This is a genomic window from Haemophilus parainfluenzae, from assembly GCF_014931415.1.
GTDB classification, from domain to species: domain Bacteria; phylum Pseudomonadota; class Gammaproteobacteria; order Enterobacterales; family Pasteurellaceae; genus Haemophilus_D; species Haemophilus_D parainfluenzae_AF.
In genome coordinates, this window is record NZ_CP063121.1 from 1844730 (window position 1) to 1902400 (window position 57671).

Consider the following 57671-nt stretch of genomic DNA (forward strand, 5'->3'; position numbering starts at 1 on the left):
TGTGCTCACTACCTGTCAGTTAAAATGGGCTGATATCGTTCAAATCATCACGAGTGAACGAGTGATCTCATCCTTAACACTATCCTTTGAAATGGCGGCAATCGCGACGTTAATTAATATCGTTTTTGGCTTTTTATTGGCATGGGTTTTAGTGCGTTATGACTTTCCTGGTAAGAATCTCGTCAATGCGTTAGTGGATTTACCTTTTGCTTTACCCACTGCCGTTGCAGGTATCGCACTTGCCTCGCTTTATGCGCCGACTGGAGTGATTGGGCAATGGCTAAGCCATTTAGGGATTCAACTCGCTTATACTCCAAGTGGTATTGCGATTGCGTTGATTTTTGTCAGCTTGCCTTTTACCGTTCGAGCGATTCAACCCGTATTAGCAAATCTCGATCCTAGCTATGAAGAAGCAGCCCAAATTTTAGGTGCATCCAGATTAACAACATTGCGAAAAGTCATTATCCCAGCTGTATTGCCTGCATTAATAGGCGGTGCAGGTATGGGATTTGCGCGATCGCTTGGTGAATATGGCTCAGTCATTTTTATTGCGGGTAATGTGCCACTCGTCTCAGAAATTGCACCATTGATTATTATGTCAAAACTTGATTTATATGATGTGCAAGGCGCATCTGTGGTTGCATTATTAATGCTTGCCATTTCATTTCTGTTGATTTTATTCATTAACTTAGCGCAATGGTCTGTTGCCAAACGCATTAGTCCAATTCGATAAGAGGTATTTATGAAAACCCAATCGTGGCAAAAATGGATCTTAATTCTGACCGCACTCAGTTTTTTTACGATCATCTTATTGCTCCCATTATTTACCGTATTCTATTCAGCCCTTGAACAAGGAATTGGTCTATTTTTTGCTGCATTAAAAGAACCGGAAGCCTTAGCGGCTATTTGGCTTACGATCAAAGTCTCTTTAATTGTATTACCTATTAACATTTTTATCGGTGTGGTTATGGCTTGGGCTATTGCTTATTTTGACTTTAAGGGGAAAAGCTTATTAACCGCACTACTCGACCTCCCCTTTTCCATTTCACCAGTGGTTGTAGGATTAATGTTCTTACTGCTGTTTGGGTTAGATGGACTTTGGGGCGCATGGCTTGCTGAACACCATATTCGTTTTATGTTTGCTACGCCAAGCATTGTTATCGTGACTTTATTCGTCACCTTTCCACTTATTGCAAAATCATTAATTCCAACCATGTCAGCACAAGGCACAAGTGAGGAACAAGCTGCGTTAATCTTAGGTGCATCCACTTGGCAACTTTTCTGGCACGTAACACTACCAAAAATAAAATGGGCATTAATTTATGGGGTGATTTTAAGTAACGCTCGTGCAATGGGTGAATTCGGTGCCGTAAGTGTTGTATCTGGGCATATTCGCGGTTTGACTAATACCATTCCGCTTTATGTAGAAATTAGTTACAACGAATATCAATTTGTTGCCGCATTTGCTTGCGCCAGTTTATTAGCATTAATCGCAGTGGGAACACTGGGATTGCAAAACGTAGTGAGATATGTGGAAAAGAAAAAAATCCAAGAATAACAACAGGAACACAATACATGACAATCAAAATCCAGCAACTAAACAAACACTTTGGACAGTTTCATGCGTTGAAAGATATCAATCTAAGCTTTCCGGAAAATCAGCTAACCGCCTTGCTTGGACCTAGTGGTTGTGGAAAAACAACGCTATTAAGGATCATTGCCGGATTAGAATTTGCTGATAATGGACACATTTGGTTTGGTGAAAAAGAGGTGACTCAACTTTCAGCTGCTGAACGCGGTGTCGGCTTTGTGTTTCAGCATTATGCACTATTTCAAAATATGACCGTCTTTGACAATGTCGCTTTTGGCTTAACGGTGAAACCTCGTAGAGAACGTCCCTCTGCAGAAGAAATTCGCGAAAAAGTCACCGCACTTTTAAAGCTAGTAAAACTTGAATGGCTAGCCGATCGCTACCCTAATCAACTTTCAGGTGGTCAAAAACAACGGATAGCCTTGGCTCGCTCCCTTGCGGTTCAACCGAAAGTCTTACTACTTGATGAACCCTTTGGTGCACTGGATGCCCAAGTTCGTAAAGAATTGCGTCGTTGGCTACGGGAATTGCAACATGAACTCAATGTGACCAGCATTTTCGTTACCCATGATCAAGATGAAGCATTAGATATGTCTGATCGTATTGTGGTGATGAATAAAGGTCAAGTGGAGCAAATTGATGAGCCCAGCCAAATCTATCATGCACCACAAACCCCTTTCGTCACGCAATTTGTGGGGGATGTTAATGTGTTCCACGGACACATTGATCAAGGCAATTTAGTCATTGGTGAATTTGCTCATAATTTACAAACACATAGCAATGCGACTCATGCAGTCAATAACCAATCTGCAACGGCTTATATTCGCCCTTACGAACTGACGCTTTCACGCGAATCTCATAATGCCTTAGCGAGTGGTACGATTCGTCATATTAATGCTATTGGTTTTATCGTGAGAATTGAAGTAGAAAGTTCGCAAACTGAACAACCTATTGAAGTCATTCTTACCAAAGAAAATTATCTCAATGCGCAATATAAAATAGGTGATCAAGTTTATCTCGTGCCGGATAAATTAAATCTATTTCAAGAAATGAATATTTAGAAAAGTAAAAGTGCGGTCAAAATCGACCGCACTTTTTATATTTAAAGGAGAAAATTATTTTTTACCTAATTGCGGTAAAACGGAATCTTTACCCGCAGTTAATAAACCTACTTGAGAGTAGATACTTAATTTTCCGCGTGTATCTGCTACGTCTAAGTTACGCATAGTTAATTGACCAATACGATCGATTGGATCAAATGGTGCATTTTCCACTTTTTCCATACTTAAACGTTCTGCCGCATAAGTTAAGTTTGGTGATTCAGTATTTAAGATGGAATAGTCATTACCACGACGAAGTTCTAATGTCACTTCCCCTGTAATCGCACGAGCAACCCAACGTTGTGCAGTTTCACGTAACATCAATGCTTGTGGATCAAACCAACGACCTTGGTATAACAAACGGCCTAAACGTAAACCATTGATACGATATTGTTCAATAGTATCTTCATTGTGAATACCGGTGACTAAACGCTCATAAGCAATGTGGAATAATGCCATTCCCGGTGCTTCATAAATACCACGTGATTTTGCTTCAATAATACGGTTTTCAATTTGGTCTGACATACCTAAACCGTGACGACCACCAATACGATTTGCTTCTAAGAAAAGATCCACCACGTTATCAAATGTTTTACCGTTTAATGCAACCGGCACACCTTCTTCAAAGCGAACAGTCACCACTTCTGGTTTCACTTGAACATTTTCATCCCAAAATGCCACACCCATAATTGGCTTTACAATTTTAATACCAGTGCTTAATTTTTCTAAATCTTTCGCTTCGTGTGTCGCACCTAACATATTAGAGTCAGTTGAATACGCTTTTTCTACTGACATTTTGTAGTCAAAACCATTTGCGATTAAGAATTGTGACATTTCAAAGCGACCGCCCAACTCATCGATGAATTGTTGATCTAACCATGGTTTGTAAATTTTTAAATTTGGGTTGGTTAATAAGCCATAACGATAAAAACGCTCAATATCGTTACCTTTGAAAGTTGAACCATCACCCCAGATATTCACATCATCTTCTTTCATGGCTGCAACAAGCATCGTACCTGTTACCGCACGGCCAAGTGGTGTGGTATTGAAATAGGTTGCTCCACCAGTAGAAATATGGAATGCACCACATTGAATAGCCGCAATCCCTTCATGGGCTAACTGCGCACGACAATCCACTAAACGCGCATTTTCCGCACCATATTCCATTGCTTTTTTGGGAATTGCATTGTAATCATCTTCATCTGGTTGACCTAAGTTTGCTGTATAAGCATAAGGTACTGCACCTTTTTGACGCATCCAAAGTAATGCCGCACTGGTATCTAGCCCGCCTGAAAAAGCAATACCAACTTTTTGACCTTTAGGTAAATGTTGCAGAATCGTATTTGACATATTTTATTTCCTTCATTGTGGTTATGGTGAGTGAGTCTTTAAAAAGTGCGGTCAAAAATCACTGCGCTTTTCTAACATATCATCGGGATTTGGATAACGATAAGCGAAGCCTAAATCTCGACAAATTTTATCTGCCATAATGATTCGTTTCGGATCCGAATCACTACATTCAAATTGTGGTATGGATAAATCATAAAATACCGCTGCTTTTGTGTAATATTCTGCTCGAGTAGGATGAATTGGCGCGCAAAGATGGTAAGTTCGCAATCCATTTGGATTCATGAGTAAGGCCGTAATAGCTTGAATGCAATCCTCTAGATGCACCAAATTAACAGGTGAATAGCCCTGTTTTAAATTGCATTTTCCTGCTAAGAATTTAACAGGATGGCGTTGTTTACCAATTAATCCTGCTAGTCGAAGAATATCGCAATGCAATATTCCTGATTGGAACAAGCACTGTTCTGCTTGTATCAGTGTTTTGCCCATTTCTGTTTCAGCTGAAAGTTGAGAACTTTCATCAAATTGCCCCGAAATATTAGGAAAAACAGAAGTTGAACTGGTAAAAACCAAATGCTGTACACCTTGTTTCTTGGCTTGATTAGTTAAAAAAGCAAGATATTCACAATACTGTTGAGAAGAAAAACTGCTAGGTGGTAGGGTGATAATGAGAGCATCTACATTAAAAAGAGGGCGAATATGGTCTGGTAAACGTTTCATTTCGTCAGAAAGCGAAAAAGGATAAGTTTCAATACCTAGCTGATGCAATTTCTGAGCATCATCAGGGGATTGTTTTGAGCCTTTTACACACCAACCAAGCTCTTTTAAGTGCAGCGCCAGCGGTAAGCCTAACCAACCTAAACCAACTATCGCAACAGATTTCATACTCTTTTATTCACAATATTTTATCCATAAAAATCCCTGCTATTCTAAAGCATAGCAGGGAGTTTGTTAATGTTATTTTGTTAATAAATCCAAAGCCTCTTGATATTTAGCCACTGTTTTTTCAATCACTTCTTTTGGTACTTTCGGTGCTGGTGGTTGTTTATTCCAACCACTTTGTTCTAACCAATCTCGTACAAATTGCTTATCAAATGATGGCGGATTTGTGCCTTCTTTATAAGTATCAACTGACCAAAAACGGCTAGAATCCGGTGTTAATACCTCATCCATTAAAGTGAGCGTGCCATTTTCATCTAAACCAAATTCAAATTTGGTATCACAAATAATAATACCTTTAGTCAGCGCATATTTTGCTGCCTCAGTATAAAGCGCAATCGCTTTTTCTCTCACTTGTGCCGCTAACTCTGCGCCAATTGCTTTTTCACATTCTTCATAGCTGATATTGATATCGTGATTACCCAATTCTTCTTTACTTGATGGCGTAAAAATCGGTTCAGGTAATTTACTTGCCTCAACTAATCCTTCCGGTAATTTCAAACCACAAATGGTCCCTGTTTGCTTATAATCTTTTAGCCCGCTACCTGTTAAATAACCACGCACGATAGACTCAATTTTAATTGGATTCAAACGTTTGCAAACCACTGCGCGATCTTTTACTAAATCAGCTTCCTCTTTTGGTAACACATCATAAACTGAATCACCAGTAAAATGATTCGGCATAATATGGGCTAACTTATTGAACCAGAAATTGGAAATTTGAGTCAGGATTTCACCTTTACGTGGGATAGGATCATCTAAAATCACATCAAATGCGGACAAACGGTCACTGGCTACCATTAGCATTCGTTTATCATCGATCTCATAAAGATCACGCACTTTTCCCGAATAGATTTTTTTTAGACTAAGTTGTGTCATTGCTTGCACCTTTAATTATAAGAATAAAAAATCGGTGGATATTGTACCGCACTTTTAGCGCAAACGTTTGCTTTTTTTTGTAAAAATAAAAGCGAATAAAAAAAACAGGCTATAAAGCCTGTTTTTTGTATATCACTTGTCGTCTTATCGCCAAATTGCCCCTTTGGTTTTGGCTCCTCGAGTATTGATATTTGTTTTAATTGCACCTTTTAAATTGGCACCAGTAAGATCTGCACCTGCTAAGTTCGAATTGGTCAAATTAGCGCCTTTTAAGTTAGCTTTATGAAAGTTAGCCCCACTTAAATTTGTATTTGTGAAATCAGCCCCTTGTAAATTTGCATTGCTGAAGTTTGCATTAGCAAGATCTGAATTGGTAAATGATTGCCCTGCTAAATCTTGACCTGAGAAATCTTGTCCACCTAAAGCGGCATTAACTTTATCTGAAGATGAACTGCCACTAGAGATATATGTGGTTTCACCATTGTGAGTAATAACGGTGCCATTTACGACCGCACTTTTTTTGCCCGAGATAGTTTGTACTGATTCGCCACCATCTGTCGCACTATTAACAATTCTACCATTTACTGTAACAGATTGATTATTATCAGTTTGCGCATAGCTTGATAATGCTGCAAAACCCAATAATGTGATAGCTAATTTTGAATAAACGTGTTTCATGTTTACCTTCCTTCATATTTACTTTAAATAAATTAACGACTTGGTTCCAAAGTTAATAACCCTTCTAATGGATCATCTTCCTGCAAAGTTGTTATAGCTTTGGTGGCTTTTTCTGTATCAAAGCCAGCAATATTATTTTCAGTTTTAACTGTATGTGTATAATGTGCATCCTGTTGAACTACGACAGGGCTTGGAAGCATATTTGACATTCGTTGCATCCACATACTATTAATATTGCCGCCCGTTGTTCTTCTTGATAACAAGATCGGCAATACTTTTTGTGCTTCACTACTGCCCTGCTCTGCAGCTAATTGATATAACCGAATTGCTTCGCCAAAATTCACTGCTACTCCCACACCTTTATGGAAGCGAACCGCCAAGTCGTAGCTCGCTCCAGCATCTCCAGCTTGAGAGCGTTCTCTTAATTCCCCAATCACACCCGTATTTGCTGGTGAAGAAACAGTCTTAGGCACTGTTTGAATAGCTGGCTCAGATTGACGATTTGAGATAACGCGCTGATTTTGTCTTGCAGCAGAGCTTCCTAAACTAATCGCTTTTTCATTCCAGCGCTGTGCTAATGCATAATTCCCTTTTTGAAAATGGAAGTTAGCCAAGGCATTAGCTGCGACATAATCTCCCATCACCGCAGCATCATTAACTAATCGTTCAGCCTTTGCATTAAATTGGCTTAAACCTTTTTGGTATTTTTCTAATAGACCTTGCAAATATATTGCTCGGGCATATTTTAGCGAAGCAACTTGCGCTAAATATTGATTAGCTCTTGCAAAATCTCTCGGTAAATTACCACTAAATAGCAAATAGGCATTCGCCATTAACGCCTTTGGATTATTTTGCAAGACAAAATGTTCGAATTCATCATAAGCGTTTTGATAATCCTTATTACGGTAACTTTCATAAGCAAATGCCAGAGAAAATCCCGTATTTTGCTCTTGCTGAACTGCTGGACTCTTCGGCTCAATCGGTTTATTAATGACAATTTGAGCGTAAGAAACCGGAATCCCTGCCAGTAAGGCATAAACAAATAATTTAGATGTTGAATATTTTTTTGACATATCGACCTCCAGGATTATTTGTTTACTTCACTTGATAACTAACTGTTTTGATACCTTTTAAATCATCGCCAAAGATTGCTTTTAATTGCTCAGATAAGGCATTCATATCCTTTACTTTAAGCGGATTAAATGCATCACCAAAGTTAGTTTGAAGCTTATCGGCCACACTATAATATGAGGCCATACACATCACACTTTCTTTACCTTTTTCATTTAAACTTAAAGTAAATGCATCAGAACCCGGAATTTTTAGCGAATTATTCTTAGAAGTTATACTCTCTCCTTGAACAGGATTTGGATAAACCTGAGTAATACTTTTCGATGCATCTTGGTAGAAACACGCTAAATAAGTTGAATCTCTATCTACATTAACATCTAACTCTAATGTATCACCACGACGATATGATGATTTATTTAAATTAATCCCAACATTAATTGGTGCATCTTTATCAGAATTTAGTACTGGATATCCACCACGAGGCTGCTCTTCTTTATCATCTGATGGTTCTAATCCTACTTTTTTAAAGTTACCGTTTGCATCTGTTTTTACATAATTTTTCATTAAGCGTTCATAACTTTCGAAATTAATAAAACCAGAAGGGGTTGCTTTATTATCTTTTTGGAATGCAGATAGTGCCTCACGGAATTCTTTTGAACTCTTACCATCTACTTTACCACTGTAATAGCCTAAGTTTTTCAAGCCGGTTTGGAAGAATTTCACTTTACTACTATCTCCCATTCCACCATACCAATCGAGCAATTCACGTTGGAATTCAGGATGAGCTTGGTCAAGTGATAAACATTGCCAGTAAGGAACTTTAGTTAACTTACCTACTAACTCTATCGTACCTAAATCAACAAGAGTTCGCATTGAACCACCTAATCCTTGAGAAAGAGCTCGCTCTAAAGAAAACTGAACACCAGTTTTCTTAATTTTAGCGCCTGCATCTAACCCTAGACCTTTACCTGCGGCCACAATTTCATTAGATGAATCAATACCTGGATAAAGCGTACGGGTTAAGAAATCCCCCATATGCAACTCTAAACCCAATGCGGTTGTCATCAAATCACCTGAAATACCAACTTCACCATCTTCTGCATAAGAAAGTCCTAAGTTATTAGACTTACGTAATACATTTTGATCCACATAAGATACTGCCCCAGAAATATAAAGTTGAGGTGCCGGAATTTGCATACTTCCCGTTGGTAATAAAAGATTTGTTAACGTCTGAACGGTATCTTGTTTTAAAGGATCGATTTCAAAATCAGCGACTTTAAATGCCCCACTGGTTTTCGACATTTGTGACAATGCTGTCATGATCATTTCACTTGCTGCCACACCAGCTTTCGTTGATGGATCTTTAATTGTTTTCACGGCAATAACTGTTTCACTCACATTACTTTGACGTAATAAATCGTCCATACAGTTTAAACTATCACTAAAACTTGATATTGATCTAACTGGTTCTACTGCAGGGAGGTTATGAGTCGTTGTTGAGCCAATATATGGTCTATCTTCTTTTAGATTTGTAGCAGATAAAGAACACCCAACTAGATTAGAAATCAAAACATAAGAAATAAGAGTTCTAGAAAATTTCATAAGATACCTTAAGTTATTATTAATTATTTACAGACATTAATTACATCGCCTTTAACAACGACAACATTATTATTCTTATTTTTAGGACCATATCGACCAGAACTAGCGCCTTTTTGAGCAGCAACATTTCCAATATTTGTAGAACAATTTTTAGAACGTCCTCCAAAAGCGCTGCCACCTGAAGTATTACTATACTGAGAAACACTATCCTCAGCCTCATTTTCCATCTCTATACCCATGCCTATTCTTGACCATTTTTGAGCCTGAACTTCATGTACTTTCGCTTTATCTAACGGGCCTAAACCTTTTCTTGGTACGAGTTCACCATTTCCAGCAAAAGCATTAAGAGATAAAAAACATGAAGCCCCAAATAGCATCAACATATTAAAAACTTTCATGACTTGTCCCCAACAGAATTTTAAAATATATAAAAAATTGGTTATTGGATAACCAATAACCAATTTATTTATGACTATTCGCTGCTATTAGAACTTAAGTTTTGTACAGCTTTACTACCACCAACAGCAGTGTTCGCTACTGCACCTTGGATATTGGTAGTTTGTACGTTGTTACCACCGATAGTTACTTTACCGTGGTTAGATGAAATGTTTTGGATTGCTTTACTACCGCCAACTGCTGTATTAGCTACTGCACCTTGAATATTAGTGGTTTGTACGTTGTTACCACCAATTTTAACTGCAGCATTAGTTGATAAAGCTAAACTTGTTGCAAAGATTGCTGCTGCACTAATTTTAACTAAGTTTTTCATTGTTTTTCCTCTTTAAAAGAAATTGAGCATTACTATGCTTATTAAAATTAATGATTATTTAATATAATCATGAATTCTGCGCTAAAAATGACTAATCTTTAACAACAGAACCGATATTCACTTCAGATTTACCACCTGAAGAAGAATTTACAATTGAACCAACACTAACTGATTGATTGTGGCTTCCACCATCATTTACTGATGATCCAATATTAATGCTGGCTTTACCGCTACCAGATGCCTTATTTACTAAGGAGCCATTCACAACAACACTTTGGGTATTATTGCCAACGCTTTTACCTACAGCGGAACCAACATTAATCATTGCTTTACCACTGCCAGAAGAAGAGTTATCTACCGATCCACTAACAGTTACATTTTGTGTGCTTCCATAAACGAATGTTGATGATGAGCAAATACCAAATGCAATAAGCAATAATCGTTTAAAACAAAAAGTTTGTTTTTTCATTTTTACCTCAAGATTCCTCATGAGAAAATATTATTCAATCAATGATTGAAAACTGAAATCGGTATATTCCAGCCGAAATTAATCTATCACGGCAAAATCAGCTCAGATCATCGGACCAGTTATTTTTGAACTATAATTAATAACACTTGTCATGAATTTTTAACTAAAAGTAAAAAATCTATTTTTTTATTTAAATAAAACATTTAGTTAAATGACATACTCACAAATAGGCATACTTAATATTTAATAATTACCCATATAGTTTAAAAGGTTTTATAAATTAATTTAAACATTAAGGATAGAATTAAACAATCATAATGTTTATAACATAACCAACGCAAACGCTTGCAAAGGTTAAAAAATAATCAATTTTAGTTGCTATTTTTAAACTAACTCATGACAGAATCGCTATTTTCCTAATTTAATTTGAGCTCAATCTGAAAATCAGCGACAATACAGCATTATTTAAAACAGAAGAAACAAGACAATGAGTTATCCATTAGAAGAAGTTAATAAACGTCGCACATTTGCAATTATTTCCCACCCTGATGCGGGTAAAACCACCATCACCGAAAAAGTATTGTTATACGGCAATGCCATTCAAAAAGCAGGCTCAGTAAAAGGTAAAGGCTCTGCACAGCATGCAAAATCTGACTGGATGGAAATGGAAAAACAACGTGGTATTTCCATTACCACTTCCGTGATGCAATTCCCTTACAATGAATGCTTAGTGAATTTATTAGATACGCCGGGGCATGAGGATTTCTCGGAAGATACCTACCGCACTTTAACGGCCGTGGATAGCTGCTTGATGGTTATCGACTCGGCAAAAGGGGTTGAAGAACGAACCATTAAATTAATGGAAGTGACCCGTTTACGCGATACGCCAATTATCACTTTCATGAATAAACTTGACCGTGATATTCGCGATCCAATGGAATTATTAGATGAAGTGGAAAGTGTATTAAAAATCCATTGTGCACCGATTACTTGGCCGATTGGCTGCGGCAAATTGTTTAAAGGGGTTTATCATTTATATAAAGATGAAATCTATCTTTACCAAAGTGGGCAAGGCTCTACAATCCAAGAAGTACGCATTGTGAAAGGCTTAAATAACCCAGAATTAGACGCTGCCGTAGGCGATGACTTAGCCCAACAATTGCGTGATGAATTAGAATTAGTAAAAGGTGCAAGTAACGAATTTGATTTGGATTTATTCCTAAGTGGTGAATTAACGCCAGTCTTTTTCGGTACTGCATTAGGTAACTTCGGTGTTGATCATTTCTTAGATGGTTTAACTGAATGGGCACCTGCTCCACAAGCTCGTCAAGCTGATACCCGTAAAGTCTCAGCAGAAGAAGAAAAATTCACTGGTTTCGTATTTAAAATCCAAGCCAATATGGATCCAAAACACCGCGACCGCGTGGCTTTCCTACGCGTAGTTTCTGGTAAATACGAAAAAGGGATGAAACTTAAGCACGTGCGTATTGGTAAAGATGTAGTTATTTCTGACGCGCTCACCTTTATGGCGGGGGACCGTACCCATGCCGATGAGGCTTATGCTGGTGATATTATCGGTCTGCACAATCACGGCACAATTCAGATTGGTGATACATTCACACAAGGTGAAGAGCTTAAATTTACCGGTATTCCAAACTTTGCGCCTGAATTATTCCGTCGTATTCGTTTGAAAGATCCTCTTAAACAAAAACAATTGTTAAAAGGCTTAGTACAACTTTCTGAAGAAGGTGCTGTGCAGGTATTCCGCCCATTAAGCAATAATGATTTGATTGTTGGAGCGGTCGGTGTGTTACAGTTTGACGTGGTTGTTTCTCGTTTGAAATCAGAATATAACGTTGAAGCCATTTATGAAACTGTTAACGTCGCAACGGCTCGTTGGGTGGAATGTGCAGATAACAAAAAATTTGAAGAGTTCAAACGTAAGAATGAGCAAAACCTGGCATTAGATGGTGGGGATAATCTCACTTATATCGCACCTACCATGGTAAATCTAAATCTTGCACAAGAACGTTATCCTGATGTGACCTTCTTTAAAACAAGGGAACATTAGTTGTAATATAAAGTGCGGTCAGAATTTATAGTGAATTTTTACCGCACTTTTTTATAGATAAATAAAAAATGAAATACTAAGGTGCGGTTAAATTTAATCGCATTTTTTATATAAAAGAAAGAGAGAAAATAAGATGGCTGGGGTACTAGGATTCGAACCTAGGGATGCCGAGATCAAAACCCGGTGCCTTACCGCTTGGCGATACCCCAACTGAAATTCTTTGATTGGAAATAAAGAAGATTTTATTTAGATAGTATGGCTGGGGTACTAGGATTCGAACCTAGGGATGCCGAGATCAAAACCCGGTGCCTTACCGCTTGGCGATACCCCAACTACTATTTGACTGCAAGCTGATAAATGGTGCGGGACGAGGGACTTGAACCCACACACCTCTCGGCGCCAGAACCTAAATCTGGTGCGTCTACCAATTTCGCCAGTCCCGCAAATTTGGTGGCTACAGCGAGATTCGAACTTGCGACCCCAACATTATGAGTGTTGTGCTCTAACCAACTGAGCTATGTAGCCATCATTTGCTTTACCTTATCGGCTTTGCGGGGCGTATTATCCTGATTTGACCTATTCTCGTCAATCATTTTTTTGCAAAAAACGGATTTTTTGATTTAGTTGATTATAAATAAAACGCTTTTGCTATTTTTTGTTCACATCAAGAACGGAGATCATTCCAACAAAACGCTTCCAATGCAAGGTGTTAAATTGCCCTGGAATATACCAATTAGATATTGTTCCATCAAGATATAAGGCATCATGACAACCTATTTTCAGCAAACCTTGGCTCAATGTATAAAGATTAGGCTCACCTTTTATCGTCATCAAGAACAGTAATTCGTTCTGCTTCGTCAAACACACTGCATTACGCTTATGATAGCTTTCTAGGCTTGCTCTAAATTGCGGATTTATTTTGCCATGAATAATCAACATTGGGCCTGATTGCAACGCAAAATCCGGCTTGAGTTTGCTTTTCTGATAAGCGGATGTGGTTAAAATGTAGGGCTTATTTTTTGCAATGGCAAACACACCATTGGGTTGTACATGAAAGTTACCTTTGCCTGATTTTGTATTTAACGCATTGAGCTCTTTTCCATGCTCAATCCATAATCCCGCTGGCGTGTTATTCATGCTATAAATGCCTGCATTCATGATCATTTTCACGTTATAGCTAGGCTCTAAGGCATTTTTGAGACGCGTTAAACTTTGATAATCTTTACCTTCGGCATCTTTCCAATGTAGCTGTACTTCTTCGGGCTTTGCTTGAAAAATTCCGTAAGTAATATTGCCATCATCAAAAGTTCGGTATTCCGCTAGGGCTGGCACACTCATCAGTAAGGATGCGCTACTGAAAAGTGCGGTCAAAAATTTAATCGTTTTTTTCATTTAAAGGATGGGTTAAATGCAACGCATTTGAAAAGGCATGCAACCCTTCTGCATTACCCGATCTCATCATGGATTGCATAGTTTGGGTTGGTGCATGAATGAGTTTATTTGTTAATTTATAACTTAATTCTTGCAGAATTTTTTCAGCATTCTCACCTTGTTGAATTTGGTGTAACGCTTTTTCGAGTAATTCTTGGCGAGTATTCTCTGCCTCATCACGGTAATGACGGATCAAATTGGAGAATTGTTGAACTTTCAACCACTCAAAGAAGGCATTACATTCTTGCGTGATGATATCTTGTGCTTGCTCTGATGCTTGCTCACGTTGAGAAAGATTGCGTTGGATAATATCTTGCAAATCATCCACGGTGTAATGATACACACTTTCTAATTCAGAGACATTTTCATCAATATCACGAGGCACGGCGATATCAACCATTAAAGTCGGTCTAAATTGACGTGCTTTCTCCGCAATTTCAGCCATCACTTTAGTGATTAAAATAGTCGGACTGCCTGTAGAGCTGATGACAATATCGGCTTGATTTAGCGGTGTTTGCAATTCATCAAGCGAATACACATCAATCGGTGTATTAGACGCTAATTTTTCCACCAACTGCTCAGCGCGAGATAAAGTGCGGTTAGCAATCATCAATTTTTTTACACCATGGCGTAATAAATGACGGCTTACCAATTCAATGGTTTCTCCTGCCCCAACAAGCAAAATTTGTAATTCACGTAAAGATTCAAAAATCTGACGTGCCAAGCTACAAGCCGCGTAAGCCACCGATACAGCACTTTCACCAATATTGGTTTCAGTACGCACTCGTTTTGCCGTGGCAAAGGTTTTTTGGAATAAGCGAGAAAGCGTGCTTGAAAGCGGAATATTAGCCGATTGATAATAATCTTCACTGATTTGGAAAGCTTGTTTCACCTGTCCTAAAATTTGCGGCTCACCCAAAATTAATGAATCCAAACCACAGGCCACGCGCATTAAATGATTTGCAGCTTGTTGATTTTGATGTGTGTAAATACTTTTATTTAATTCATCGACAGAAAGCTGATGAATATTAGCAAACCAATTTATACAGTTCGTTTGCCATTGCTTACACTCTTGGGGTGAAATTTGACGATGGTGAAGATAAATCTCTGTACGGTTACAGGTAGAAAGAATAACCGCACTTTCTGCCAAATCTTGTTGGTGAATTTGTTGTAAGGCAAGCTGTCGCTTTTCTTCAGAAAAAGCGACTTTCTCACGAACAGCGACAGAAGCTGTTTTATGATTAATGCCTAGAACAAGAAGGGTCATAAAAACCTAATAAAAACAACCGCACTTTTATGAGTATGCGGCTTAAAGTAGAAAGTAAAAGTTTCGCTATTTTAATGAATTGTTGAGAATTGAGCAAATTTCAAGAGAAAAAACTCAAACAAATAACTAAAATGAGTTAAAACTTATCTTTCGCTAAACGCCATTGTGTAAATTCGTCTAAATTTTTTGCTTGTAAAAACGGATTAATTTGTTTCTCTAATTCAATCGTTGTCGGCAAACTCGGTTTATCCTCTGCTCGATAACGTTCCACTAAAACACGTTGATTTTTGACCGCACTTTTATCCGCCAAGACGGTTTCCGCAAAAGCTAAATTACTCAGCGTATATTCATGAGCGGGACAAACCACGGTTTCATTAGGTAATTGATTAAAACTCTGCATAGATTCAAACATTTGAGCAAAATCTCCCGTAAATACGCGACCACAGCCTGCAGAAAATAACGCATCACCGCAAAATAAATGCCCATCCACCAAATAGCTGACATGCCCTGCCGTATGACCACCACTTGGCAAAACTTCAATATGATAATGTACCGTATTAATCACGCCACTATCCATAATGTTGGTTGCCCCTTTATTTGCACATTCTGTTGGGCCGAAAACAGGCACATTAGGATAATATTGCTTAAATGCCGCGACACCTTGCACATGATCATCGTGATAATGGGTTAATAACACCGCTTCTACGTCTAACTTATTCGATTCTAAATACGGAATTAAACGGGTTATTTCTGGGATATCGATCACAATTACAGGGAAATTTTCTCGTCTATAAAGCCAAATATAGTTATCATTGAGCGCAGGAATAGGAACTAGCATAAATTACCTTATGAAAATAGGATTAACATTGAATTGGAAAGCCAAATGGCACAAACTACTTCTTTCACCTGAAAGTTGGCAAGCGTTACCACAAGGTGAAGCCTATTGTAACGTATTAACCGATTATTTTGCCCAATGGACACCAAAAATTTTAGGCTATCAAATTCTGAAAGTCGGTGCCTTAAGTGGTGAAATTGCCTTTGACTTGCCTTTACATCATCAAATTGTGTTAGGCGAAAAAACAGCGCATTTTCCTACCGCACTTTTAAATGAAACCGATAGTTTAATTCAAGCATCGCCGTTAGCCTTGCCTTTTATTGAAAAAGAAATGGATGCTTGCTTATTGGCGAACACCTTAAATTTTGCGCAAGATCCTCACCAAATATTGCGTGAAGCTCATCGTGTTTTAAAGGATGATGGCTGGATTTTCATCACGTTATTTAATCCGCTGAGTCCCTTGCTTTTCAAACCGAAATTAGGCGAATTTAAGTTCCGACAATATGCTACTTGGCGAGTGGTTGACTGGCTATCATTATTAAATTTTGATGTGATTGCAGAAGAAAGACTATCCATAAAACAAGAAAAGAGCACGCTTTGTTCTCCGCTCTCCGTGATCGTTGCCCAAAAACGAACCTATCCGTTAACACTGAATCCTGAGAAAGCGCGGTCAAAAATGCCGGCGTTTTTAGAGCCGGCAGGTGCATTTAAAGAAATCAGAACAGAATGATTATTCTGTCACTTCTTTGATTACTGCTGAAGATGCATTATTCATTACAGACTCAACGCCTTTTTCTGCTGCAGCTTGAGAAGAATAATATTGGCTACGGCCAATTTCTTGGTGGTTAGCTGCTTTTAATACGAAATAAGGTTTATCATTTTTCGCTACGCGATATTCAAAGTTTTTCGCATCCACGCCATTTTTTTGCACTGAAGCAATACCGTTTTCAGCTGATGCTTTAGTTTTATAAAGTTCGCTAGTTAAAATCACTTGTCCGTTTGCTGCTTTTAAGTTGAACATAAATTGTCCGTCTTTAGCCACTTTTAATTCATAAAATCCTTGAGCCATGATATCTCCCAATTGGTTGATTTGTTTATAATTTTACCCACGCAGAAAATGCCTTTCTGCGCCAAGCTAATTTACCCTTAAAAATCAAGGAAAACAAGAGCAGAAGTGCATAAATTTTATGCTTGATTAGCTCTCTAAACTCCCCTATGATGCTCGGGCTTTTTATAACAGGAACAATTATGACCGAACAAACATTTATTCCCGGCAAAGATGCCGCACTTGAAGACAGTATTTCAAAATTTCAACAAAAATTGACCGCACTTGGTTTCAATATTGAAGAAGCCTCTTGGCTTAATCCTGTGCCAAATGTATGGTCTGTACACATTCGTGATAAGGATTGCCCACAATGTTTTTCTAACGGCAAAGGCGCAAGTAAAAAAGCAGCGTTAGCATCTGCATTAGGTGAATATTTCGAACGTCTTTCCACCAACTATTTCTTTGCTGATTTCTATTTAGGACAAGAAATTGCTAACGATGATTTTGTTCATTACCCCACTGAAAAATGGTTTCCAATTGAAGACGATTCCCTTTTACCACAAGGGATTTTAGACGATTATTTATGGGATTATTTCGATCCAAACCAAGAACTAACCCCAGAATTGCTTGTGGATCTGCAATCCGGTAATTACGATCGCGGTATTGTCGCTATGCCTTATGTGCGCCAATCCGATCAAGAAACCGTCTATATTCCACAAAGTATCATTGCGAATTTATACGTTTCTAACGGGATGTCCGCTGGTAACACAAAAAATGAAGCACGTGTGCAAGGGCTTTCTGAGGTCTTTGAGCGTTACGTAAAAAATCGCATTATTGCAGAAGCAATCAGTCTTCCTGAAATTCCAAAATCCGTGATGGATCGCTATCCATCCATTCAAGCCTCTATTGCCAAATTAGAGGAAGAAGGTTTCCCTATTTATGCCTTTGATGCCTCATTAGGTGGCAAATATCCTGTCATTTGCGTGGTATTGCTCAACCCAAATAACGGCACGTGCTTTGCCTCTTTTGGTGCACATCCGAATTTCCAAGTGGCATTAGAGCGTACCGTAACGGAGCTTTTACAAGGTCGCAGCTTAAAAGATCTCGATGTATTCTCTCCTCCCTCATTCAATAATGATGATGTGGCTGAACACGCTAACCTTGAAACACACTTCATTGATTCTAGCGGTTTAATTTCTTGGGATTTATTCAAAAATACGCCAGATTATGAGTTTGTAGATTGGGATTTCTCAGGTTCAACCCAAGAAGAATATGAAAACTTGATGGCTATCTTTAATGCAGAGGAAAAAGAAGTCTATATCATGGATTACAACCATTTAGATGTTTATGCTTGCCGCATTATTGTGCCTGGCATGTCTGATATCTACCCTGCTGATGACCTCATTTATGCCAATAATAATATGGGTATGGACTGGCGCGAGATCTTGTTGGATCTATCACACCATCATCATGATGCTGAAACTTACCAAGAGTTATTGGCTGAATTAGATGAGCAAGATATTGACGATGCCACACGTGTTCGCGAATTTATCGGTATCGTGGCGCCAAAAGCAAGCGGTTGGACAACATTACGTGTCGGTGAGCTCAAATCCATGCTTTACTTAGCATTAGGTGAATTAGAATTAGCCTTAGATTGGGCAAACTGGACGATGAATATGAACAGCTCTGTATTTACGCCAGAACGTGTGAATTACTATCGTGCCTTAATCAGTATCATTGAATTGCATTTAGACAATACTCGCGATCCACAACAATATCGCACTGTGTTTGAAAGAATGTATGGCAAAGAAGCCGTTCAACAAGCTTGGGCTGCGGTAGCTGAAAAAGGTAACCCCTTCTATAACTTGCCAGCCAGCGATGAAATGCTTGAAAACTTCAAAGAACACCAAGCTTTACTTGGTGCTTATGCGAAATTACAAAAAGCCAAACGAGAAAATTGGAAATAGTTGATTTTCTCTCAATCATAAGGCGGACTTAATGTCTGCCTTATTTATTTCCGCATTAAAAAACTGCTTTAAAATCAACCGCACTTTTCACACAAAAACGCTTAAATTTATGCTATAATTCGTCGCAATTTTTTGATCAAAAAAGGAATAAAAATGACGGATTCAATCCATTCCTCTATTACCCCAGTCAATATTGAAGAAGAACTAAAATCTTCTTACCTTGACTACGCCATGTCGGTGATTGTTGGGCGTGCTTTGCCTGATGTGCGTGACGGTTTAAAACCGGTACATCGACGTGTGCTTTTCTCCATGGATCAATCTGGCATCACTGCCGGCAAAAAATACGTAAAATCTGCCCGTGTGGTAGGTGATGTAATCGGTAAATATCACCCGCATGGTGATTCTGCGGTGTATGACACTATTGTGCGTATGGCACAGCCGTTCTCATTACGCTACATGTTGGTCGATGGGCAAGGTAACTTCGGGTCAATCGACGGTGACGCGCCAGCGGCAATGCGTTATACCGAAGTCCGTATGCAAAAAATTACCCAAGCGCTATTGACCGACTTGGATAAAGAAACCGTAAATTTCTCGCCAAACTATGATGGCGAATTAATGATTCCAGATGTATTACCAACTCGTATTCCTGCACTTTTAGCAAACGGTTCTTCCGGTATTGCGGTGGGGATGGCAACGAATATTCCACCACACAACTTAAATGAAGTTTTAGATGGCTGCTTGGCTTACATTGATAACGAAAACATCACCATTGATGAGTTAATGCAATATATTCCAGGTCCAGACTTCCCAACAGCAGCATTAATTAATGGCCGTAAAGGGATTGAAGAAGCTTATCGCACAGGTCGCGGCAAAGTGTATGTTCGCGCTCGTGCTAGCGTAGAAACCACAGATAAAGGCAAAGAGCAAATCATTGTGACCGAATTGCCTTATCAAGTGAACAAAGCCAAATTGGTAGAAAAAATCGCTGAGCTCATCAAAGATAAAAAAATCGAAGGTATCAGCAATATTATCGACCTTTCTAACAAAGAAGGGATCCGCATTGAAATCGACATCAAACGTGATGCCGTAGGCGAAGTAGTATTAAATCACCTCTATGCGCTTACCCAAATGCAGGTGACTTTCGGGATCAACATGGTGGCCTTAGATCACGGTCAACCACGTTTATTCAACTTAAAACAAATCATTGAAGCCTTTGTGATGCACCGTCGCGAAGTGGTGATTCGCCGTTCTTTATTTGAATTGCGTAAAGCCCGCGAGCGTACTCATATTTTAGAAGGTTTAGCGGTTGCAACCTCAAATATCGATGAAATCATCGATATCATCCGTCAATCGAAAGAGCGTAAAGAAGCCGCAGAAAAATTAATTTCTCGTCCTTGGAAACTGAATAACGAAATTTTAGGCTTGCTTGATGCAGCGGCACGTCCGGCTGAATTAGCTGCTGAATTTGGTATTAAAGGTTCTGATTACTACCTTTCTCCAGAACAAGTTGATGCAATCTTAGAACTTCGCTTGCACCGTTTAACGGGTCTTGCTACCGAAGAAGTCATCAATGAATACAAAGAGTTATTAGTTAAAATTGCAGAACTTCTCCACATCATCAACAGCCCTGAGCGCTTGATGGAAGTGATTCGTGAAGAGCTTGAACAAGTACGTGCACAATTCGCCGATGAGCGTCGTACCGAAATTACTGCCGCTTCCGGTGATATTGATTTAGAAGATTTAATTGCCCAAGAAGATGTAGTGGTGACCCTTTCTCACGAAGGTTATGTGAAATATCAACCGCTTACCGACTACGAAGCTCAACGTCGTGGTGGTAAAGGTAAATCCGCAACGAAGATGAAAGATGAAGACTTCATCGAAAAACTCTTAGTGGCGAATACTCACGATACGATTCTCTGCTTCTCTAGCCGTGGTCGTTTATATTGGTTGAAAGTCTATCAATTACCACAAGCGAGCCGTGGCGCACGTGGTCGTCCAATTGTAAATATTCTACCGTTACAAGAAAACGAGCGTATCACCGCAATCTTGCCAATCTCTGCTTATGAAGAAGATAAATTCGTCATCATGGCAACGGCCGGCGGTATTGTGAAGAAAATCGCGCTAACTGAATTCAGCCGTCCACGTTCAAGCGGTATCATCGCCTTGAACTTACGTGATGAAGATGAATTAATCGGCGTGGATATCACCGATGGTTCTAACGAAATCATGTTGTTCTCTTCGCAAGGTCGCGTAGTGCGTTTCGCGGAAAGTGCAGTCCGTGCAATGGGTCGTTTAGCAACAGGTGTTCGCGGTATTAAACTCGCCCTCACCAACGACATCGCTGACGATGAAAGTGCGGTCGAAATTGAAGAGGTTTCCGATGATAATGCAGAAGAAACCCTCGATCTCAATATCGATAAAGTGGTTTCCTTAGTTGTGCCGAAAAATGACGGCGCAATCCTTACGGCGACGCAAAACGGTTACGGTAAACGCACACAATTAAGCGAATACCCAACCAAATCCCGTAATACCAAAGGGGTGATTTCGATTAAAGTGAGCGAACGTAACGGTAAAGTCGTTGCCGCAACACAAGTAGAAGAAACTGACCAAATTATGCTTATCACCGACGCAGGTACCTTAGTGCGTACTCGTGTAAGTGAAGTCAGCATTGTTGGCCGTAACACCCAAGGTGTTCGTTTAATTCGTACCGCAGAAGATGAGCACGTAGTCAGCCTTGAACGTGTTTGTGATGTGGATGATGAGGATGAAGGCTCTGAAGATGTGACTTCTGAAGAATAATTGATCTTCCATTAAATAAAAGCCCCGCGTTTTGACACGCGGGGCTTTTTTATTGGCATCTAAAAATCTCTTTTAGAAATCTATTCTATTGATGAAAACTACTCGCCTTCTTCTAATTCATCAGCCATTGCAGCCAAGATTTCACGGGTTAAATACGCTAATGAACGATAGAAAGGAAGTGTGGCATAAGTTTCCACTTGGGTTAAGAATTTCGCTGCACAAGGTAATAAGAAATCACCGAATAAATCTTGTTGAGCGGATAGCGATTCCGTGTTGTCTTCTAGCCAAGAGGCTGTAAGCAATAACAAGGCGAAATGATCCACATTCTCTGCCTCTGGCACGTTACGAGCATGACGGAAATCCATAAAACGTTGCACATCTATATCATAACTTGAAATAGCTGTCGGCACGTTACCGTTTGGACCAAACAATTTTTGATATTCTTGATCAAGTAACGTTAAATCAATTTTCATCTGTAAATTATCAATGGCCGCTTCACTTTCTTTATCCGTAGAAAGTGCCCACACTTGACTTAAACCTTGTTGTTGCAGCCAATCAAATACCCCAGTTAAAATCGGATCTGTGGGGCTGCGATAAAATAAGTTGCCGAATAGGCGGCTTATTAAAGAAAAATTATTAACTTGAGTTTCTGACATCTGTTGCTTTCCTATGATTGTGCTCAAGATTGAGCTAAAAGTGCGGTCAATTTTGCCGTTGTTTTTTCAGCAGCTTCATCAAGCATCGCCTGGCGGGCTGCATCATCGATAATGTGAATATCTCCGAACAGCGTGTAATCCACATTCTCGATACCGCAATAATTAAATAAACCATTGATCAAACAATGATTGAGGGACTTATCCACGCCGTATTCTTGATATTTTGCTACGCTACTCCCTATGGTGATAAATTGTTGCATTGCTTTATCTTGAAGCAGACCTTTGGATTCACCATTCTCTGTTTTATAAGCAAAACCATGGCTTAATACACGATCCAAATAGCCTTTCAACATGGCGGGAAACCCCATCCACCATAAAGGATAAACCATCGTAATCAAATCTGCTTGGCGAATAAAATCATGTTCCTGCTGAATTTCTGCGGGGATAATACCCTTATTAGCCGATTGTAATTCTTCAAAGGAAATAATTGGATTAAATTCCATGGTGTAAAGATCGCGCAAATAGGTTTCAACACCAAGCTGTTGGCTTGCTTTTACAACGCGATCCACGATGGCACGACCAAAACTTTTTTGGCTATTGGGATGCGCAAAAATAATCAAATGATTCATTCTTCTACCTTTTTAACTAACAATGTAATGCCATCAACGCGTTCTACCACCACAAGATCATTCACATTTAGGTGCTCGCCTTGAATACGCCATGTAGTATCGCCAAAAGCACCACGACCAATCCCGTTAGAACCAATTTCTAACACCGTTCCTTTTTTACCTAACAAAGTATGATCCCGTTGGTTTAAGGTTGTACGTGATTGATCTTGATTATCTTTGCTATGCTGGTATTTCCACCAAAGCAACGAGAGAATAATCGCTAAAATCGCATAAAAAACGGCTAAGGCGGTTAAGGATAAACTCGGCACCAATGCCATTACGCCTGCTGCCACAATCGCAGCCAAGCCCCACCACAATAAAAACACACCTGGTACGAGAGTTTCAGCGATTAATAACACAAAACCTAATACCAACCAATGCCATACTGACCAAGTTGTTAACCAATCTGCCATATCAACTCCTTGAGAGAAAAAGTGCGGTCATTTTTAACCGCACTTTAAGAAATTACGCTTTTTTATCGCCTTTTAACAGTTCGGCAATACCCGCTACCGAGCCGATTAAATTACCGGCTTCAAGCGGCATCATGACCACTTTGCTATTCGGTGAACCACCGATTTGTTTTAAAGCTTCCGTGTATTTTTGTGCAATAAAGTAATTAATTGCTTTGGTATCACCGCTAGCAATCGCTTCTGACACCATTTGGGTTGCTTTCGCTTCCGCTTCTGCTGCACGCTCACGTGCTTCTGCTTGTAAGAAGGCTTCTTGACGCTCCCCTTCCGCTTTCAGAATGCGGGCTTGTTTTTCCCCTTCTGCTCGTAAAATTTCTGCCTGACGAATACCTTCCGCTTCCAAGACTTCCGCACGTTTATTACGTTCTGCTTTCATTTGGGCATTCATGGAATCAATCAATTCACGTGGTGGACGCACATCACGAATTTCAATACGGGTAACTTTAATCCCCCAAGGATTGGTTGCTTCATCCACAATTGCCAGCAATCGACCATTAATAGAGTCACGTTGGGAAAGCATTTCATCTAATTCCATCGAACCTAATACAGTACGAATGTTAGTCATGGTTAAATTGATAATCGCCTGTTCTAAATGATTAACTTCATAAGCTGCACTGCGGGCATCAATCACCTGAACGAAACACACCGCATCAATGGATACGTTGGCGTTATCCTTAGAAATGACTTCTTGTGATGGAATATCTAATACCTGTTCCATCATATTGATCTTACGACCAACACGATCCACAAATGGTACAACAAAGTTTAAGCCAGGCATTAAAGTGTGGGTATAACGCCCAAAACGCTCAATCGTCCAGTTATAACCTTGCGGTACAGTTTTGAGTGCTGAAAAAAGTACAACTACAACTAATACAATAAAGACGATTGCGGCAATAGATAAGCCTTCCATAGGTTGCTCCTTAATGATGAGGAAATATGAGAAAAGTCTATCAAATTAGACCGCACTTTGTACATAAATATATTTATCGTTTTCTCTTATAAATTCAAAAAGATGCGTAATGCAATTCGGGGCATCTAAATCTTGATGAGAAACAAATAAAAGCTGCGTTTTACTATTATTAACAAGTTGTTCGATAAAATGTTTCACTAACTTGCGATTTAACCCATCAAGCCCTTGGAAAGGCTCATCTAAAATTAAAACAGGTGGATGCTTAACCATCGCTCGTGTGATTAAAAGCAAACGTTGCTGCCCCCAAGAAAGTGAACGAAATGGCGTTTTTGCTAAATGAGTCAGATTTAAACGAGCTAACCACTGCATGGCTTTCAAACGAATTGCCTCTGGCACTTGTTGATAAATCCCAATACTGTCAAAAAAGCCAGAAATAATCACGTCAAGCACAGAACAATTCACACGATAATCTAAATGCAGTTGGCTGCTTACGTAACCAATCTTTTGTTTGATATCCCAAATGGTTTCACCTGAACCTCGTTGTTTACCAAAGATCACCACATGATTCGCAAATGCTTGAGGATGATCACCTGTAATCAAAGAAAGTAAGGTAGACTTCCCTGCACCATTTGGTCCTTTAATCCACCAATTTTGATGAGGTTGAACAACCCAGTTTAAATGATCCAAAATGACTTTATCGCCATACTGGACCGTGACATTTTTAAGCTCAAAGTGCGGTTGGTTTTCAGGTAGTTTTAGTAATGGTGACGTTGGTTCTGGCAAAGCCACATCAACAGATTGCTCCGCATAAACTAATTGTTGATAAATACTTTGTTGCTCAATGGATTGGCGTACACCTTCTAATACTAACTCTAAATTTTCCAACATAGCTAAATGAGTCGCTTCAGCCGGAATATCTGCCAAACGATTAACGATTAGAACGATAGCACATTCTTTTTTTAGTTCGTTCAACATCACCATCCAATCTTTTACTGATTGCTGATCTAGCCCTTCAAAAGGTTCATCTAAAATTAATAAATCGGGCTTTTGCAATAATGTTTGTGCCAATAAGACTTTTCGTGTTTCCCCAGTAGAAAGTTTGATAAAGAAACGATCTAAGAGATAAGTAATCCCTAATTTTTCTGCAATTTGTTCACAAAAAGTGAGTTCCGTGCTGCCATTTAAAATGGTTTCTCTTGCCGTTTTACCAAAGAAATCTGGATCGGTATCATCGTTGTTTAAATTCTTTAATGTGGCTTCAAGAATTTCTCGTTGTTTTTCAAAAGAAAAGGAGTGAACACGTTTGAAGGAATTATGGTACTCCCCTTCCTGTAAAGGTAACTCATTTTGCAAAGCTAAAGCAAACGCCGATTTCCCACTCCCATTACTGCCTACCACAACCCAATATTGTTGTGGCTCAATCGCAAAGTGCGGTAAGTTTAAGGTCTGTTTTCGATAAAGCTTAAATTTTGCTTGCTGAATTAAAAGTGCCATTCTCTTTCCTTTAAAAACAAAAGGCGAGCAATTGCCCGCCTTATTAGATTAATTTAATTAACCGTTTTTACGCTCTTCTTCCATACATACTGCCGCAGTAAATAATACGTCAGTTGAAGAATTTAGCGCGGTTTCTGTTGAGTCTTGTAAGATACCAATCACAAAACCTACACCGATCATTTGTGCCGCGATGTCATCACTGATACCAAATAAGCTACAAGCTAATGGGATTAATAATAATGAACCACCTGCCACACCAGAAGCACCACATGCACAAAGCGCCGCCACAATACTTAATAACACCGCACTGATGAAAGATACTTCGATGCCTAATGTATGAACAGCTGCTAAGGTTAATACAGTAATGGTAATTGCCGCACCCGCCATATTGATATTTGCACCTAATGGAATTGCCACAGAATAGGTTTCTTCATCAAGATTTAAGCGTTTTGCTAATTCAATGTTTACAGGAATGTTTGCTGCAGAACTACGTGTAAAGAATGCCGTTACACCACTTTCTCGTACACAAGTCCAAACTAATGGATATGGATTACGACGAATTTTCCAATAAACGAGAATTGGATTAAGTACAAAGGCAGTAAATAGCATTGTACCGATTAACACGAATAATAAGTGAACATATCCACCTAACGCAGATAAACCTTTGTCAGATAATGTTTCAGCCACTAAACCGAATACACCGAAAGGTGCAAATGAAATAATCACGTGAACAATTTTAGAAATGCCTTCTGCAAAATCAGCCACCACTTGTTTAGTTGCATCTGATGCATAACGAAGGGCTAAACCTAAACCGATAGACCACGCTAAAACACCGATAAAGTTTGCTTTGAAAATTGCATTTAATGGGTTATCCACCACATTCAATACTAAAGCAAGCATCACTTGGCCAACAGATTGAGGCGCTGAACTCGCATCCTCTTTTACTGCAAGAGCTACATCTGATGGGAATGCCATACTTGCAATTACTGCAGCCACAGCCGCTAAGAAAGTACCCAAAAGATAAAGCACGACAATTTCTTTCATGTTGCTTTTAGAACCCACTTTCTTATTAGCGAGTGCTGCCATAACAAGGAAGAAAATTAAAATTGGTGCAACGGCACGCAATGCTTTAACAAAAATTTGACCGAGCACACCAAAGCTAGATGCAAGATCAATACCTGCTGAATTTTTTACACTCTCATTCACCAACGCAACAAGGATCCCGAGTACCAAACCAACGGCAATTCGTTTTACCAAATTACCTTGGAACAAAAAATGAAATAAACGTGATGTATTCATAATAGTTTTAAATGAAGATTAAGTTGAACTTCAGATCGTTACGATCCACCGAAACACGATAAAGATAGCTCAAATTTTATTTAAAAGAAAATTTTTTCTTTATTATTTTGCTAAAAAATTGAACTTTTTAAGCTAGGAATGAATTTTTTCTAAAATTTTCGCCTATAAAAAAATTTTTTCTATGCCCTATTGACATACTGTATCTAACCACAGTATATTACCCTGTATAAACAACCACTGATTAAAAACTCATTAACTAAAAGGAACACAAGATGATGAACTACGCAAATACAGTTGCACAAAATGATATGACGTTTTCTTATCATCCTATGCCATTTTTCAATGATGTTGAAAGTAAATCGACATTTAATAAAAAATTAGATCTCAACCTTTATTGCATCAAACGTCCACAACAAACTTGCTTTATTCGTGTTACCAATCCGAATATGCTTGCTTGGGGAATTGAAATGGGCGATATGTTAGTGGTTGAAAAAAATGACAGCCTTTTCATTGGTGATCTTGTTGTATTGGAAAAACAAGACGAATTCCATATTTATGAATTTGCCGGTGTAAGCGGTAATGAATTTGTATTCATGGCATTAGATTCTAAAGTGGAAAATATTAAAACAACACAATGGACAAACCTTCCATTAGTTGGCACAGTGACGAATACCATCCATCAAATGAAACCAAGAAGAGACTTAATGAAATTTGCAGCTTAAGTCTATAATCAGATAATCTAAATAAAGAAAAAGTGCGGTTAAAATTAACCGCACTTTTTTATTGAAATAAAATTGTCATTACATCACACGACGAGATTGTGTATAAGTTCTTGACCAGTAATCTTCATCTAATGAGCTAATTGTGACGCCCTGGCTTGAACTTGCATGCATAAATTGGTTATTACCAATATAAACGCCAACATGATTGTTGCGACGGAAGAACACTAAATCACCTTTACGTAATTCATGTTTTTGAATTTGGTGACCTAAATAGCGTTGTTCTGAGGTTGAACGTGGAAGTTCCATACCGTAAGCATCGAGAAAAGCAGTTTGCATAAATGCAGAGCAATCAATACCATGTTTTGAAGTACCCCCCATTCTGTAACGAGTACCAACCCATTCGTTATAAACTTGAGCAAGCGCTTTATCACCAATTAAACCTGATTTAGGACGGTTAGTTCTTAATTTAGGGTAAACGCCCCCTTTTTTCCCATCTAAACCAGCAATCAAACCCGTTAACTCAGCATCATCACTTTCACTAATCATGCCGTTTTGTGCCTGCCCCGAGTTGTTAGAGCAGGCTGTTGTCAAAACAGCCAAACCTACAATAATCAAAATCTTCTTTAACATAGCTTTTAAATAATAAAAAAATATAAAAACAAAACTGGTCGGATTTTATCAAAAAGTCATTATGCCCGCCAGTTTTTATTGAATTTTTATGCAATTTTGTGAGTGAGATCTCAAAAAAATAAGGACTACTCAATGAGTAGCCCTTAAAAGGATTAGAGTTGATTATTTTTTCTTCGCTTTTGCATTTGGAAGATCGGTAATTGAACCTTCAAATACTTCAGCCGCAAGACCTACAGATTCATGAAGTGTCGGGTGAGCATGAATCGTTAATGCGATATCTTCTGCATCACAACCCATTTCGATCGCAAGACCGATTTCACCTAATAATTCACCACCGTTAGACCCAACGATTGCCCCACCAAGTACACGGTGAGTATCTTTATCGAAGATTAATTTGGTCATACCTTCTGCACATTCAGATGCAATCGCACGACCAGAAGCAGCCCAAGGGAATTTAGCGACTTCGTAATTTAAGCCTTCTTGTTTACATTCTTTCTCAGTTTTACCGACCCAAGCCACTTCTGGTTCAGTATAAGCAATAGAAGGAATGACTTTTGGATCGAAGTAATGTTTTTTCCCTGCAATCACTTCTGCCGCGACGTGACCTTCATGAACACCTTTATGTGCTAGCATTGGTTGTCCAACGATATCACCAATTGCAAAGATATGAGGCACATTAGTACGCATTTGTTTATCAACATGAATGAAACCTCGCTCATCTACTTCAACACCTGCTTTACCTGCATCAATCAATTTACCGTTTGGTGTACGACCGATTGCGACTAATACTGCATCATAACGTTTAGTATCGTTGCATGCTTTACCTTCCATTGAAACATAGATACCATCATCTTTTGCTTCAACTGCTGTCACTTTAGTTTCAAGCATTAACTTGAATTTTTTCTCAACTTGTTTGGTGTAGATTGCAACAACATCTTTATCTGCCGCTGGAATCACTTGGTCAAACATTTCAACCACTTCAACTTCAGAACCTAATGCATGATATACGGTACCCATCTCTAAACCGATGATACCACCACCCATGATTAAAAGTTTTTTCGGTACTTCTTTTAATTTAAGTGCATCTGTTGAATCCCAAACACGTGGATCTTCATGTGGAATGAATGGTAATTGAATTGGGCGAGAACCCGCTGCGATAATCGCATTATCGAATTTGATTGTAGTTGGTTTACCATCACGATCACGTGCTACTAATGTATGTGGATCGGTAAACGCCGCTAAACCTTCAACAACGGTGACTTTACGTTGTTTAGCCATGCCTGCAAGACCGCCTGTTAATTTAGCCACAACCGCTTCTTTACCTGCGCGCACTTCATCTAAATCAATGCGAGGCTCAGCGAAATACACACCATTTTTGCTTGCGTGTTTTGCTTCTTCAATTACTTTAGCAACGTGAAGTAATGCTTTAGAAGGGATACAACCTACGTTTAAACATACCCCACCTAATGTTGAATAACGTTCAACAAGTACTGTTTCTAAACCTAAGTCCGCACAACGGAATGCCGCTGAATAACCTGCGGGACCAGCACCAAGTACCACAACTTGGGTTTTAATTTCTTTACTCATTTTTACCTCGTAAAAACGTTCAAATTTTTGACCGCACTTGCGATCCTTTCTGTAAGATGTGAGCCTAATCACTCACATCTTACCGTGTTAATTACATCACTAAGCGACGTAAGTCAGCTAATACGCCATTGATATAGCTTAAGAAACGAGCACCATCAGCACCATCGATCACACGGTGGTCGAAAGATAATGATAATGGAAGCATTAAGCGTGGCTCAAATTCTTTACCATTCCATACCGGTTGCATTTCTGATTTAGACACACCTAAAATTGCCACTTCTGGTGCATTTACGATTGGCGTAAAGTGAGTTGTACCAATACCGCCTAAGCTTGAAATGGTGAAACAACCACCTTGCATATCAGAACCTGAAAGTTTACCGTCACGTGCTTTTTTGGAGACTTCCATTAATTCACGAGAGAGTTCGATAATACCTTTTTTGTTCACGTTTTTAAATACAGGTACAACGAGACCGTTTGGTGTATCTACCGCTACGCCAATGTTGATGTATTTTTTAAGTGTTAATTTTTGACCGTCTTCAGAAATAGAGCTATTGAAACGTGGGAACGCTTCTAATGCTTTCGCTACTGCTTTCATAATGAACACAACTGGTGTAATTTTCACATCCAATTTTTGTTTTTCAACAATCTTGTTCTGTTCTTTACGGAATGCTTCTAAATCTGTGATATCTGTGCGATCGAAGTGAGTAACATGTGGAATCATTACCCAGTTACGATGTAAGTTTGCACCAGAGATTTTGTTGATACGGCTTAATTCAACTTCTTCCACTTCACCAAATTTGCTGAAGTCAACTTTCGGCCATGGTAATAAACCTAAGCCCGCACCGTTTGCCACACCATTACCCGCTGCTGCTGAAGATACAGTGCCTGTTTCAAACGCTTTAACAGCGGTTTTCACGTAAGCTTGGATATCTTCTTTTACTACGCGACCTTTACGACCGGTACCTTTTACGCGATCAAGGTTAATGCCGTATTCACGCGCTAAACGACGAATCACTGGAGTTGCATGTGCATAGCCTGCGCTTGCAACAACTTGTTCTTGGCTTAAGCCAGATACATTACCTGATTGTGCTGCCGGCGCTGCTGCAGGTGCTGCTTGAGGAGCAGGAGCTGCTGCCGCTGGAGCAGGTGCTGCACCCGCCACTTCAAATTTCATAATTAATGAACCAGTTGAAACTTTATCACCTGATTTCACTAAAATTTCTTTTACCACACCCGCAAACGGAGCTGGCACTTCCATTGAGGCTTTATCGCCTTCAACGGTAATTAAAGATTGCTCTTCAGAAACGCTGTCGCCAACTGCAACCATGATTTCAGTTACGTTAACTTCATCACCACCAATATCAGGTACATTCACTTCTTTAATGGCTGAAGCTGTTGGTGCTGCTGCAGGTGCTGCCGCCTGTAGAACTGGCGCTGCGGCTGGTGCTGCACCCGCCACTTCAAATTTCATGATTAATTTGCCTGTAACCACTTTATCGCCAACATTGATTAAAATTTCTTTTACGACACCAGCAACTGGAGCAGGGACTTCCATTGACGCTTTATCACCTTCAACATTGATGATTGATTGGTCAACTTCAACAGTATCACCGACTTTCACCATAATATCTGTCACGTTTACTTCGTCTGAACCGATATCGGGTACATTAACTTCAACTACACTTGCAGCTGCTGGTGCGGCTGCTGGCGCAGGTGCTGCTGCCGCTGGAGCAGGCGCTGCCGCATCCGCTGACTCTAAAACAAGCATTGGTGTGCCAGTTGTGACTTTATCACCCACTTTTACTAATACTTCTTTTACCACACCGGCTTCTGGTGCGGGTACTTCCATTGAAGCTTTATCACCTTCAACATTGATAATACTTTGATCAGCTGTAATGGTATCACCTACGTTCACCATCACTTCTGTTACGGTAACTTCATCACTACCGATATCAGGAATTTGAATTTGTTTTGACATGTTATCTTACCTTTAAAAAAACACAGTTAAAATCAACCGCACTTTATTTGTAGATGATCCTGTGCGTTTTAGCGCACAGGATATTGTTTATTAAGCGTAAAGCGGATTTAAAATTTCAGTTTTTAAACCAAATTTCGCGATTGCATCAGCCACCACTTTCGCATCAAATTTGCCTTGTTTAACAAGCTCATGTAATGCTGCAACCACAACATAACGTGCATCCACTTCAAAGTGTTCACGTAAGTTTTCACGGCTGTCTGAACGACCGAAACCATCAGTACCTAATACGTGATAGCTTTGTGCAGGAATGAATGCACGAACTTGTTCTGCGAACAATTTCATGTAGTCAGTAGCCGCAACTGCTGGTGCATCGTTCATTACTTGTGCAATGTAAGGTACACGTGGGGTTTCTGTTGGATGTAACATATTCCAACGTACGGCATCTGCACCTTCACGAGCCACTTCAGTGAATGAAGGCACGCTATATACATCTGAGCTTACGCCATATTCATTTGCAAGGATTTGTGCCGCTTCACGAACGTGACGGAAGATCGCGCCAGAACCTAATAATTGAACATGACCTTTGTTGCCTTTCGCTTCAACGGTTTCAAATTTATAAAGACCTTTACGAATACCCTCTTCTGCGCCTTTTGGCATTGCTGGTTGTTCGTAAGTTTCGTTTAATGTGGTGATGTAGTAGAACACATCTTCTTGTTTTTCACCGTACATACGGTTGATACCGTCTTGTAGGATAACTGCCACTTCATAAACGTAAGCTGGGTCATAAGACACACAGTTAGGAATAACAAGAGATTGAATATGGCTGTGACCATCTTCGTGTTGTAAACCTTCACCATTTAATGTTGTACGGCCAGAAGTACCACCAATCATGAAACCACGTGCTAATTGGTCACCTGCTGCCCACATTAAGTCACCCACACGTTGGAAACCAAACATTGAGTAGTAGATGAAGAATGGAATCATCGGAAGGTTATTTACAGAGTATGAGTTCGCTGCCGCTAACCAAGATGATGCAGCACCTAATTCATTGATACCTTCTTGTAATACTTGACCATCTTTCGCTTCACGGTAGTAAGCCACTAAGTCACGGTCAGAAGGCACATAGTTTTGACCATGTGGGTTGTAAATACCGATTTGACGGAATAAACCTTCCATACCAAAAGTACGTGCTTCGTCAGCAACAATTGGCACAATTTGTTTACCAATATTTTTATCTTTCAATAAAGTATTTAAGAAACGTACAAATGCCATTGTGGTTGAAATTGGACGTGCTTGTTCTTCCAATAATGGTGCAAATTCTTCCAATGATGGCACTTTAAATTCTGTGGTGAATTTTGGTAAACGTTTTGGTAAGTAACCGTTTAACGCTTTACGTCTGCCGTGAAGATAATTGTACTCTTCCGAACCTTCTGGGAAGGTGATATACGGATAGTTAGGGATATCTTCATCTTTAATATCTAGGTGGAAATGATCACGGAAGTATTTAAGACTTTCGATCGACATTTTTTTAGATTGGTGAGCCGTATTTTTACTTTCTGCTTCAGGAATTTTATAACCTTTAACCATGTGTGCAAGGATTACTACAGGTTTACCTGCTGTTTGTGCTTTATGGAATGCCGCATAAAGTTTTTCTGAGTCATGACCACCGCGTCTTAATGCCCAGATTTCATCATCTGTCATATCCGCTACTAATGCTGCAGTTTCTGGATAACGACCAAAGAAGTGTTCACGAACATAAGCACCATCTTTAGATTTGAAGGTTAAATAGTCGCCATCAAGCACTTCCATCATCAATTGAGTTAACTTACCTGAGGTGTCTTTGGCAAATAATTTGTCCCAGTTAGAGCCCCACATGACTTTGATCACTTCCCAACCAGCACCAGCAAATAAACCTTCTAATTCTTGAACGATTTTACCGTTACCCGTTACAGGACCATCTAAACGTTGCAAGTTACAGCTTACTACGAAGATTAAGTTATCTAAGCCTTCACGTGCTGCGAAGGTTAAATCACCTTTCGCTTCGATTTCATCCATCTCACCATCACCAAGGAAAGCATACACTTTTTGATCTTTGGTGTCTTTTAAGCCACGGTTATCTAAGTATTTTAAGAAACGAGCAGTACGGATTGCATTTACAGGACCTAAACCCATCGATACTGTAGAGAATTGCCAGAATTCGGGCATTAATTTCGGGTGAGGATAAGAAGAAAGACCTTTACCTGGTTCACATTCCTGACGGAAGTTATTCATTTGTTCTTCAGTAATACGGCCTTCAACAAATGCACGCGCATACATACCTGGCGCTGCATGGCCTTGGAAGAAGACTAAGTCACCGCCGTTTTTATCTGTAGCAGCTTTGAAGAAGTGGTTAAAACAGACTTCATACATGCTTGCTGCAGATTGATAAGTTGAAATGTGACCTCCTAATTCAAGATCTTTTTTCTGACCACGTAATACCGCCATGATCGCATTCCAACGTACAGCACTACGAATACGACGCTCAATAGCTTTATCACCTGGGTATGCTGGCTGTTCAGAAACAGGGATGGTATTAACATAAGGGGTTGTTACGCCACCTTTTGCAATGTTCACACCACCATTACGTGCCTGATCAATCACTTGATTGATGATGTAATGCGCACGCTCTGCGCCTTCAGCACGAATTAATGAATCAACAGCTGACAACCAATCTTGTGTTTCAATTGGGTCAATATCGTTTACTAAGGTATTTGACATAGTCTTTCCTTATTTTACTGAGTGAAAATAAAGTTTGGTCATCACCAAACACGAAAATCTAGCTTGTTAATCAATGTTACAAACATTTAACAAATCTTGTAAATTTTAGAAGATTTTTTGTAAGAAAGATAGTAGATTTTGACCGTTCTCAAGGATTTCTTCGTGTTATTGCAATAGTCTTCATTAAAAGTGCGGTCATTTTTAAAGGATTTTTGGGTTTAAATTAAAGCATACTTTATATATTGCATTCCTTACCCGCTTTGATCTAAAGTGTTCGCATGCTTTTGAGCTTTTTAGAGGACAAAATATGAACACGACAACTCGCCCAATCTTTTCTCATAAACGAATAGCGCTCGTTGCACATGATAGCTGCAAACAAAATCTGCTCAATTGGGTAAAGAAACACAAAGAAGCACTCGCTCCCCATCAACTTTATGCGACTGGTACAACTGGACATCTATTAGAAAGAGAAACGGGACTCAAAATAGCCTCGCTATTAAGTGGCCCGATGGGCGGCGATCAACAACTTGGCGGACTGATTGCTGAGAAAAAAATTGATATGATGATTTTCTTTTGGGATCCGATGAACGCCGCGCCACATGATCCCGATGTAAAAGCCTTAATGCGTATCGCCACAGTGTGGAATATTCCTGTAGCAATTAATCAAAGCTCCGCTGATTTTCTTTTAACATCAAGCTTATTTGATCAAGAAATCAATATTGATATCCCCGATTATGAAGGATATTTAAAAGCACGTTTAAATTAACCAAATAAAAAGGAGATAAATCACTTTATCTCCTTTCTGTTTATTTACTCGTCAATTACTTACCTTGCATTGCCGCGCTCATGATCAACATAAATAGTACGCCTTGCACCTGCTCTTCTGGAATCACTTGACCATTAAGTTTTAATTCGCCTTTTTCAAGTACTAAGGCAAGCGTCACATTTTTATCGTTATTCACCACAATATTTTGTGCTGCTGCTTGTTTGGCTTGCTCTTCAATTTTCTCTTTAATCAACGCTTTATCTTCTTCTGGAGCAAATTGTGTCATGATTTTTTCTGCTGTCGCTTTATCTACATGAATATGCACCGCAAAATCCGTAAATTGTTTATATAAACTTCCTTTCATTAAATCAAATTTTGGATCTTTCGCTAATGCCACATTGAGATCTAATGACACTTTACCTTGATTATCTGAAATTGATACTGGGTTGAGTTTAAGTTGAGGCTGATTATTAAAAATAGCCATACCATGCTCTTCAACCCATGAACTTAAAATTTCAGATACCACTTCATCATTCACATTTTTATCATCTCTAACAGACTTAAATACCGTGAAAAGAGCTTCAATCAACGCATTTGCTGCATTTGCTTCAATATGATTTAACTCGCTATTGTTAGTTAACTTCCCTAACTCTTTTCCATCTAGAACAAATGAATCTACTGCACTCTCACTTTTTAAGTTTACAAAATCACCATTAAGTGAAATATCAGATGTGGCATTTAAGCCTTTTTCAATAAGAGAAGTCGTTTTTCCAGCATAGTCCGTGCTCGTCATTTCGAAGCTTTCAGTTGAATAAGAACCTTTCCCCGTATAAATGTAAGCCCATTTTGTAGGATTGAATGAGGCATCCAATTTCATGCCCTTCATCTTCGTTTTTACCGACTTAACTGCAGTAGCGTCCTGGCTATCCCCATCTGCACTACTAGGGCCTAAATCAGCAGTCACTTCGTCTAAGGTCATGTCATATTTCCCCGCTCGATCTTTATCTACATCAAAACCAATGTTGATATTTGACCATGAGATCTTATTTTGCGGTGAGTGAGGATCTGTCATTTCCCCAGCTGCTAATTCAACTTTACCTTTTGTTGCTAAACTATAGCTAGTCGAAGCTTGATATTGAACAGGTTTATCTGATTTAAGAAAATCAAATAGCGGCTGAGTTGTTTCATTTTTACCAATCACACCTTGTGCTGAAAACATTGTTGGTACGAAGTTAAATTTTTCCAACTGATTAAGTGGAAATGGTCCATGATAAAGCTTAGTTGAAAGTGGGATAGTAAATACTTGCCCTTCTTTCGGTAAAGAAATAACTACCTCATCTTCTACCTGAGAAGTAAAGAAACTGCGATCAAATTGCTTGTTTTTATAAACAAGATTCACTGAATCTGACAAACCTAAACTTTGTAATTTTTGGTTCGCTAATTCAATTTGGCGTAAATATTCAGTTTGTGCTTTTTCTCCAGTAAACCATGCACCACCGACGCCTACAACGCCAAGGGCAACAATGACACCTAATGCTACAGTTGATTTTTTCATTTTGATTCCTTTGCTAACTAATAGATGATTAAAATTGCTGGCAATTTACCACAAATCACAATTTTTTTCTTATTTTTAAAAAATAATTTTATATCCCCCCTTGAACTTCTCATCTCTGGACTTATTTTGTAAAACAAGAACGGAAATGACCGCACTTTAACAGGAAGAAAAAAATTTTAAATCTTACCTCTTGAAATGCGAAAAAGTATCCACATCTTATTCATCGTAATGATTTACAACGAATTTAAAATTTTACTTAGGAGTAACAAAATGGGAAAAATTATTGGTATTGACTTAGGTACAACAAACTCTTGTGTGGCAGTAATGGATGGCGATAAACCACGCGTAATTGAAAACGCAGAAGGCGATCGTACTACCCCGTCAATTATCGCTTATACAAATGATAACGAAATTTTAGTCGGTCAACCAGCAAAACGCCAAGCGGTGACTAACCCGAAAAATACATTATTCGCAATCAAACGTTTAATTGGTCGTCGTTTTGATGATGCTGAAGTAAAACGTGATATCGACATTATGCCATTTGAAATCACCAAAGCAGACAATGGTGATGCATGGGTAAATGTAAAAGGTGACAAACTTGCACCACCACAAATTTCTGCAGAAGTATTGAAAAAAATGAAGAAAACTGCAGAAGACTTCTTAGGTGAGCCAGTAACTGAAGCAGTAATCACTGTTCCAGCATACTTTAACGATGCTCAACGTCAAGCAACAAAAGATGCGGGTCGTATCGCAGGCTTAGAAGTTAAACGTATTATCAACGAACCTACAGCTGCAGCATTAGCTTATGGTTTAGATAAAGGTCAAGGCAACAAAACTATCGCTGTTTATGACTTAGGTGGTGGTACATTCGACTTATCTATCATCGAAATTGATGAAGTAGGTGGCGAAAAAACCTTCGAAGTATTAGCAACCAATGGTGATACTCACTTAGGTGGTGAAGACTTCGATAACCGTGTTATCAACTACTTAGTGGATGAGTTCAAAAAAGAACAAGGCGTTGACTTACGTAACGACCCACTTGCAATGCAACGTTTAAAAGAAGCAGGTGAAAAAGCGAAAATTGAACTTTCTTCTGCACAACAAACTGATGTTAACTTACCTTACATCACTGCAGATGCAACAGGTCCTAAACACTTAAACATTAAATTAACTCGCGCTAAATTAGAATCTTTAGTAGAAGATTTAGTGGCGAAATCACTTGAACCTGTAAAAGTTGCATTAAACGATGCTGGCTTAAGTGCATCACAAATTGATGATGTTATCTTAGTGGGCGGTCAAACCCGTATGCCATTAGTACAACAAAAAGTAGAAGAATTCTTCGGTAAAGCACCTCGTAAAGATGTGAACCCTGATGAAGCCGTTGCTATCGGTGCAGCAGTTCAAGGTGGTGTATTAGCGGGTGATGTAACTGATGTATTATTGTTAGACGTAACACCTTTATCTTTAGGTATCGAAACCATGGGTGGCGTGATGACTACCTTAATTGAGAAAAACACGACGATTCCAACTAAAAAATCGCAAGTATTCTCAACAGCAGAAGATAACCAAAGTGCAGTAACCATTCACGTGTTACAAGGTGAACGTAAACAAGCATCAGCGAATAAATCTTTAGGTCAATTCAACCTTGAAGGCATCAACCCTGCTCCACGCGGTATGCCACAAATTGAAGTAACCTTTGATATCGACGCTGACGGTATTATCCATGTTTCTGCGAAAGATAAAGGTACGGGTAAAGAACAACAAATCACCATCAAAGCCTCTTCAGGTTTAAGTGATGAAGAAATTCAAAAAATGGTTCGTGATGCAGAAGCAAACGCTGAAGCAGACCGTAAATTTGAAGAATTAGTACAAGCTCGTAACCAAGCAGATCACCTTGTACACAGCACACGTAAACAATTAGAAGAAGCAGGTGACAAAGTTCCAGCTGAAGATCGTGCCGCAATTGAAAGCGCATTAAGCGATTTAGAAACTGCAGCGAAAGGTGAAGATAAAGCAGCAATCGAAGCTAAACTTCAAGCGCTTGCAGAAGTGGCTCAAAAACTTGCTCAAGCGGCTCAACCACAAGGTGATGCACAACAAGCTCAAAGCAACAGCAAACCAAATGATGATGTTGTTGATGCAGAGTTTGAAGAAGTGAAAGACAATAAATAATTTCACTTGAACCAAAATTAAAGGGCGTAGCAATACGCCCTTTTGGCATATTCATTAAATGCCGTTTTTCCTGACTTTATTTAAAAAAGTGAAATCAGGAAAAATAAACCAGGAGGATAAATGGTGTTAAAACTCTACCCAATCGTACAACAACGCTTAAATAACAACATAGCAGATGAGATAATTCCGTCCCTTTGGCAAAACAATCTAGATAAACTACCACAAGGTCACTATTGTTATAGCATTTATTTTAATTATGCTACGAATTACCAAGCAGACTATGATTTTGCGATTGCAAGTGAAGTAGTATCAGAAACAGATATCCCAGTGATTGAAATTGAAGATTTGAGTTGCTACGAAGTTTTTCGTTGCAAAGTAGATGAAATTTATCAAACATGGCAACTAATCTGGAAAAAAGAACAACAAGGTTTACTTAAGCGGGCTTATTCGGTGGATTTTGAAAAACACCACCCTGATGGTTTGGTAGAAATTTATATTGCTGTTGAACCTCATTGCTAAGCTCAAAGTGCATAAAATTTTATAAAAAACGACCGCACTTTACCCCCAAACAAACACAACTAAAGGGAAAAATAATGAAATTCGAAACAAAATGTCTCCATGCCGGTTATAGTCCTAAAAATGGAGAACCACGTGTTCAACCTATTGTACAAAGCACCACTTATACCTACGATTCGGCAGAAGAAATCGGTAAATTATTTGATTTACAAGCGACTGGCTATTTTTATACGCGCCTAGCAAACCCAACGACAAATGCTGTGGAAGAAAAAATTACGGCACTTGAAGGTGGCGTTGCAACAATGTGTACTGCTTCTGGTCAATCTGCAGTTTTCTATGCAATGCTGAATATTTTAGAAGCGGGCGATCATTTCATTTCCTCTTCTTATGTGTATGGCGGCACTTACAATTTATTTGCCCATACATTCAAAAAAATGGGCATTGACGTGAGTTTTGTGGATCAAGACTTACCGCTTGAAGAACTCAAAAAAGCGATTCGTCCAAATACAAAAGCTGTCTTTGCTGAAACCATTGCAAACCCCGCTTTACGTGTATTGGATATTGAAAAATTTGCTGCCCTAGCGAAAGCTGCAGAGGCGCCATTATTAGTTGATAACACCTTTGCAACGCCCTATTTTTGTCGCCCAATCGAATTTGGCGCAAACATAGTCATTCACAGCACATCTAAATATTTAGATGGCCATGCTATTGCCTTAGGTGGATCCATTACTGATGGTGGTAACTTTAATTGGAATAACGGCAAATATCCGCAATTAAGCACGCCAGACCAAACTTATCACGGTTTAGTTTATACAGAAGCTTTTGGTCCTGCAGCTTATATTGTCAAAGCGCGTGTTCAATTAATGCGTGATTTAGGTGCAGCGCCAGCCCCACAAAATAGCTTCTTATTGAATGTCGGTATGGAAACCCTTGCACTTCGTATGCAACGTCATTATGAAAATGCACAAGCCGTAGCCGAGTTTTTAGAAAAACATCCGCAAGTCGCTAAAGTGAATTACCCTGGCTTATCGAGCTCACCAGACTATGCACTCAAACAAAAATACTTACCTAACGGTTTGTGTGGTGTCATTTCCTTTGAGATTAAAGGTGGCAAAGAAACCGCAGCAAAATGGTTAAACGCATTGCAAATGACCTCACGTGAAGTACACGTTGCGGATATTCGGACTTGTGCGTTACATCCAGCGACTTCAACACACCGCCAATTAAATGAAGCTGAGTTAGAAAAAGCAGGTATTTCTGCAGGACTTATTCGTCTCTCTTGCGGTATTGAAAATATCCAAGATATTTTAGCTGACTTAGAGCAAGCATTCGCTGCAGCGAAATAAGTATTATAAGGCAGGCAAATTGCCTGCCACTTTAAATAGAGAGATAAAAGCATTCAGCTTATCGCTTATTTTTATTTGTTTACTTATCTTAATAGTGAGCAAACAAAAACAAGTATAAATTAACGTATTTACCCTTGATATTTCTGCCTTCGGCATCATTTTTATTGTTAGGTATGTTGTTAATGCAGTACCACACAATAACAAAATAAAATTTTTTAAATTTATATTTTTAAACGGAAAACGAAAACATTATGGCAAAGAAAGATTATTACGACGTTCTTGGTGTTGAACGTGGCGCAGATGAAAAAGCAATTAAACGTGCTTACAAAAAACTCGCCATGCAATATCACCCTGATAGAACCAAAGGTGATAAAGCCAAAGAAGAAAAATTTAAAGAAATCCAAGAAGCCTATGAAATTTTAGGTGATAAAGAAAAACGCACTGCTTACGATCAATATGGTCACGCAGCCTTTGAACAAGGCGGCATGGGAGGCGGCGGCTTCGGTGGTGGATTCAGCGGCGCTGATTTTGGTGATATTTTTGGTGATATGTTCGGCGATATCTTTGGCGGTGGCGGACGCGGTCGCCAGCGTGTAGTACGCGGTGAAGATTTACGTTATGACATCCAAATTACGTTAGAAGAAGCCGTAAAAGGTACAACCAAAGATATCCAGATTAATACCCTTGCTCACTGTGATAGCTGCGATGGTACAGGCGCAGAAAAAGGATCAAAAGTTGAGACATGCCCAAGCTGTCATGGCTCAGGTCGTATTCGTCGCCAACAAGGTTTCTTCGTAACTGAAGCGGTTTGTCCTACTTGTCATGGTTCTGGTAAGAAAATTGAAAAACCATGTAAAAGCTGCCATGGCGAAGGTCGTGTTCACAAGAAGAAAAACCTTTCCGTTAAAATCCCTGCAGGTGTGGATACCGGCAACCAATTACGTTTAAGCGGTGAAGGTGCAGCGGGCGAAAATGGTGCTCCAGCAGGTGATTTATATGTGGTTATTCACGTTAAAGAACATCATATCTTTGAACGTGATGGCAATAACCTCTACTGCGAAGTGCCAATCAGTTTCTCAATGGCTGCGTTAGGTGGTGAAATTGAAGTTCCAACCTTAGACGGTAAAGTGAAACTCAAAATCCCTGCTGAAACCCAAACAGGCAAACTCTTCCGTATGCGTGGTAAAGGGGTGAGCTCTACTCGTAGCGGCTACGCAGGCGATCTCATTTGTCGCGTAGTGATTGAAACACCGGTGAACTTAAATAAAGAACAAAAAGAATTATTAGAAAAACTGGAAGAAAGTTTGAAAGGACAAAAATCGCATAGTCCGAAATCTTCAAGCTTTTTAGACGGTGTGAAGAAATTCTTTGATAACTTAGGTAAGTAAGCCTAAACAAAAAGTGCGGTCAATTTTAAAACTGTTTTGAAATTGACCGCACTTTTACTTTATACGACTGAAATCGCTTTTATTTGCACATAAACATCCATGCCTTGAGCGAAATGCAATTCATTAAACGCCCATTTACTGATACTTGCCCAAACTTTATGCCCTTCCACCAACACCGCAATATCAATGCGATTCTCTTGCGGAACGATTTGTACAATTTGCCCACGTAAGATATTACGAATACTCGTTTGCTCAGGCTTGCTGAGAGTGAGTGATACATCGGAACTATAAATACAGACGCGCACTTTTTCATTCGCTTGATGATGCACTTCGTTTATCCAAAGCTGTTGTTCGCCCAAAGAAAGTGCGGTCATTTTATAGGTTGGATTATGTAAATAGACAGGCAACGCCAACACACTACTCTGCTCTGATTCGCCTTTCCAAGGGGCAAATAACGGACTGTTCCAGACATTTTCTAAGGTGTCATAGGCTTTCACTTTACCATTTTCCATCAGCACCACGCGATCGGCCAAACGTAATAATTCGTCCAAACTGTGCGTCACATATAAAATCGGCACATTAATTTCTTTGGATAGACTTTCCAGATATTGCATAAGCTCACGTTTGCGAGGCACATCTAAAGCAGAAAGCGGTTCATCCATTAATAAAATATCCGGATCCGTTAATAAGGCTCGCCCAATCGCCACACGTTGTTTTTCGCCTCCCGATAAAGTAAGCGGATAGCGTTTGAGCAACGGTTCAATACCAAGTAGCTGAACGATATAGTCAAAATCTTCATGGCTGACATTCTTCATGCCATAACGTAAATTGCCTTTGACATTGTAATGCGGGAATAAACGCGCATCTTGGAATACATAACCGATTTTGCGCTGATGCACGGGGAGATTCTCACCGTTCTCCACATCCACCAAAGTACGGTCATTTAAACGAATAAATCCTTGATCGGGATGAGTTAAACCACTCACCAAATTAATCAATGAGGTTTTCCCCGAACCTGACAAACCAAAAATCGCCGTCACACCTTGAGTTGGCAGTTGCAGATCCGCACGTAAGGTCAGGCGACCTAATTGTTGTTGTACATTAATGTGTAGCATCGCCTTGCCCCAATTTTTTCTGCATCCGTTTACTTAAGGTTTCGGAAAGCAATAAAGAAATTAATGAAAGGATCACCGCAAACAAGCAAAGTCGTGCAGTTTGTGCTTCTGCGCCTGGTGTTTGGATAAATGAATACATCGCTAAAGGAATGGTTTGAGTTTCTCCTGCGATATTGGAAACGAAAGTAATAGTTGCACCAAACTCACCTAAAGAACGAGCAAAACCTAATACTAAACCCGCCAATACGCCAGGTAAAGAAAGAGGCAACGTGATTGTAAAAAAGACTCGCCAAGGCGAAGCACCAAGCGTTTGTGCGGCTTGCTCTAATTTAAAATCAATGCTTTCTAAGGAAAGACGTATCGCCCGCACAACCAATGGAAATGCCACCACGGCTGAAGCTAATACCGCCCCCTTCCAACTAAAGCCGAAGGATAAGCCAAACCATTGATATAAATACTTGCCAATAAAGCCATTACGTCCCATGGCGACTAATAATAAATAACCGATAACCACCGGCGGTAACACCAAAGGCAGATGAATAATTCCTGTAACCAGCGACTTACCGTAAAATTCCTTACGAGCCAGCAACCAAGCGATAAAAATTGCGAAGGGCAAACTCCAAAGCATAGAACTCAATGCGACACTCATGCTTAAGTGAATCGCATCCCATTCCATCGGGCTTAATTGAAACCAAGAGAGCAAAATATTTCCTTGTGTATATATCGATATGACGAAATTTCTTTAGAGATAACAAAAAGGACAGTTTCCTGTCCTTTCTTTATAAAGTCTGGCTCATTATTTCACAGAGAAACCATATTCAACAAATATTTTTTTCGCAGCACTCGATTCTAAGTAATTGAGAAAATCACGGGTATCCGCGTTGTCATGATCTTTTAAAATCGCAACCGGATATTCAACCGCTTTATAACTGTCTTTCGGGAATACACCTACTGCTTTCACGTCTTTACTCACTTTTGCATCAGTGCTATACACTATACCGTAAGGCGCTTCAGCGCGTTCAACTAAGGCTAACGCGCCACGTACGTCTTTCGCACGCGCTAATTTATCTTTAACTTGATCCCATAAATTCAATTTGGTTAATGACTCTTCAGCATACTGTCCTGCAGGAACATGCGCTGGATCACCCACAGATAAATAGCTGTCTTTTAAGCCTTTAATCCATTCACCTTTGGCAATATCCACTGAATTAGCTGCACTTTTGGCTGGTGCAATTAACACTAATTCATTACCCGCTAATACTTTTTCAGTTTCTTTTACAGTGAGATTTTTATCTGATAAATATTTCATCCATTTGTTGCTAGCTGAAATAAATAAGTCTGCAGGTGCACCTTCTTCAACTTGTTTTGCAAGAGTAGAAGAAGAAGCAAAAGAGAAAACGACGGTATTATTTGGCTTTTCAGTTTGGTATTGATCCGCAATTTGTTGTAACGCATCAGTCATTGAAGCTGCTGCAAACACTGTCACTTTTGCTGATGCCGCAAAAGATACTCCCATGCCTGCAATTAAAAGTGCAGTTGCAAATTTAGTTAATTTCATTATTTATCTCCTATATAAATGAAACTATATATAAAAAAATATACTACGAGTAAATTATAACTTGAATTTTTAAATAAGCATACAGAAAAACTTAAAGATCAAGTAAAATAAACAGAATTGTGTATTAGGAGGAGATGATGAAACAAACTGAAATTTTACTGACGATCAAACTTCATCAAGAATTATTTATTGATCCAAAACGTGTTCGCCTCTTAAAAGAAATTAAAGAATGTGGCTCAATCAACCAAGCGGCCAAAAATGCCAAAGTGAGCTATAAAAGTGCTTGGGATCACCTTGAAGCGATGAATAAAATCAGCCCAAAACCGCTTTTAGAACGTAATATCGGTGGGAAAAATGGGGGCGGTACATCATTAACGACTTACGCAGAACGTTTGCTACAGCTTTACGATTTGCTCGAACAAACACAAGAGCACGCGTTCCATATTCTGCAAGATGAGACGATCCCACTAAACAGCCTCCTTTCAGCAACGGCAAAATTCTCCTTACAAAGTAGCGCGCGCAATCAATTTTTCGGGAAAGTGGCAAGCCAACATATTGTGGACTCCCGCTGCATTGTTGCAGTAAACATTCAGGATTTAGCTCATCCATTACATGTTTCAATCACAATGCGCAGTGCTGAGCGCCTCAGACTCATTACTGAAAAAGAAGTGATGGTCATGTTTAAAGCCCCTTGGGTGAAAATTAGTACCACCCCATTAGAAGAAAAAAATAACCTCTTCCAAGCAACAATTCTTTCAATGCAGAATGAAGAAGCCATTTTGCAAATAAAGGACAGCTCAATTGAATTTTGTGCGAGTATTCATAGCAAAGATGGTTGGGAAGTGGGACAAGAAGTGTGGTTACACGTGGATCCAGAACAGATTATTTTGGCAACATTGAAATAACCCTAGAAACAAAAAGTGCGGTTAAAATTAACCGCACTTTTTTATTTTAATTTATAACGCTATCTCATCAATCGAGCGCCCAAAACTCGGCAAAAAGACCTGTAAAAAATAATCCATTTCTTGACTGTGCCATTGTTCCATTAGATTTTCTAAACGTTTTTTCGCTGTTTTAAATTCATGGTTACCATGCTCTAATTCAAATTGAGCCTTGATATAAGCACAAATCAAATCTGCTTGTTTTACTAAATGCTTTTCTTCTGGGCTAAATTGCTCACTATCTAAGTATGGCGCAAAACTATCTTGCAACTCAGTCGGAAGCAAGCTAATTAAATGTAATTCGGCTGCCGCTTCAATGTCTTTATAAGCATGAGTTATTTCAGAATTGAAATACTTAATTGGGGTTGGCAAATCACCAGTAAAAATTTCAGAAGTATCATGATACATTGCCATCACCGCAATACGCTCAGGATTCACTTCCCCACCAAAAAATTGATTTTTAATAATGGCTAAGGCTTGTGCTACAAAGGCAACTTGCAGACTATGCTCTGCTAAGTTTTCCTTTTCAATATTGCGCATCAATGACCAACGCTGAATTAAGCGAAGACGATCTAAACAAGCGAAAAAGTGACTGGTTTTAACTTCCACAATATATCCTTAATTAGACGGCAACTCTTCAATAATCACAGGGAGATCAATCACTTTACCTAAGCGAGAAATTGTGATGATGACTTCCGTATTTGGTTTAGTATCACTAATAATTTGCATCATTTCACGAATAGATAAGTTATCTTGTTTATTTAAACGTAAAATCACATCACCGACTTGGATGCCTGCTTTCGCTGCCGGGCTATTCGCTGTCACGCCTGTAATCACAATACCACCGTTTGAATTAGCAGTGATTTCACTTTGTACGCCAAAGTAACCTCGAATTACACGTCCATCTCGGATAATTTTATACAACACATCATTAGCAATGCTAATTGGAATCGCAAAATTCAGACCTTCCGCAATTTCATTGGCTGTTTTACCAATACTTAACGTGCTGATCCCCACTAATTCGCCAGCAGAGTTAATCAACGCTCCACCAGAGTTGCCACGGTTAATTGATGCATCAGTTTGAATAAAGTTTTGACGACCTAAAGAATCCCCTACGGCACTACGTCCTACCGCACTGATAATCCCTTGGGAAACACTTTGTCCAAGGTTATATGGGTTACCAATAGCCAGAGCAATATCACCAACACGCACTTGACGTTCTTTATTTTGTGGAATCGTAGAAAGATTGGTTGCTTTAATTTTTAATACCGCAAGATCCGTCAAATTATCCGAACCGATTAAATTCGCTTCATAAATATTGCCGTTTTGCAGTGCCACCACAATTTGATCGGCATTTTGAATAACGTGTTTATTAGTGAGAATATAACCGTCTTTTGTCATAATCACGCCAGAACCTAAGTTATTTACCTGTAATTGATCACTGTCATTAATGCTAGCAGAAGAAAAAGAGCGGTTGTACACGTTCACCACGGCTGGAGAAGCAATTCTCACGGCACTATTAAACGAAACGATATCATCAGCAGAAAAAAGGCTGCTGTTATTAAGCTTAGGAACGGCAAATAAAATAACACCTGCCGCAGCAAGCCCCCAAAGGGCGGAGTGGAAAAGTTTTTTAAACATTTTTTATTCTTTTATTAATAAATTAGGTAAATAACTGAGCTTTAAATCATCCCCAATTCTTTCACATTCTTGCAGTTGCCACAATGGGGCATCCGCAAGTTTTTCCAAATGCGGGAGTTGGCATAATCCTCGAGCGTTATCTCCCAAGAGTTTTGGGGCGACATAAATGATTAATTCATCTACAGCATGTTGTTCAATCAAGCTACCCGCTAAATTGGCGCCGGCTTCAACCCAAACGGAATTCACTTGTCTCTTGCCTAATTCTGCCATCAATAGATCAAAATCATAGTTTTCTGGCAGTAAAATTTGCTCACAGAAATCAGGGAATACAGACATATCTCGTGGAATTGAACCCACAAGCCAAACTGGCGAATGGGTATGGAATAATTGATGGCTTGGTTGAACTCGATTTTTAGAATCTAAGATTATACGAATAGGCTGACGCACGGTTTCTTCGGCATATTCCGCTTTTAGATCATCGGGAAATTGATTCCAACGCACGTTCAAGCTTGGATCATCGGCTAACACAGTAGCACTTGTAGATAAAAGTGCGGTTGCTTTGGCTCGCATTTTTTGTACATCCGCACGGGCTACGTCACCAGTGATCCATTTACTTTCACCGCTTGCCATAGCTGTTCGACCATCTAAACTCATGGCTAATTTCAGCTGTACATAAGGCTTGCCAGTTCGCATACGTTTGAGAAAACCTTTATTTAAGGCTTCTGCTTGTTCGTTCAATAAATTGACCGCACTTGGTATGCCTGCATCGGCTAACATTTTTAAGCCCTTACCCGCCACTTGAGGATTAGGATCGGCCATAGCTGCAACAACTCGACTGACTCCTGCTTCAATTAAACCTAATGCACAGGGCGGTGTGCGACCATAATGAGAACAAGGCTCAAGCGTCACATAAGCGGTTGCGCCTTTCGCTTTCTCACCGGCATCGGCCAACGCCATTCGCTCTGCATGAGGCTGACCGGCTTTAAAATGAAATCCTTTCCCGACAATTTCACCGTTTTTAACTAACACACATCCTACGGATGGATTCGGCGCGGTGGTGTACTGACCTTTTGCCGCAAGCTCAAGAGCCAGTTGCATAAATTTCACGTCATCAGGGGAAAAGGTGTCATTCATACTAATCCTTTAAGCTTTCAATTTCTTTGGTGAATTCATTGATATTATCAAAGCTCAAATAAACGGACGCAAAACGGATATACGCCACTTTATCTAATTCTTTCAGCTCATTCATGGCTAATTTACCCACGAGATGACTTGGCACTTCGCGCTCACCTGTCGCACGTAATTGGATAATAATATGGCTGATGGCTTTTTCCACATCATCGGAACTTACAGGGCGTTTTTCTAACGCATGTTGAATGCCGCTACGCAATTTATCTTCATTAAACGGCTCGCGTGACCCATCATTTTTAATAATTTTTGGCACCACTAATTCGGCTGTTTCAAAGGTGGTAAAGCGTTCATGACAATTCCCGCATTCCCGACGACGACGCACTTGATACCCATCAGAAACCAAACGGCTGTCAATTACCTTAGTTTCTTCAGTTGAACAAAACGGACAACGCATTTTAGCTCCTTTTCAAAATGATTCTTAAGTCAGTATCTTATCAAAAATCCAGGATCTTTTCGATCTGAAGATCCGCTTTAAGACAACATTTCTCCAAACCAAGATGTGGTTTGTTTCACCAATTGTAAAAGACCATCCTGCGATTTAAATTGTTCTGTTTGCCCCCACACCCTCGCCCAATAAGGATCGGCTTTTCTATAACCATAGTTATCATCTTTCGCTAGGGATTCGATATTCGTTAAAACATTGTCAAAATTGACCGCACTTTCATCTTTTTCAATAAACTTCGCTATATTTTCCGTTGGAATGAGCTGAATTTGTTGCTGGCTTTGTAAATAGGCCTCTACATACATTTTCAGTTTCTCAAGTGCGGTTGATTTTTCTATTGTTTTTAATGTTAAATCCTTATCTTTAGCGATAATTCGTGGTGGCAGTGCATTCTCTTTTGTCGCCAGTTGAATGAGATAATAAAGCCATGGGCGAATACGATAACGATCCTTATATTTTGCAAATCGCCATTCGATTATCTGATTTTCATCACCAAATAATGGCTCCATATAACCAAATAAGCGAATATTGCCTTGTGCCGTTTCCACCACAAAATCGACACTCTCACTGTGTGGTGAAGAATAGTCCTTAATTTTCTCTTTAAAAGCCAATACATCAGCACGAATGGATTGCGCACAGACTTCTGCAAACTCGCCTCGTGGCATGATGCCTTTCACTCGCTGTTTCGCAAAATAATCGTTAAATTGCGCTTCCTCTAAATGCAATAACTCATTACTAATGCGATAATGATCCAAACCATTTAACGTGAAGTTTTCACTTTCTTCAATACGATCGTCCTCATCTCGAAAATACACGCCAAGCTGCTTTTCAAAAAAGAACTTCACTGGATTTTCAACAAAACTCACAAAACGATCGAGCTCAATTTCCGTTATTGGCGCTTGATTTTCACTCATCGGCACAACAAATTCATGACATTTTCTTTCTTGGAATTGAGCAATTGGTAGCCATTTTTTCGCAAAAGAGCGGTTAATTTTCCCTTCACTTTGGAAATTGCTTGGACTAAACGCCGTCATTGGATGTTGTTCAATCCTCAAGCCATCGTCTGAATAATGATTAATATAATCAATTAACTGGCTCACCAATACTGAAGGTTCTTTAGGTTGATTATCAATAATTGAAGAACCCACATAACTCACATAAAAATGGGATCTTGCGGCCAGTAATGCTTCGAGGAATAAGTAACGATCATCATCTCGACGAACACGATCGCCTTTTTGATGATGATATTGCATCAAGTCAAAACTATTTGGCGTATGACTGCGTGGGTAATCCGCCTCATTCATTCCGAGCAAACACACCACTTTAAAAGGAATGGAACGCATTGGTAAAAGTGTGCAGAAATTCACTTTTCCTGCTAAAAAACGAAGGCTGTTTGGTGTTTCTTCTAAACGTGCAGACATCACTTCCGCAATGACATCCGCTTGCAAGGTTTCTTCAAAATTGACGGACTGCAAATCATCGGCAAAGGCATTGATACAATCTTGAATATAAAATAAGGTATCTGCAGTTTCTTCATTTTGCACAAAGAAATCCGTCAAAAGCGCGGTCAATTTTTCACGCCATTTTTCAATATTGTATGCCTTTTGCAAATCTTGATGCCATTTATTTAAGGCAGTAAAAAATTGATTCACCGCACCAACTAACTGCCCTTTCAATCCATAGCTACTATCAAGCCCAAGGCTGTCTTGCCAAACTCCTTGCTCTTCACGCATCGCATAACCTAAAGTCATACGTTCAAGCCCCGCCTGCCACGCGTTAAAATTCAGTGTATTCTGCAATTTTTCTAAACCAAAGCGAATGCCCGACTCTTTCACCCATTCACGAATTTGTTCGAGATCGGCAAGCGCAACATTAAAACGTTCACGAATAGCGGGAATATCCAATAAAGCCAGTACCTCTTCTGCGCCAAACTGACTTTCTTTTAAATTTAACAGGGAAAGATAGCTCGACACGATCACATCACTTTCAGATAATTTACTGTCAGAAATTGAGAACGGAATAACGGGTGCGTCCGCACTATTCGCCCCAAAGACAGCCTGAATATAAGGCGTGTATTGATTAACATCGGCCACCATGACCACCACATCTTTTGGTGTAATCTGTTCTTCTTTTGGCTTATGCTGATTTTGATTGAATAAATCCAATAAATAATCATGCAGCACTTCAACTTCTCGCATCGCGCTATGGCAAGATTTCACGACCAAAGAGCGGTCATTTTCCGCGACATTTAATGCACCATGACTTAACGTCAAAATTTGATTTTGGAGCTGCCCTAACAATGTTTTTTCGGGAAGTTCTGCATAGTAATCACGGGAAATGGCTTGAATATTTTCTTCATCACGCACTAATTGATAGAGAAAATCTCGTCCCATTTTTCCCCAAGAGGCTAAAAGCGGATTCCCGCTGAACAATTCTTCTTGTTGATTGGTATAATCAAGATCGGTGGGTTCCCATGACACTTGCTCGGCTGAAATTAAAGGCTTCACATCGTTGCTTGCTTGCACGAAACGCTGTCTTTCTAATAAATAGGATTTACTCAGATCTCGCAAATCGCCCCAATATTCTTGGCATGGATTATTAAAGAATAAATGCACATCTGTTTTAGCTGAAATACCTTGGAAAATATTGAGATAAACCGTTGGCAATGCTGGAATACCAAAAATAAAAATACGTTCTGGTAAGTTGAGTGTCGCATTGGGATCATGACATAATGCTAAAAATTGTTGATTGAGTGCAGCACGATGCTTTGCTTTTCCACCGAAATCACGTTGGACATCATCCACCAAGGCTCGCCATAAAATTCCCTGCCAGTGAATATTGCCTTTAATTTGAGAAAGAAAGGTAGGATTTAATGCCGAAAGCCCCTGCTTTTGCTGATTAATTTGTGCCAAGATTTTTTCATCGCTATTTTCTTCCCATGCAGCAATCCATTCGGGGCGATAGACGAGATATTGGTCAAATAAATCGGCAACTTTTAGGCTTAATTGATAAAGTTTTTGCTGTTCTGATGCCGGTGAGGACGCTAAATATTTTTTTAATGGTTCAAATTCTTTTTGCTGTAAAAAAGTAGGGATTAATCGCATTAATCGCCATAACGTTGAATCTTTTTCAAAAGGGTTTTGCGTGGAAACATTCGGCAAATTATTGGCGTAAAGTTTCCAAATAAAACTGGAAGGCATAGGGAATTGGAAATTCGCTGCAACGCCGCGTTTTTTAGCAATTTCCATTTGCAACCATTGTGCCATACCCGGACTTTGCACCAACACAATGTCAGATTGAAACGGATCATGTTGCGGTAAATTTTCCAACAGCGAAACTAAAATATCCTTTTGAATTTCTGGTTGGTTTGAATAATAAGTAACGAACAAAGTAACGCCCTTTTGAAAGCAAAAACAATGCGTTATTTTACTCGGTTTTCAATAAAAATTCACCTTGAGGATAGCGTATATTCACTTGATGATGACTGCATTGAATTGCAAATTGAATACCATTTTGTTCTACGCTATTTTCACAAGACAAGCCTAAAAACTGACGTTGAGCCTGATTTTCAGCAATTTGAATCGCCTGAAATTCTTGAAAAATTCTGACCGCACTTTTCCGTTGCTCACTCGTCCATCGATTAAAGATCAAAAATAACCCACTGAAAATCGATAAGGCTAATAAAAGGGACATTAACGACATCCCTTTATTCACTTTAATCTTGTGCACTTAAATCACTCCAACTTTTATCCACCAAACGCCATTGGCTATATTCTTGTACGAGTTTTGTCACCACGGCTTTACCGTAAGCCACCGTCACGCCATCTTCTAACTTAAGCGAACCACCTGTAATCACCGCACCACTTATTCGCCCTTTACCTGTTAAAGTTAAATCTCCTTCTGCTAACAAAATGCCACTCACATTCCCTTTAATTTCTAATTGGCTTTGTGTTATCCAATATACTTGCGGTGTTTTTTGAACAGTTAAAGTAGTATCTACTTTCACAAAGTGCGGTTGAAAATCAGCTTGTTTTTCGCTGGAAATAAAATCCCGCAGCATATTTTCATTAATGCCTTTTGTGGGCGATTTCTTAAATAACTCTGCACGTTTACACCAAACAGAATAGGCCACTTTATCCTCTGCCCCATTAGACTCGAAAAAGACTTGTTTCACTTTCTCAGCACCATTTAAAGGCAAGTTTTGGCAAATGTGAGTTTGTTGCTGCAGACTGATTTTCTGTAACGCCAGGCCTTGTTCTACATAATATTTTCGCTGACTCATTTGAGATCGAAAAAACGCAAAGAGCTGTTCATCAAATAATAAGATCAGCGCCAATAAGCCTGAAAGTAAAATCAGTGCCGTCAGTGTCACAATCCCTTTTTTCATCATCATTCTTCTTGATTTAATAAAGGCACTACAAGCGAAGTTTCATATTGAATATGCTTATATGCGGCAAGATGCCCTGTGAGTTTAATTTCAATCCCTTTCCCTGCCTTTAACCAATCAAAACGTAATTGAGAAATCTCAAACTCTTTTTCATCCAATAAATCAGTCCATCCACCACCAGCGTTACAAGTAGATTGCGCTAAGGCTCGCTGACACTCTGCTGAGCGACAATCTGCATTTACTGCATTTTTGTAGGTTTGTTTGGTTTCGATCATTTTGCCGTTAAGTTTGTAACCAAATAGCTCTTTTTCGATATTTTTCGCCACATTTTTAACGCCATTTACGCAGGTATTTTTTGTGTATTTTTCACCAATACAACCATTGCTATTCAAATCATAAAAAAACAAAACACAACTATTTGACGGGGCATTATCAGCTTGAGCAATGGTTATTGCAGTGCCCTTTTCATCCAATTCAAATAAAACCAGATTATCCTCGATGAGTTTTTGGTTTGCGCCCCGAAAGCCTACGCGACGCAAATCTTTCCCGATGAGTTGAATTGTGCGTTGTAATTCTGCTTGTAGTTTGAGTTGTAACATTAAACGCTGATTTTGCTGTTGAGTTTGGGCATAAAATTGTGCAACCAATAACAATAATAAAGCGGATAAGCCAAGTGAAATCAATAAGCTCACCAATGTTTCACCTTTTAATGGTTTCATCTTGTACATGCACTCGCCGCTTGATCAGACTTTAATTTGATACTGCCAACATTGAAAAAAGAGAACAATGTACGATGCTCTTCCGCCTGTAACATAAAACAATTCGTTTCCATGGTATTTCTGGCCCCATTAAATTTCACCGCCACTTCTGACGGATATAATTTAGGGCCTATAAGCATCGTTTTTCCTTCAAAATAAGGATAGTAAAAATGTGCATAAAGGTTTTTAGGACAATTCTGGGGATGAAAACAATCACAAAAATGATCGTTTTTTACTTGAGCAGTAATACACCAACGTTGATTCGCCCTATCTTGATTGGCCAAAATAAACCAAATCGCTGATGAATTTTCTGCCCTCGCTTGGATATCACGTAAGAAAAAATAAAGCCGTTGTTGCTCTTTTTCGAGAAAATATTTGGGATCGTTTTTCTGCCATTTAGGCAATGCAAACGCCAACGTTAAGCTTAAAATAAATAATACAATCAAGGTTTCTAATAAGGTTATCCCTTTATACATAAAATGCCTTCTTTTTTGACCGCACTTTAAAATTCCTTCAGAAGAAAGCCAAATTTGCTACTTTATTTTTGCGATACCGATCGCAAATTTCCTTTAAAAAACGGGAAAAACTGTGAATTAAACATTTTCAACTGGCTATTTACTAAAACTCCCTTATAATAGGCGACCTATTTATCTGTTCTTTAAAATCTGGTGGAAATATGAATCCAATGTTAAATATCGCGATTCGTGCGGCACGAAGAGCGGGCAACGTGATTGCTAAAAACTATGAACGCCGTGATGACATCCAAACAAGTAAAAAAGGTATTAATGATTATGTGACCAGCGTCGATAAAGCCGCTGAAGCTGAGATCATTGAAATCATTCAAAAATCTTATCCTGATCATACAATTATCAGTGAAGAACGTGGTGCATTAGAAGGCAAAGACAGTGATATTCAATGGGTGATTGATCCACTAGATGGCACAACCAACTTTGTAAAAGGTTTGCCACATTTCTCTGTTTCTATTGCTATCCGTGTAAAAAACCGTACCGAAGTGGGTGTGGTTTACGATCCTATTCGTAATGAATTATTCACGGCTGTACGTGGTGAAGGCGCAAAATTAAATGAAGTGCGTTTACGTGTAGATAGTCAAAATGAACTTAACGGGGCGATTTTAGCCACCGGTTTCCCATTCAAACAACCAAGCTTGATGCCAACTCAATTTGCTATCATGAATAACTTAATTGATGAAGCAGCAGATTTCCGTCGTACGGGTTCTGCCGCATTAGACCTTTGCTATGTAGCATCCGGTCGCGTTGATGGTTATTTCGAAATGGGTTTAAAACCTTGGGATTGCGCAGCGGGTGATTTAATCGTGCGTGAAGCAGGCGGTTTAGTGTGTGATTTCAATGCGGGTCATGGCTATTTACGCTCAGGCAACATTGTAGCTGCACCAGCGCGTATTTTAAAAGAAATGCTAAATAAAATTCAGCCTTGCCTAACTGAACAAGTGAAGTAAGCCTCAATAAAAAGTGCGGTAGATTTCACCGCACTTTTTTTATGACTAATTTCTGTCGAGTGGTTTTCTATTTTCTTCCGTTTCTGGCTCTAGATCTAATTTTGCCATAAGAAGTTGATCGCCATCTTCTTCTGGGTTGCCTGTTACTAATAATTTATCCCCATAGAAAATGGAATTCGCACCAGCCATAAAGCACATGGCTTGCATTTCTTCACTCATACCTTGACGACCTGCAGAAAGACGAACATAACTTTTCGGCATGGTAATACGCGCCACCGCAATAGTACGAACAAACTCCGTCCAATCTAAATCAGCCGCTTCTGCCATTGGTGTGCCTTCCACTTTTACTAATTGGTTAATCGGCACTGACTCAGGCTGCGGATCAAGATTTGCCAAACTTGCAATGAGGCCTGCTCGCTCTTTACGGGTTTCATTCATACCCACAATACCACCACAGCAAACTTTTAAACCGGCATGACGTACTTTTCCTAATGTACTTAAACGATCATCAAAACGGCGTGTGCCAATGACATTGTGATAATTCTCCGGTGCCGTATCAAGATTATGGTTGTAATAATCCAATCCCGCATCTTTTAACTCTTCCGCCATACCATCTTGCAACAACCCAAAGGTACCGCAAGTTTCTAAGCCGATATCTTTTACCGCACGAATAATCGCCGTCACTTTTTCCATATCTTTAGGCTTAGGACCACGCCATGCTGCGCCCATACAAAAACGTCCTGCACCACGTGCTTTAGCAATTTTGGCTTTTTCGACAATTTCATCAATATCCAAGATCTGCTGATTTTGTACACCTGTTTGATAACGCGCTGATTGAGGACAATAGCCACAATCCTCTGGACAGCCACCCGTCTTAATCGACATCAACGTCGATAACTGTATCGCGCCAGGGTTGAAATGCTCTCGATGCACTTGAGCCGCACGATAGACTAATTCTAAAAAAGGTGTTTCAAATAGCGCTTCGACTTTACAAACAGACCAATACTCTACTGAGGGGTGAGGTGTAATGGATGAAAGCTGTACTACATTTGTTGTGGTCATTATATTTTCCTCGTTTAAGCTATGTCGCTTTTATTAAGTTGAGCATATTACTCTGCAATATGATGAAAAGAGATCAGATCACTTTGCCTTGATGAATTTCAATCACTCGATCAATATGCCGTTCAATTTCTTTAGGTTGATGCGTTACCAGTAACATGGTAAGTTTTTTTTCTTCACATAATTGATCCATTAAATCCTGCATTTCAATGCGTAGTTTAGGATCAAGCGCTGAAAAAGGCTCATCCAATAATAAAATAGGTTTATCTCGTAGCAAACAGCGTGCCAATGCCACTCGCTGTTTTTGTCCACCTGAAAGTGCGGTCGG

The 57671-nt window shown here is 39.3% G+C and carries 53 protein-coding genes and 4 tRNA genes (2 of these 57 cut by a window edge); 15 read left to right on the forward strand and 42 right to left on the reverse strand.

Annotated features, from left to right (window positions below; all coding sequences use genetic code 11):
• The 3 genes in view from cysT to INP93_RS08965 are tightly spaced (at most 17 nt apart) and all read left to right on the forward strand, a layout consistent with a single transcriptional unit that may run on beyond the window.
• Positions 1–733 carry the 3' portion of a sulfate ABC transporter permease subunit CysT gene (gene cysT / locus INP93_RS08955; protein WP_197544717.1) on the forward strand. The gene continues 89 nt to the left of window position 1, outside the view, so the window shows 733 of its 822 coding nt (coding positions 90–822); its start codon lies beyond the left edge, outside the window; it ends in the stop codon at positions 731–733.
• Between the two features lie 9 nt (positions 734–742).
• The gene (gene cysW, locus INP93_RS08960) at positions 743–1558 is read left to right on the forward strand and encodes a sulfate ABC transporter permease subunit CysW (RefSeq protein ID WP_005695722.1); all 816 of its coding nucleotides are present in this window, start codon (positions 743–745) and stop codon (positions 1556–1558) included.
• Positions 1559–1575: 17 nt separating this feature from the next.
• Positions 1576–2652 carry a sulfate/molybdate ABC transporter ATP-binding protein gene (locus INP93_RS08965; protein WP_111386496.1) on the forward strand — a complete coding sequence of 359 codons (1077 nt, stop codon included), beginning with the start codon at positions 1576–1578 and terminating at the stop codon, positions 2650–2652.
• A 54-nt stretch (positions 2653–2706) separates the two neighbouring features.
• Here the strand turns inward: INP93_RS08965 and argG are convergent, their stop codons facing one another.
• From argG to INP93_RS09010, 9 genes are all read right to left on the reverse strand, one after another.
• The gene (gene argG / locus INP93_RS08970) at positions 2707–4041 is read right to left on the reverse strand and encodes an argininosuccinate synthase (RefSeq protein WP_111386498.1); all 1335 of its coding nucleotides are present in this window, start codon (positions 4039–4041) and stop codon (positions 2707–2709) included.
• Positions 4042–4092: 51 nt separating this feature from the next.
• Entirely contained in the window at positions 4093–4923 is an 831-nt protein-coding gene (locus tag INP93_RS08975; RefSeq protein ID WP_197544718.1) for a Rossmann-fold NAD(P)-binding domain-containing protein, read from the reverse strand.
• A gap of 72 nt (positions 4924–4995) precedes the next feature.
• Positions 4996–5856 carry a phosphoribosylaminoimidazolesuccinocarboxamide synthase gene (locus INP93_RS08980; RefSeq protein ID WP_111406553.1) on the reverse strand — a complete coding sequence of 287 codons (861 nt, stop codon included), beginning with the start codon at positions 5854–5856 and terminating at the stop codon, positions 4996–4998.
• A gap of 144 nt (positions 5857–6000) precedes the next feature.
• Positions 6001–6534, reverse strand: a complete 534-nt coding sequence (locus INP93_RS08985) for a pentapeptide repeat-containing protein (RefSeq protein ID WP_111406555.1) — start codon at positions 6532–6534, stop codon at positions 6001–6003.
• Between the two features lie 32 nt (positions 6535–6566).
• Entirely contained in the window at positions 6567–7607 is a 1041-nt protein-coding gene (locus INP93_RS08990) for a tetratricopeptide repeat protein (protein WP_193451183.1), read from the reverse strand.
• 22 nt (positions 7608–7629) lie between these two features.
• Positions 7630–9030 (reverse strand): DUF4384 domain-containing protein, encoded by a 1401-nt coding sequence (locus tag INP93_RS08995; RefSeq protein WP_197544719.1) that lies wholly within the window; start codon positions 9028–9030, stop codon positions 7630–7632.
• 200 nt (positions 9031–9230) lie between these two features.
• Entirely contained in the window at positions 9231–9605 is a 375-nt protein-coding gene (locus INP93_RS09000; protein ID WP_070868083.1) for a hypothetical protein, read from the reverse strand.
• 74 nt (positions 9606–9679) lie between these two features.
• The gene (locus INP93_RS09005) at positions 9680–9976 is read right to left on the reverse strand and encodes a hypothetical protein (RefSeq protein WP_197544720.1); all 297 of its coding nucleotides are present in this window, start codon (positions 9974–9976) and stop codon (positions 9680–9682) included.
• Between the two features lie 91 nt (positions 9977–10067).
• Positions 10068–10445, reverse strand: a complete 378-nt coding sequence (locus INP93_RS09010; protein WP_049366050.1) for a hypothetical protein — start codon at positions 10443–10445, stop codon at positions 10068–10070.
• Between the two features lie 487 nt (positions 10446–10932).
• Between INP93_RS09010 and prfC the strand changes: the two genes are divergently transcribed.
• Positions 10933–12516, forward strand: a complete 1584-nt coding sequence (gene prfC / locus INP93_RS09015) for a peptide chain release factor 3 (protein WP_197544721.1) — start codon at positions 10933–10935, stop codon at positions 12514–12516.
• Positions 12517–12650: 134 nt separating this feature from the next.
• On the opposite strand, the gene INP93_RS09020 is transcribed toward prfC, so the two are convergent.
• The 7 genes from INP93_RS09020 to gloB form a co-directional block, all read right to left on the reverse strand.
• Positions 12651–12725, reverse strand: a tRNA-Gln gene (locus tag INP93_RS09020).
• A gap of 47 nt (positions 12726–12772) precedes the next feature.
• Positions 12773–12847 (reverse strand) — tRNA-Gln (locus INP93_RS09025).
• A gap of 27 nt (positions 12848–12874) precedes the next feature.
• Positions 12875–12959 (reverse strand) — tRNA-Leu (locus tag INP93_RS09030).
• 5 nt (positions 12960–12964) lie between these two features.
• Positions 12965–13041: transfer RNA gene (locus INP93_RS09035), tRNA-Met, on the reverse strand.
• Positions 13042–13164: 123 nt separating this feature from the next.
• The gene (locus INP93_RS09040; protein WP_197544722.1) at positions 13165–13908 is read right to left on the reverse strand and encodes a phosphodiester glycosidase family protein; all 744 of its coding nucleotides are present in this window, start codon (positions 13906–13908) and stop codon (positions 13165–13167) included.
• Positions 13892–15214, reverse strand: coding sequence for a glutamyl-tRNA reductase (gene hemA / locus INP93_RS09045; RefSeq protein ID WP_197544723.1), 1323 nt, complete (start codon positions 15212–15214; stop codon positions 13892–13894). The genes INP93_RS09040 and hemA overlap by 17 nt, the downstream gene beginning before the upstream one ends.
• Before the next feature lie 136 nt (positions 15215–15350).
• The gene (gloB, locus tag INP93_RS09050; RefSeq protein WP_197544724.1) at positions 15351–16052 is read right to left on the reverse strand and encodes a hydroxyacylglutathione hydrolase; all 702 of its coding nucleotides are present in this window, start codon (positions 16050–16052) and stop codon (positions 15351–15353) included.
• Positions 16053–16062: 10 nt separating this feature from the next.
• Between gloB and INP93_RS09055 the strand changes: the two genes are divergently transcribed.
• Entirely contained in the window at positions 16063–16779 is a 717-nt protein-coding gene (locus INP93_RS09055) for a class I SAM-dependent methyltransferase (RefSeq protein WP_197544725.1), read from the forward strand.
• Here INP93_RS09055 and INP93_RS09060 read toward each other — a convergent pair whose 3' ends face one another.
• A complete protein-coding gene (locus INP93_RS09060; RefSeq protein WP_197544726.1) occupies positions 16780–17118 on the reverse strand; it encodes a YegP family protein in 339 nt (112 codons plus the stop codon).
• A gap of 179 nt (positions 17119–17297) precedes the next feature.
• Here INP93_RS09060 and ycaO point away from each other — a divergent pair, with 179 nt between their 5' ends.
• Positions 17298–19061, forward strand: a complete 1764-nt coding sequence (gene ycaO, locus INP93_RS09065; RefSeq protein ID WP_197544727.1) for a 30S ribosomal protein S12 methylthiotransferase accessory factor YcaO — start codon at positions 17298–17300, stop codon at positions 19059–19061.
• Positions 19062–19214: 153 nt separating this feature from the next.
• Positions 19215–21860, forward strand: coding sequence for a DNA topoisomerase (ATP-hydrolyzing) subunit A (gene gyrA, locus INP93_RS09070; RefSeq protein ID WP_065243117.1), 2646 nt, complete (start codon positions 19215–19217; stop codon positions 21858–21860).
• A gap of 98 nt (positions 21861–21958) precedes the next feature.
• On the opposite strand, the gene INP93_RS09075 is transcribed toward gyrA, so the two are convergent.
• The 6 genes from INP93_RS09075 to sstT are packed head-to-tail and all read right to left on the reverse strand — an operon-like array spanning position 21959 to position 27357.
• Positions 21959–22516, reverse strand: a complete 558-nt coding sequence (locus tag INP93_RS09075; protein ID WP_197544728.1) for a TorD/DmsD family molecular chaperone — start codon at positions 22514–22516, stop codon at positions 21959–21961.
• A 23-nt stretch (positions 22517–22539) separates the two neighbouring features.
• Positions 22540–23145, reverse strand: a complete 606-nt coding sequence (locus INP93_RS09080) for an NAD(P)H-dependent oxidoreductase (protein ID WP_197544729.1) — start codon at positions 23143–23145, stop codon at positions 22540–22542.
• Positions 23142–23597 (reverse strand): NfeD family protein, encoded by a 456-nt coding sequence (locus INP93_RS09085; RefSeq protein ID WP_197544730.1) that lies wholly within the window; start codon positions 23595–23597, stop codon positions 23142–23144. The genes INP93_RS09080 and INP93_RS09085 overlap by 4 nt, the downstream gene beginning before the upstream one ends.
• A gap of 52 nt (positions 23598–23649) precedes the next feature.
• Positions 23650–24564 (reverse strand): SPFH domain-containing protein, encoded by a 915-nt coding sequence (locus INP93_RS09090; RefSeq protein ID WP_049366068.1) that lies wholly within the window; start codon positions 24562–24564, stop codon positions 23650–23652.
• A gap of 45 nt (positions 24565–24609) precedes the next feature.
• The gene (gene modF / locus INP93_RS09095) at positions 24610–26058 is read right to left on the reverse strand and encodes a molybdate ABC transporter ATP-binding protein ModF (protein ID WP_197544731.1); all 1449 of its coding nucleotides are present in this window, start codon (positions 26056–26058) and stop codon (positions 24610–24612) included.
• A gap of 57 nt (positions 26059–26115) precedes the next feature.
• Positions 26116–27357, reverse strand: a complete 1242-nt coding sequence (sstT, locus tag INP93_RS09100; protein WP_197544732.1) for a serine/threonine transporter SstT — start codon at positions 27355–27357, stop codon at positions 26116–26118.
• 272 nt (positions 27358–27629) lie between these two features.
• On the opposite strand from sstT, the gene INP93_RS09105 reads away from it, so the two are divergent.
• A complete protein-coding gene (locus tag INP93_RS09105) occupies positions 27630–28079 on the forward strand; it encodes a LexA family protein (RefSeq protein WP_075875252.1) in 450 nt (149 codons plus the stop codon).
• 78 nt (positions 28080–28157) lie between these two features.
• Here INP93_RS09105 and INP93_RS09110 read toward each other — a convergent pair whose 3' ends face one another.
• The 4 genes from INP93_RS09110 to aceE all read right to left on the reverse strand — a co-directional run bounded on the left by INP93_RS09110 (position 28158) and on the right by aceE (position 35031).
• The gene (locus INP93_RS09110) at positions 28158–28709 is read right to left on the reverse strand and encodes an NlpC/P60 family protein (protein ID WP_197544733.1); all 552 of its coding nucleotides are present in this window, start codon (positions 28707–28709) and stop codon (positions 28158–28160) included.
• Positions 28710–28871: 162 nt separating this feature from the next.
• The gene (lpdA, locus tag INP93_RS09115) at positions 28872–30296 is read right to left on the reverse strand and encodes a dihydrolipoyl dehydrogenase (protein WP_111326993.1); all 1425 of its coding nucleotides are present in this window, start codon (positions 30294–30296) and stop codon (positions 28872–28874) included.
• Positions 30297–30387: 91 nt separating this feature from the next.
• Positions 30388–32274, reverse strand: coding sequence for a pyruvate dehydrogenase complex dihydrolipoyllysine-residue acetyltransferase (gene aceF, locus INP93_RS09120; protein WP_197544734.1), 1887 nt, complete (start codon positions 32272–32274; stop codon positions 30388–30390).
• 90 nt (positions 32275–32364) lie between these two features.
• Complete coding sequence (gene aceE, locus INP93_RS09125; protein ID WP_197544735.1) at positions 32365–35031, reverse strand: pyruvate dehydrogenase (acetyl-transferring), homodimeric type; 2667 nt, start codon at positions 35029–35031, stop codon at positions 32365–32367.
• A gap of 307 nt (positions 35032–35338) precedes the next feature.
• On the opposite strand from aceE, the gene mgsA reads away from it, so the two are divergent.
• Positions 35339–35797, forward strand: a complete 459-nt coding sequence (gene mgsA / locus INP93_RS09130; RefSeq protein WP_197544736.1) for a methylglyoxal synthase — start codon at positions 35339–35341, stop codon at positions 35795–35797.
• Between the two features lie 55 nt (positions 35798–35852).
• On the opposite strand, the gene INP93_RS09135 is transcribed toward mgsA, so the two are convergent.
• Positions 35853–37352, reverse strand: coding sequence for a YdgA family protein (locus INP93_RS09135; protein WP_197544737.1), 1500 nt, complete (start codon positions 37350–37352; stop codon positions 35853–35855).
• Between the two features lie 270 nt (positions 37353–37622).
• On the opposite strand from INP93_RS09135, the gene dnaK reads away from it, so the two are divergent.
• The 4 genes from dnaK to dnaJ all read left to right on the forward strand — a co-directional run bounded on the left by dnaK (position 37623) and on the right by dnaJ (position 42774).
• Entirely contained in the window at positions 37623–39524 is a 1902-nt protein-coding gene (gene dnaK / locus INP93_RS09140; protein ID WP_178161232.1) for a molecular chaperone DnaK, read from the forward strand.
• A gap of 120 nt (positions 39525–39644) precedes the next feature.
• Positions 39645–40043, forward strand: a complete 399-nt coding sequence (locus INP93_RS09145; RefSeq protein WP_197544738.1) for a GyrI-like domain-containing protein — start codon at positions 39645–39647, stop codon at positions 40041–40043.
• 74 nt (positions 40044–40117) lie between these two features.
• Positions 40118–41386 (forward strand): O-acetylhomoserine aminocarboxypropyltransferase/cysteine synthase family protein, encoded by a 1269-nt coding sequence (locus INP93_RS09150; protein WP_197544739.1) that lies wholly within the window; start codon positions 40118–40120, stop codon positions 41384–41386.
• Between the two features lie 251 nt (positions 41387–41637).
• Positions 41638–42774, forward strand: coding sequence for a molecular chaperone DnaJ (gene dnaJ, locus INP93_RS09155; protein ID WP_197544740.1), 1137 nt, complete (start codon positions 41638–41640; stop codon positions 42772–42774).
• Between the two features lie 59 nt (positions 42775–42833).
• On the opposite strand, the gene modC is transcribed toward dnaJ, so the two are convergent.
• The 3 genes from modC to modA all read right to left on the reverse strand — a co-directional run bounded on the left by modC (position 42834) and on the right by modA (position 45447).
• Complete coding sequence (gene modC, locus INP93_RS09160) at positions 42834–43889, reverse strand: molybdenum ABC transporter ATP-binding protein ModC (protein ID WP_070592391.1); 1056 nt, start codon at positions 43887–43889, stop codon at positions 42834–42836.
• Positions 43876–44565, reverse strand: coding sequence for a molybdate ABC transporter permease subunit (modB, locus tag INP93_RS09165; protein ID WP_070868100.1), 690 nt, complete (start codon positions 44563–44565; stop codon positions 43876–43878). Before modB ends, modC begins: the two co-directional genes overlap by 14 nt.
• A 120-nt stretch (positions 44566–44685) precedes the next feature.
• Positions 44686–45447 carry a molybdate ABC transporter substrate-binding protein gene (gene modA, locus INP93_RS09170; protein WP_420026356.1) on the reverse strand — a complete coding sequence of 254 codons (762 nt, stop codon included), beginning with the start codon at positions 45445–45447 and terminating at the stop codon, positions 44686–44688.
• Between the two features lie 137 nt (positions 45448–45584).
• On the opposite strand from modA, the gene modE reads away from it, so the two are divergent.
• Complete coding sequence (modE, locus tag INP93_RS09175) at positions 45585–46352, forward strand: molybdenum-dependent transcriptional regulator ModE (protein ID WP_197545339.1); 768 nt, start codon at positions 45585–45587, stop codon at positions 46350–46352.
• A gap of 51 nt (positions 46353–46403) precedes the next feature.
• Here the strand turns inward: modE and yfbR are convergent, their stop codons facing one another.
• The 9 genes from yfbR to INP93_RS09220 all read right to left on the reverse strand — a co-directional run bounded on the left by yfbR (position 46404) and on the right by INP93_RS09220 (position 55283).
• Complete coding sequence (gene yfbR / locus INP93_RS09180) at positions 46404–47000, reverse strand: 5'-deoxynucleotidase (protein ID WP_049366094.1); 597 nt, start codon at positions 46998–47000, stop codon at positions 46404–46406.
• A 6-nt stretch (positions 47001–47006) separates the two neighbouring features.
• A complete protein-coding gene (gene degS / locus INP93_RS09185; RefSeq protein WP_178161221.1) occupies positions 47007–48029 on the reverse strand; it encodes an outer membrane-stress sensor serine endopeptidase DegS in 1023 nt (340 codons plus the stop codon).
• 3 nt (positions 48030–48032) lie between these two features.
• A complete protein-coding gene (gene ribD, locus INP93_RS09190) occupies positions 48033–49163 on the reverse strand; it encodes a bifunctional diaminohydroxyphosphoribosylaminopyrimidine deaminase/5-amino-6-(5-phosphoribosylamino)uracil reductase RibD (RefSeq protein ID WP_197544741.1) in 1131 nt (376 codons plus the stop codon).
• Between the two features lies 1 nt (position 49164).
• Positions 49165–49614 carry a transcriptional regulator NrdR gene (gene nrdR / locus INP93_RS09195; protein ID WP_005695670.1) on the reverse strand — a complete coding sequence of 150 codons (450 nt, stop codon included), beginning with the start codon at positions 49612–49614 and terminating at the stop codon, positions 49165–49167.
• Positions 49615–49691: 77 nt separating this feature from the next.
• Positions 49692–53051, reverse strand: coding sequence for an exodeoxyribonuclease V subunit gamma (recC, locus tag INP93_RS09200; protein ID WP_197544742.1), 3360 nt, complete (start codon positions 53049–53051; stop codon positions 49692–49694).
• Positions 53052–53088: 37 nt separating this feature from the next.
• On the reverse strand, positions 53089–53355 hold the full coding sequence (locus tag INP93_RS09205; RefSeq protein ID WP_049383247.1) for a DUF5374 domain-containing protein: 267 nt from the start codon (positions 53353–53355) through the stop codon (positions 53089–53091).
• A 22-nt stretch (positions 53356–53377) separates the two neighbouring features.
• Positions 53378–54055, reverse strand: a complete 678-nt coding sequence (locus INP93_RS09210) for a DUF2572 family protein (RefSeq protein ID WP_197544743.1) — start codon at positions 54053–54055, stop codon at positions 53378–53380.
• Positions 54052–54768: a PulJ/GspJ family protein gene (locus INP93_RS09215; RefSeq protein ID WP_197545340.1), complete on the reverse strand. Its 717-nt coding sequence runs from the start codon at positions 54766–54768 to the stop codon at positions 54052–54054. The genes INP93_RS09210 and INP93_RS09215 overlap by 4 nt, the downstream gene beginning before the upstream one ends.
• Positions 54765–55283 (reverse strand): prepilin-type cleavage/methylation domain-containing protein, encoded by a 519-nt coding sequence (locus INP93_RS09220; protein WP_197544744.1) that lies wholly within the window; start codon positions 55281–55283, stop codon positions 54765–54767. The genes INP93_RS09215 and INP93_RS09220 overlap by 4 nt, the downstream gene beginning before the upstream one ends.
• A 200-nt stretch (positions 55284–55483) precedes the next feature.
• On the opposite strand from INP93_RS09220, the gene suhB reads away from it, so the two are divergent.
• Positions 55484–56284: an inositol-1-monophosphatase gene (gene suhB, locus INP93_RS09225; RefSeq protein ID WP_005695663.1), complete on the forward strand. Its 801-nt coding sequence runs from the start codon at positions 55484–55486 to the stop codon at positions 56282–56284.
• Positions 56285–56329: 45 nt separating this feature from the next.
• Here suhB and bioB read toward each other — a convergent pair whose 3' ends face one another.
• Both bioB and thiQ read right to left on the reverse strand, forming a co-directional pair.
• Entirely contained in the window at positions 56330–57346 is a 1017-nt protein-coding gene (bioB, locus tag INP93_RS09230; RefSeq protein WP_049366106.1) for a biotin synthase BioB, read from the reverse strand.
• A 73-nt stretch (positions 57347–57419) separates the two neighbouring features.
• On the reverse strand, positions 57420–57671 hold the end of the coding sequence (gene thiQ, locus INP93_RS09235) for a thiamine ABC transporter ATP-binding protein (RefSeq protein ID WP_197544745.1). 378 nt of this gene lie beyond the right edge of the window; 252 of the gene's 630 nt are visible here — the last part of the coding sequence; the start codon falls outside the window, past its right edge; the stop codon is at positions 57420–57422.

Excerpts from the sequence above, each read along its gene's own strand:
- INP93_RS08985 (WP_111406555.1), bottom strand. The coding sequence starts at position 6,534 with ATGAAACACGTTTATTCAAAATTAGCTATCACATTATTGGGTTTTGCA.
- INP93_RS08995 (WP_197544719.1), bottom strand. The coding sequence starts at position 9,030 with ATGGACGATTTATTACGTCAAAGTAATGTGAGTGAAACAGTTATTGCC.
- aceE (WP_197544735.1), bottom strand. The coding sequence starts at position 35,031 with ATGTCAAATACCTTAGTAAACGATATTGACCCAATTGAAACACAAGAT.
- INP93_RS09060 (WP_197544726.1), bottom strand. The coding sequence starts at position 17,118 with ATGGCTCAAGGATTTTATGAATTAAAAGTGGCTAAAGACGGACAATTT.
- INP93_RS09000 (WP_070868083.1), bottom strand. The coding sequence starts at position 9,605 with ATGAAAGTTTTTAATATGTTGATGCTATTTGGGGCTTCATGTTTTTTA.
- INP93_RS09145 (WP_197544738.1), top strand. The coding sequence starts at position 39,645 with ATGGTGTTAAAACTCTACCCAATCGTACAACAACGCTTAAATAACAAC.
- INP93_RS09055 (WP_197544725.1), top strand. The coding sequence starts at position 16,063 with ATGAAAATAGGATTAACATTGAATTGGAAAGCCAAATGGCACAAACTA.
- sstT (WP_197544732.1), bottom strand. The coding sequence starts at position 27,357 with ATGAATACATCACGTTTATTTCATTTTTTGTTCCAAGGTAATTTGGTA.
- bioB (WP_049366106.1), bottom strand. The coding sequence starts at position 57,346 with ATGACCACAACAAATGTAGTACAGCTTTCATCCATTACACCTCACCCC.
- INP93_RS09090 (WP_049366068.1), bottom strand. The coding sequence starts at position 24,564 with ATGGAAGGCTTATCTATTGCCGCAATCGTCTTTATTGTATTAGTTGTA.
- INP93_RS09075 (WP_197544728.1), bottom strand. The coding sequence starts at position 22,516 with ATGTCAGAAACTCAAGTTAATAATTTTTCTTTAATAAGCCGCCTATTC.
- suhB (WP_005695663.1), top strand. The coding sequence starts at position 55,484 with ATGAATCCAATGTTAAATATCGCGATTCGTGCGGCACGAAGAGCGGGC.
- INP93_RS09150 (WP_197544739.1), top strand. The coding sequence starts at position 40,118 with ATGAAATTCGAAACAAAATGTCTCCATGCCGGTTATAGTCCTAAAAAT.
- INP93_RS08980 (WP_111406553.1), bottom strand. The coding sequence starts at position 5,856 with ATGACACAACTTAGTCTAAAAAAAATCTATTCGGGAAAAGTGCGTGAT.
- dnaJ (WP_197544740.1), top strand. The coding sequence starts at position 41,638 with ATGGCAAAGAAAGATTATTACGACGTTCTTGGTGTTGAACGTGGCGCA.
- INP93_RS08990 (WP_193451183.1), bottom strand. The coding sequence starts at position 7,607 with ATGTCAAAAAAATATTCAACATCTAAATTATTTGTTTATGCCTTACTG.
- argG (WP_111386498.1), bottom strand. The coding sequence starts at position 4,041 with ATGTCAAATACGATTCTGCAACATTTACCTAAAGGTCAAAAAGTTGGT.
- INP93_RS09110 (WP_197544733.1), bottom strand. The coding sequence starts at position 28,709 with ATGTTAAAGAAGATTTTGATTATTGTAGGTTTGGCTGTTTTGACAACA.
- INP93_RS08965 (WP_111386496.1), top strand. The coding sequence starts at position 1,576 with ATGACAATCAAAATCCAGCAACTAAACAAACACTTTGGACAGTTTCAT.
- INP93_RS09080 (WP_197544729.1), bottom strand. The coding sequence starts at position 23,145 with ATGAATCATTTGATTATTTTTGCGCATCCCAATAGCCAAAAAAGTTTT.
- INP93_RS09105 (WP_075875252.1), top strand. The coding sequence starts at position 27,630 with ATGATGAACTACGCAAATACAGTTGCACAAAATGATATGACGTTTTCT.
- modC (WP_070592391.1), bottom strand. The coding sequence starts at position 43,889 with ATGCTACACATTAATGTACAACAACAATTAGGTCGCCTGACCTTACGT.
- INP93_RS09210 (WP_197544743.1), bottom strand. The coding sequence starts at position 54,055 with ATGATGATGAAAAAAGGGATTGTGACACTGACGGCACTGATTTTACTT.
- mgsA (WP_197544736.1), top strand. The coding sequence starts at position 35,339 with ATGAACACGACAACTCGCCCAATCTTTTCTCATAAACGAATAGCGCTC.
- INP93_RS09135 (WP_197544737.1), bottom strand. The coding sequence starts at position 37,352 with ATGAAAAAATCAACTGTAGCATTAGGTGTCATTGTTGCCCTTGGCGTT.
- INP93_RS09010 (WP_049366050.1), bottom strand. The coding sequence starts at position 10,445 with ATGAAAAAACAAACTTTTTGTTTTAAACGATTATTGCTTATTGCATTT.
- INP93_RS09220 (WP_197544744.1), bottom strand. The coding sequence starts at position 55,283 with ATGTATAAAGGGATAACCTTATTAGAAACCTTGATTGTATTATTTATT.
- modE (WP_197545339.1), top strand. The coding sequence starts at position 45,585 with ATGAAACAAACTGAAATTTTACTGACGATCAAACTTCATCAAGAATTA.
- hemA (WP_197544723.1), bottom strand. The coding sequence starts at position 15,214 with ATGACCCTTCTTGTTCTAGGCATTAATCATAAAACAGCTTCTGTCGCT.
- dnaK (WP_178161232.1), top strand. The coding sequence starts at position 37,623 with ATGGGAAAAATTATTGGTATTGACTTAGGTACAACAAACTCTTGTGTG.
- INP93_RS09040 (WP_197544722.1), bottom strand. The coding sequence starts at position 13,908 with ATGAAAAAAACGATTAAATTTTTGACCGCACTTTTCAGTAGCGCATCC.
- nrdR (WP_005695670.1), bottom strand. The coding sequence starts at position 49,614 with ATGCGTTGTCCGTTTTGTTCAACTGAAGAAACTAAGGTAATTGACAGC.
- gyrA (WP_065243117.1), top strand. The coding sequence starts at position 19,215 with ATGACGGATTCAATCCATTCCTCTATTACCCCAGTCAATATTGAAGAA.
- lpdA (WP_111326993.1), bottom strand. The coding sequence starts at position 30,296 with ATGAGTAAAGAAATTAAAACCCAAGTTGTGGTACTTGGTGCTGGTCCC.
- INP93_RS09215 (WP_197545340.1), bottom strand. The coding sequence starts at position 54,768 with ATGAAACCATTAAAAGGTGAAACATTGGTGAGCTTATTGATTTCACTT.
- modF (WP_197544731.1), bottom strand. The coding sequence starts at position 26,058 with ATGGCACTTTTAATTCAGCAAGCAAAATTTAAGCTTTATCGAAAACAG.
- ribD (WP_197544741.1), bottom strand. The coding sequence starts at position 49,163 with ATGAATGACACCTTTTCCCCTGATGACGTGAAATTTATGCAACTGGCT.
- ycaO (WP_197544727.1), top strand. The coding sequence starts at position 17,298 with ATGACCGAACAAACATTTATTCCCGGCAAAGATGCCGCACTTGAAGAC.
- modA (WP_420026356.1), bottom strand. The coding sequence starts at position 45,447 with ATGAAATTAACTAAATTTGCAACTGCACTTTTAATTGCAGGCATGGGA.
- INP93_RS08975 (WP_197544718.1), bottom strand. The coding sequence starts at position 4,923 with ATGAAATCTGTTGCGATAGTTGGTTTAGGTTGGTTAGGCTTACCGCTG.
- cysW (WP_005695722.1), top strand. The coding sequence starts at position 743 with ATGAAAACCCAATCGTGGCAAAAATGGATCTTAATTCTGACCGCACTC.
- INP93_RS09205 (WP_049383247.1), bottom strand. The coding sequence starts at position 53,355 with ATGTCCCTTTTATTAGCCTTATCGATTTTCAGTGGGTTATTTTTGATC.
- prfC (WP_197544721.1), top strand. The coding sequence starts at position 10,933 with ATGAGTTATCCATTAGAAGAAGTTAATAAACGTCGCACATTTGCAATT.
- gloB (WP_197544724.1), bottom strand. The coding sequence starts at position 16,052 with ATGCTAGTTCCTATTCCTGCGCTCAATGATAACTATATTTGGCTTTAT.
- modB (WP_070868100.1), bottom strand. The coding sequence starts at position 44,565 with ATGGAATGGGATGCGATTCACTTAAGCATGAGTGTCGCATTGAGTTCT.
- INP93_RS09085 (WP_197544730.1), bottom strand. The coding sequence starts at position 23,597 with ATGGCAGATTGGTTAACAACTTGGTCAGTATGGCATTGGTTGGTATTA.
- INP93_RS09005 (WP_197544720.1), bottom strand. The coding sequence starts at position 9,976 with ATGAAAAACTTAGTTAAAATTAGTGCAGCAGCAATCTTTGCAACAAGT.
- degS (WP_178161221.1), bottom strand. The coding sequence starts at position 48,029 with ATGTTTAAAAAACTTTTCCACTCCGCCCTTTGGGGGCTTGCTGCGGCA.
- aceF (WP_197544734.1), bottom strand. The coding sequence starts at position 32,274 with ATGTCAAAACAAATTCAAATTCCTGATATCGGTAGTGATGAAGTTACC.